At 67.2% G+C, this 55,819-nt stretch carries 57 protein-coding genes (2 of these 57 only partly in view); 22 read left to right on the forward strand and 35 right to left on the reverse strand.

What is annotated here, in order from left to right; genetic code table 11:
* Window positions 1–1,151, forward strand: partial view of a DUF1254 domain-containing protein gene (locus tag ACWGCN_RS12810; protein WP_452459344.1) — the 3' portion only. Its footprint begins 184 nt before the window's first position; 1,151 of the gene's 1,335 nt are visible here — the last part of the coding sequence; the start codon falls outside the window, past its left edge; the stop codon is at window positions 1,149–1,151.
* Between the two features lie 38 nt (window positions 1,152–1,189).
* On the opposite strand, the gene ACWGCN_RS12815 is transcribed toward ACWGCN_RS12810, so the two are convergent.
* The 7 genes from ACWGCN_RS12815 to aceA form a co-directional block, all read right to left on the reverse strand.
* Window positions 1,190–1,531, reverse strand: coding sequence for a hypothetical protein (locus tag ACWGCN_RS12815; RefSeq protein ID WP_452459343.1), 342 nt, complete (start codon window positions 1,529–1,531; stop codon window positions 1,190–1,192).
* Window positions 1,532–1,558: 27 nt separating this feature from the next.
* Complete coding sequence (locus ACWGCN_RS12820; RefSeq protein ID WP_452459342.1) at window positions 1,559–2,035, reverse strand: excisionase family DNA-binding protein; 477 nt, start codon at window positions 2,033–2,035, stop codon at window positions 1,559–1,561.
* Between the two features lie 130 nt (window positions 2,036–2,165).
* Entirely contained in the window at window positions 2,166–2,741 is a 576-nt protein-coding gene (locus ACWGCN_RS12825) for a TetR/AcrR family transcriptional regulator (RefSeq protein ID WP_452459341.1), read from the reverse strand.
* A complete protein-coding gene (locus ACWGCN_RS12830; RefSeq protein WP_452459340.1) occupies window positions 2,741–3,160 on the reverse strand; it encodes a VOC family protein in 420 nt (139 codons plus the stop codon). The genes ACWGCN_RS12825 and ACWGCN_RS12830 overlap by 1 nt, the downstream gene beginning before the upstream one ends.
* 110 nt (window positions 3,161–3,270) lie before the next feature.
* Entirely contained in the window at window positions 3,271–5,595 is a 2,325-nt protein-coding gene (gene metE / locus ACWGCN_RS12835) for a 5-methyltetrahydropteroyltriglutamate--homocysteine S-methyltransferase (protein ID WP_378991100.1), read from the reverse strand.
* 350 nt (window positions 5,596–5,945) lie between these two features.
* Window positions 5,946–6,818, reverse strand: coding sequence for a 3-hydroxybutyryl-CoA dehydrogenase (locus ACWGCN_RS12840; RefSeq protein ID WP_358186489.1), 873 nt, complete (start codon window positions 6,816–6,818; stop codon window positions 5,946–5,948).
* 163 nt (window positions 6,819–6,981) lie between these two features.
* Window positions 6,982–8,271 carry an isocitrate lyase gene (aceA, locus tag ACWGCN_RS12845; RefSeq protein ID WP_266293925.1) on the reverse strand — a complete coding sequence of 430 codons (1,290 nt, stop codon included), beginning with the start codon at window positions 8,269–8,271 and terminating at the stop codon, window positions 6,982–6,984.
* Between the two features lie 496 nt (window positions 8,272–8,767).
* Here aceA and ACWGCN_RS12850 point away from each other — a divergent pair, with 496 nt between their 5' ends.
* Both ACWGCN_RS12850 and ACWGCN_RS12855 read left to right on the forward strand, forming a co-directional pair.
* The gene (locus ACWGCN_RS12850; protein ID WP_452460216.1) at window positions 8,768–9,910 is read left to right on the forward strand and encodes an alpha/beta hydrolase; all 1,143 of its coding nucleotides are present in this window, start codon (window positions 8,768–8,770) and stop codon (window positions 9,908–9,910) included.
* Window positions 9,911–9,987: 77 nt separating this feature from the next.
* The gene (locus ACWGCN_RS12855; RefSeq protein WP_452460217.1) at window positions 9,988–10,278 is read left to right on the forward strand and encodes a hypothetical protein; all 291 of its coding nucleotides are present in this window, start codon (window positions 9,988–9,990) and stop codon (window positions 10,276–10,278) included.
* A gap of 46 nt (window positions 10,279–10,324) precedes the next feature.
* Here ACWGCN_RS12855 and puuE read toward each other — a convergent pair whose 3' ends face one another.
* Genes puuE through ACWGCN_RS12880 form a run of 5 tightly spaced genes read right to left on the reverse strand, consistent with a single transcriptional unit; the run spans window position 10,325 to window position 17,769 of the window.
* A complete protein-coding gene (puuE, locus tag ACWGCN_RS12860) occupies window positions 10,325–11,272 on the reverse strand; it encodes an allantoinase PuuE (RefSeq protein WP_452460221.1) in 948 nt (315 codons plus the stop codon).
* Between the two features lie 23 nt (window positions 11,273–11,295).
* A complete protein-coding gene (alc, locus tag ACWGCN_RS12865) occupies window positions 11,296–12,270 on the reverse strand; it encodes an allantoicase (protein ID WP_452460218.1) in 975 nt (324 codons plus the stop codon).
* A 59-nt stretch (window positions 12,271–12,329) separates the two neighbouring features.
* On the reverse strand, window positions 12,330–13,553 hold the full coding sequence (locus ACWGCN_RS12870) for a DUF6986 family protein (RefSeq protein ID WP_452460219.1): 1,224 nt from the start codon (window positions 13,551–13,553) through the stop codon (window positions 12,330–12,332).
* Window positions 13,550–16,825, reverse strand: coding sequence for a molybdopterin cofactor-binding domain-containing protein (locus ACWGCN_RS12875; RefSeq protein ID WP_452529023.1), 3,276 nt, complete (start codon window positions 16,823–16,825; stop codon window positions 13,550–13,552). Before ACWGCN_RS12875 ends, ACWGCN_RS12870 begins: the two co-directional genes overlap by 4 nt.
* Complete coding sequence (locus tag ACWGCN_RS12880; RefSeq protein ID WP_379312374.1) at window positions 16,822–17,769, reverse strand: NADP-dependent oxidoreductase; 948 nt, start codon at window positions 17,767–17,769, stop codon at window positions 16,822–16,824. Before ACWGCN_RS12880 ends, ACWGCN_RS12875 begins: the two co-directional genes overlap by 4 nt.
* A 101-nt stretch (window positions 17,770–17,870) precedes the next feature.
* Between ACWGCN_RS12880 and ACWGCN_RS12885 the strand changes: the two genes are divergently transcribed.
* Entirely contained in the window at window positions 17,871–18,269 is a 399-nt protein-coding gene (locus ACWGCN_RS12885; protein ID WP_452457750.1) for a winged helix-turn-helix transcriptional regulator, read from the forward strand.
* 2 nt (window positions 18,270–18,271) lie between these two features.
* On the opposite strand, the gene ACWGCN_RS12890 is transcribed toward ACWGCN_RS12885, so the two are convergent.
* The 5 genes from ACWGCN_RS12890 to uraD form a co-directional block, all read right to left on the reverse strand.
* On the reverse strand, window positions 18,272–19,123 hold the full coding sequence (locus ACWGCN_RS12890; protein WP_452457749.1) for an FAD binding domain-containing protein: 852 nt from the start codon (window positions 19,121–19,123) through the stop codon (window positions 18,272–18,274).
* A 253-nt stretch (window positions 19,124–19,376) separates the two neighbouring features.
* Window positions 19,377–20,747 carry an 8-oxoguanine deaminase gene (locus tag ACWGCN_RS12895; RefSeq protein WP_378991113.1) on the reverse strand — a complete coding sequence of 457 codons (1,371 nt, stop codon included), beginning with the start codon at window positions 20,745–20,747 and terminating at the stop codon, window positions 19,377–19,379.
* Window positions 20,735–21,640 carry a factor-independent urate hydroxylase gene (gene pucL / locus ACWGCN_RS12900; protein ID WP_452457748.1) on the reverse strand — a complete coding sequence of 302 codons (906 nt, stop codon included), beginning with the start codon at window positions 21,638–21,640 and terminating at the stop codon, window positions 20,735–20,737. Before pucL ends, ACWGCN_RS12895 begins: the two co-directional genes overlap by 13 nt.
* 1 nt (window position 21,641) lies before the next feature.
* Window positions 21,642–21,959, reverse strand: coding sequence for a hydroxyisourate hydrolase (gene uraH / locus ACWGCN_RS12905; RefSeq protein ID WP_379312377.1), 318 nt, complete (start codon window positions 21,957–21,959; stop codon window positions 21,642–21,644).
* A complete protein-coding gene (gene uraD, locus ACWGCN_RS12910) occupies window positions 21,956–22,573 on the reverse strand; it encodes a 2-oxo-4-hydroxy-4-carboxy-5-ureidoimidazoline decarboxylase (RefSeq protein ID WP_452457747.1) in 618 nt (205 codons plus the stop codon). The genes uraH and uraD overlap by 4 nt, the downstream gene beginning before the upstream one ends.
* Here uraD and ACWGCN_RS12915 point away from each other — a divergent pair, their 5' ends adjacent.
* A complete protein-coding gene (locus tag ACWGCN_RS12915) occupies window positions 22,574–23,170 on the forward strand; it encodes a nucleotidyltransferase family protein (protein WP_452457746.1) in 597 nt (198 codons plus the stop codon).
* Between the two features lie 15 nt (window positions 23,171–23,185).
* Window positions 23,186–24,205: an XdhC family protein gene (locus ACWGCN_RS12920; RefSeq protein ID WP_378991121.1), complete on the forward strand. Its 1,020-nt coding sequence runs from the start codon at window positions 23,186–23,188 to the stop codon at window positions 24,203–24,205.
* A gap of 42 nt (window positions 24,206–24,247) precedes the next feature.
* Here the strand turns inward: ACWGCN_RS12920 and ACWGCN_RS12925 are convergent, their stop codons facing one another.
* The 4 genes from ACWGCN_RS12925 to ACWGCN_RS12940 are packed head-to-tail and all read right to left on the reverse strand — an operon-like array spanning window position 24,248 to window position 27,746.
* The gene (locus ACWGCN_RS12925) at window positions 24,248–25,312 is read right to left on the reverse strand and encodes an ABC transporter substrate-binding protein (RefSeq protein WP_452457745.1); all 1,065 of its coding nucleotides are present in this window, start codon (window positions 25,310–25,312) and stop codon (window positions 24,248–24,250) included.
* A gap of 60 nt (window positions 25,313–25,372) precedes the next feature.
* Window positions 25,373–26,173, reverse strand: coding sequence for an ABC transporter permease (locus ACWGCN_RS12930; RefSeq protein WP_378991125.1), 801 nt, complete (start codon window positions 26,171–26,173; stop codon window positions 25,373–25,375).
* On the reverse strand, window positions 26,170–26,955 hold the full coding sequence (locus ACWGCN_RS12935; protein ID WP_452457744.1) for an ABC transporter permease: 786 nt from the start codon (window positions 26,953–26,955) through the stop codon (window positions 26,170–26,172). The genes ACWGCN_RS12930 and ACWGCN_RS12935 overlap by 4 nt, the downstream gene beginning before the upstream one ends.
* Window positions 26,952–27,746 (reverse strand): ABC transporter ATP-binding protein, encoded by a 795-nt coding sequence (locus ACWGCN_RS12940; RefSeq protein WP_452457743.1) that lies wholly within the window; start codon window positions 27,744–27,746, stop codon window positions 26,952–26,954. The genes ACWGCN_RS12935 and ACWGCN_RS12940 overlap by 4 nt, the downstream gene beginning before the upstream one ends.
* Before the next feature lie 245 nt (window positions 27,747–27,991).
* Here ACWGCN_RS12940 and ACWGCN_RS12945 point away from each other — a divergent pair, with 245 nt between their 5' ends.
* Entirely contained in the window at window positions 27,992–29,008 is a 1,017-nt protein-coding gene (locus ACWGCN_RS12945; protein ID WP_378991131.1) for an alpha/beta hydrolase, read from the forward strand.
* A 62-nt stretch (window positions 29,009–29,070) separates the two neighbouring features.
* Here the strand turns inward: ACWGCN_RS12945 and ACWGCN_RS12950 are convergent, their stop codons facing one another.
* From ACWGCN_RS12950 to ACWGCN_RS12970, 5 genes are all read right to left on the reverse strand, one after another.
* Window positions 29,071–29,697 carry a TetR/AcrR family transcriptional regulator gene (locus tag ACWGCN_RS12950; RefSeq protein ID WP_358186529.1) on the reverse strand — a complete coding sequence of 209 codons (627 nt, stop codon included), beginning with the start codon at window positions 29,695–29,697 and terminating at the stop codon, window positions 29,071–29,073.
* A 148-nt stretch (window positions 29,698–29,845) separates the two neighbouring features.
* Window positions 29,846–30,211, reverse strand: coding sequence for a DUF3349 domain-containing protein (locus tag ACWGCN_RS12955; protein ID WP_378633940.1), 366 nt, complete (start codon window positions 30,209–30,211; stop codon window positions 29,846–29,848).
* Between the two features lie 11 nt (window positions 30,212–30,222).
* A complete protein-coding gene (locus ACWGCN_RS12960) occupies window positions 30,223–30,504 on the reverse strand; it encodes a hypothetical protein (RefSeq protein ID WP_378991133.1) in 282 nt (93 codons plus the stop codon).
* Between the two features lie 12 nt (window positions 30,505–30,516).
* Window positions 30,517–31,704 carry an inorganic phosphate transporter gene (locus ACWGCN_RS12965; RefSeq protein ID WP_378991135.1) on the reverse strand — a complete coding sequence of 396 codons (1,188 nt, stop codon included), beginning with the start codon at window positions 31,702–31,704 and terminating at the stop codon, window positions 30,517–30,519.
* 73 nt (window positions 31,705–31,777) lie between these two features.
* On the reverse strand, window positions 31,778–33,292 hold the full coding sequence (locus tag ACWGCN_RS12970) for an ATP-dependent DNA ligase (RefSeq protein ID WP_452457742.1): 1,515 nt from the start codon (window positions 33,290–33,292) through the stop codon (window positions 31,778–31,780).
* A 94-nt stretch (window positions 33,293–33,386) separates the two neighbouring features.
* Here ACWGCN_RS12970 and ramB point away from each other — a divergent pair, with 94 nt between their 5' ends.
* Complete coding sequence (gene ramB, locus ACWGCN_RS12975; protein WP_378991138.1) at window positions 33,387–34,793, forward strand: acetate metabolism transcriptional regulator RamB; 1,407 nt, start codon at window positions 33,387–33,389, stop codon at window positions 34,791–34,793.
* 4 nt (window positions 34,794–34,797) lie between these two features.
* On the opposite strand, the gene ACWGCN_RS12980 is transcribed toward ramB, so the two are convergent.
* The gene (locus ACWGCN_RS12980) at window positions 34,798–36,627 is read right to left on the reverse strand and encodes an acyl-CoA dehydrogenase (RefSeq protein ID WP_452457741.1); all 1,830 of its coding nucleotides are present in this window, start codon (window positions 36,625–36,627) and stop codon (window positions 34,798–34,800) included.
* 341 nt (window positions 36,628–36,968) lie between these two features.
* Between ACWGCN_RS12980 and urtA the strand changes: the two genes are divergently transcribed.
* The 6 genes from urtA (at window position 36,969) to ACWGCN_RS13010 (ending at window position 42,550) form a co-directional block, all read left to right on the forward strand.
* Window positions 36,969–38,219: an urea ABC transporter substrate-binding protein gene (gene urtA, locus ACWGCN_RS12985; protein ID WP_056814694.1), complete on the forward strand. Its 1,251-nt coding sequence runs from the start codon at window positions 36,969–36,971 to the stop codon at window positions 38,217–38,219.
* A gap of 70 nt (window positions 38,220–38,289) precedes the next feature.
* Window positions 38,290–39,174: an urea ABC transporter permease subunit UrtB gene (gene urtB / locus ACWGCN_RS12990; RefSeq protein ID WP_266293973.1), complete on the forward strand. Its 885-nt coding sequence runs from the start codon at window positions 38,290–38,292 to the stop codon at window positions 39,172–39,174.
* Window positions 39,171–40,301, forward strand: a complete 1,131-nt coding sequence (gene urtC, locus ACWGCN_RS12995) for an urea ABC transporter permease subunit UrtC (RefSeq protein ID WP_379317347.1) — start codon at window positions 39,171–39,173, stop codon at window positions 40,299–40,301. Before urtB ends, urtC begins: the two co-directional genes overlap by 4 nt.
* Entirely contained in the window at window positions 40,298–41,101 is an 804-nt protein-coding gene (gene urtD / locus ACWGCN_RS13000; RefSeq protein WP_387445604.1) for an urea ABC transporter ATP-binding protein UrtD, read from the forward strand. Before urtC ends, urtD begins: the two co-directional genes overlap by 4 nt.
* On the forward strand, window positions 41,094–41,786 hold the full coding sequence (gene urtE / locus ACWGCN_RS13005; protein ID WP_056814706.1) for an urea ABC transporter ATP-binding subunit UrtE: 693 nt from the start codon (window positions 41,094–41,096) through the stop codon (window positions 41,784–41,786). The genes urtD and urtE overlap by 8 nt, the downstream gene beginning before the upstream one ends.
* 14 nt (window positions 41,787–41,800) lie before the next feature.
* Window positions 41,801–42,550, forward strand: a complete 750-nt coding sequence (locus ACWGCN_RS13010) for a GntR family transcriptional regulator (RefSeq protein ID WP_379317420.1) — start codon at window positions 41,801–41,803, stop codon at window positions 42,548–42,550.
* On the opposite strand, the gene ACWGCN_RS13015 is transcribed toward ACWGCN_RS13010, so the two are convergent.
* Window positions 42,551–43,432: an NERD domain-containing protein gene (locus tag ACWGCN_RS13015; protein ID WP_379317422.1), complete on the reverse strand. Its 882-nt coding sequence runs from the start codon at window positions 43,430–43,432 to the stop codon at window positions 42,551–42,553.
* A 202-nt stretch (window positions 43,433–43,634) separates the two neighbouring features.
* Between ACWGCN_RS13015 and ACWGCN_RS13020 the strand changes: the two genes are divergently transcribed.
* Window positions 43,635–44,180 carry a carboxymuconolactone decarboxylase family protein gene (locus ACWGCN_RS13020; RefSeq protein WP_452457740.1) on the forward strand — a complete coding sequence of 182 codons (546 nt, stop codon included), beginning with the start codon at window positions 43,635–43,637 and terminating at the stop codon, window positions 44,178–44,180.
* A 92-nt stretch (window positions 44,181–44,272) separates the two neighbouring features.
* Window positions 44,273–44,650: a VOC family protein gene (locus ACWGCN_RS13025; RefSeq protein WP_378991148.1), complete on the forward strand. Its 378-nt coding sequence runs from the start codon at window positions 44,273–44,275 to the stop codon at window positions 44,648–44,650.
* Here ACWGCN_RS13025 and ACWGCN_RS13030 read toward each other — a convergent pair whose 3' ends face one another.
* Window positions 44,651–44,974: a DoxX family protein gene (locus ACWGCN_RS13030; protein WP_378991245.1), complete on the reverse strand. Its 324-nt coding sequence runs from the start codon at window positions 44,972–44,974 to the stop codon at window positions 44,651–44,653.
* Between the two features lie 174 nt (window positions 44,975–45,148).
* Window positions 45,149–45,988, reverse strand: coding sequence for an NmrA family NAD(P)-binding protein (locus tag ACWGCN_RS13035; protein ID WP_452457739.1), 840 nt, complete (start codon window positions 45,986–45,988; stop codon window positions 45,149–45,151).
* An 85-nt stretch (window positions 45,989–46,073) separates the two neighbouring features.
* Here ACWGCN_RS13035 and ACWGCN_RS13040 point away from each other — a divergent pair, with 85 nt between their 5' ends.
* Window positions 46,074–46,523, forward strand: a complete 450-nt coding sequence (locus tag ACWGCN_RS13040; protein ID WP_378991150.1) for a winged helix-turn-helix transcriptional regulator — start codon at window positions 46,074–46,076, stop codon at window positions 46,521–46,523.
* Here ACWGCN_RS13040 and ACWGCN_RS13045 read toward each other — a convergent pair.
* From ACWGCN_RS13045 to ACWGCN_RS13060, 4 genes are all read right to left on the reverse strand, one after another.
* Window positions 46,484–47,179 carry a polysaccharide deacetylase family protein gene (locus tag ACWGCN_RS13045; protein ID WP_378991152.1) on the reverse strand — a complete coding sequence of 232 codons (696 nt, stop codon included), beginning with the start codon at window positions 47,177–47,179 and terminating at the stop codon, window positions 46,484–46,486. The two genes, ACWGCN_RS13040 and ACWGCN_RS13045, sit on opposite strands and share 40 nt — an antisense overlap.
* A 52-nt stretch (window positions 47,180–47,231) precedes the next feature.
* The gene (locus ACWGCN_RS13050) at window positions 47,232–47,732 is read right to left on the reverse strand and encodes a L,D-transpeptidase (RefSeq protein ID WP_378991153.1); all 501 of its coding nucleotides are present in this window, start codon (window positions 47,730–47,732) and stop codon (window positions 47,232–47,234) included.
* Between the two features lie 227 nt (window positions 47,733–47,959).
* Window positions 47,960–49,363, reverse strand: coding sequence for a dihydrolipoyl dehydrogenase (gene lpdA / locus ACWGCN_RS13055; protein ID WP_378991155.1), 1,404 nt, complete (start codon window positions 49,361–49,363; stop codon window positions 47,960–47,962).
* Window positions 49,364–49,443: 80 nt separating this feature from the next.
* On the reverse strand, window positions 49,444–49,917 hold the full coding sequence (locus ACWGCN_RS13060; RefSeq protein WP_378991156.1) for a MarR family winged helix-turn-helix transcriptional regulator: 474 nt from the start codon (window positions 49,915–49,917) through the stop codon (window positions 49,444–49,446).
* 90 nt (window positions 49,918–50,007) lie between these two features.
* On the opposite strand from ACWGCN_RS13060, the gene ACWGCN_RS13065 reads away from it, so the two are divergent.
* Together ACWGCN_RS13065 and ACWGCN_RS13070 are read left to right on the forward strand one after the other, a co-directional pair.
* Window positions 50,008–50,337 carry a rhodanese-like domain-containing protein gene (locus ACWGCN_RS13065; protein WP_452457738.1) on the forward strand — a complete coding sequence of 110 codons (330 nt, stop codon included), beginning with the start codon at window positions 50,008–50,010 and terminating at the stop codon, window positions 50,335–50,337.
* A 52-nt stretch (window positions 50,338–50,389) separates the two neighbouring features.
* Complete coding sequence (locus ACWGCN_RS13070) at window positions 50,390–51,421, forward strand: AraC family transcriptional regulator ligand-binding domain-containing protein (protein WP_452457737.1); 1,032 nt, start codon at window positions 50,390–50,392, stop codon at window positions 51,419–51,421.
* Here the strand turns inward: ACWGCN_RS13070 and ACWGCN_RS13075 are convergent.
* A complete protein-coding gene (locus ACWGCN_RS13075; RefSeq protein WP_378991161.1) occupies window positions 51,418–52,320 on the reverse strand; it encodes a LysR family transcriptional regulator in 903 nt (300 codons plus the stop codon). The genes ACWGCN_RS13070 and ACWGCN_RS13075 overlap by 4 nt on opposite strands.
* 120 nt (window positions 52,321–52,440) lie before the next feature.
* On the opposite strand from ACWGCN_RS13075, the gene ACWGCN_RS13080 reads away from it, so the two are divergent.
* From ACWGCN_RS13080 to ACWGCN_RS13090, 3 genes are all read left to right on the forward strand, one after another.
* On the forward strand, window positions 52,441–54,195 hold the full coding sequence (locus ACWGCN_RS13080; RefSeq protein WP_452457736.1) for an adenine deaminase C-terminal domain-containing protein: 1,755 nt from the start codon (window positions 52,441–52,443) through the stop codon (window positions 54,193–54,195).
* A 31-nt stretch (window positions 54,196–54,226) separates the two neighbouring features.
* Window positions 54,227–54,931, forward strand: a complete 705-nt coding sequence (locus ACWGCN_RS13085) for a YczE/YyaS/YitT family protein (RefSeq protein WP_452457735.1) — start codon at window positions 54,227–54,229, stop codon at window positions 54,929–54,931.
* 136 nt (window positions 54,932–55,067) lie between these two features.
* Window positions 55,068–55,819 carry the 5' portion of an NADP-dependent oxidoreductase gene (locus ACWGCN_RS13090; RefSeq protein ID WP_452457734.1) on the forward strand. 277 nt of this gene lie beyond the right edge of the window, so only the first 752 of its 1,029 coding nucleotides appear in the window; its start codon is at window positions 55,068–55,070; the stop codon falls past the right edge of the window.

Consider the following 55,819-nt stretch of genomic DNA (forward strand, 5'->3'; position numbering starts at 1 on the left):
TCAACAACGACACCGTGTATTCGATCGCCCTGATCGACCTTTCAGTCGGTCCGATAACCTTCCACGTGCCCGATGCGGGCGATCGGTACTACGTCATGCAGTTCATCGACGCCTGGACCGACAACTTCGCCTACGTCGGCACCCGGGCCACCGGAAACCGCGCGGGTGACTACCTCCTCGTACCACCGGGATGGACCGGTACCGCCCCTGACGACACGACGGTCATCCATTTCCCCACCGTTGTCGGCGTGATCGCCGGTCGATGGGCCTGCGCCGGCGCGGACGACCTCCCCGCCGTGCACGCCCTGCAGGACGCGCTGACCTTGACACCCGCCGACCACGGCGCACAGCCGACGGGACTTCCGTCACCGGATCCGACGGTCGCCCCGGACCTGATGTTCCTCGAGAAGGTCCGTGTCTGGTCGCAGGCCTTTCCTCCCGCGAAGCGCGATCTCGCGCTCCAGGAATCGTTCGCGCCGATCGGCCTGACGACAGCGGGCGCCTCGCCCTACCCGTCCCTCGACCCTGATCGAGCATCCGCGCTGCGCGCCGGATTGGGTGAGGGCCAGGAAGAACTGAGCAACGCGACGAAGGGCGGGGCAGGCGCCGGGGAGAACGGCTGGCAGTCGACACTGCACCTCTTCGACTACAACATCGACTTCTTCGAGGTCGGCACGCTCGACGACGAGAACTTCAAGATCACCGACCCCGAACAGCGCATCATCGCGCGCGCCGTAGCCGCCAAGGCCGGACTCTGGGGCAACCACGCCTACGAGGCCGCCTACGCGATGATCTACACCGACAGCACCGGCGGGCAGTTGACCGGCGCGAACACCTACACCCTGCGCCTGGACCCCACCCCGCCGGTGAGCGCCTTCTGGTCGGTCACCATGTACTCGACCCCGGACTTCTACCTCTGCGCCAACCCGATCGACCGCTACTCGATCGGCGACCGCACCCCCGGCCTCGTCTACGACGACAACGGCGCCCTCACGATCACCATCAGCCACGCCGAGCCCACCGACCCCAAGGCCCGCGCCAACTGGCTCCCCGCCCCGGAAGGCGACTTCCGCCCCTGCCTGCGCATGTACGAGCCCCAGCCACCGGTCCTCGACCAGACCTACGTCCTCCCCCCGATCACCAGAACCTGACCCCAGGCACAGCCCGACCTCATCGAAGGGTTCGAGTATCAGTCAAGGTGGCGACGAACCTCAGCAGCGAAGCCCGGCAAGCCGGAACGATCGAGCACATCGAGCAAGCCCTGAAGGTGTTTCGGTGGGCGTTTGTGCTCAGCAACCTGCCTGTCGAGCAGCCGGATTACGACGCCGGGTGCCAGATCCAGAACATCGAGCAGAAACGCGTCCGGATGTAGCAGTTCCGGGAAACCCTCGCCGATGGGTCTGACTTCGAAATCCTTGAGATTGAACGTCAACAGCACGTCCGCGTTGCCTTGCAGCGCCGCCGCGAGCACATGCCGATCTTTGGGATGATTCTCCATGCGGTCGACCAGCGGCTGATACCCATCGACCATCGAGTCGGGAAAGGAAGACCCGCTGCATCAGTCGTGTCGCTTCAACGGCTCCACGGGGGCGTCGTCATAGAGATCTAGATCTTCCGAGATTCGGGTCAGTTCCGACAGGCCTACGGCACGCTCAGCTCGTCGCAGCTCGCGAAAATTCAGTACATCCGCAAGGCGGACACGACGATGTCGGCCTGGTCGGGTGAACGGAATGCTGCCGGCATCCAGCAACTTGACGAAGGTGGGTCTGCTCATACCCAGCAACTCTGCGGCTTCTTGCGTTGTCAGCGTGGTGTGCAGCGGTGCAACTGTTACCGCCTTCCCTTCGGACAAGGCGAGCGCGACCAGACGAAGCCCCTCGAAAACCTCAGCAGGCAGTGCCACCACCTCCCCCGCCGCGGAACGCAGGATCGTCGCTTCATCAACGCCGACTGTCGCGTCCAAGAACCTCCGGACCTCGACAAGCTGATCCAGATGTTCCGGCAAAAGCGTGCGTTCATTCAACGTTGCGGTCATCGCGCCTCCTAGGGACCGCCACAATTATGGCATGTTTTCGAATAATTCGAAAACCGCCCGATCAGCGCCATGATCCGGCGCTGCTGACCGTGGCCGACCGCTGTATCAGCGCGCCCTCGACCTAGCGCCCTCAGCCATCGAGCGGGCGCACCAGGCGCAGGACGGCGTTCACCGAGGCATCGACGAGTGCGTCGTCCAACGGCAGATGACCGAAGAGTGCGCGGAAGTAGATCGTCGCCGCGACCGTGTCGAGGACGAAGTCGAGATCTATGTCCGGATCGACCTCGCCGCGCTTCATCGCCGAGCGCAGGGCGTTCGCGGTGGTTTCCCTGCGTGGCTCGAAGACCGTGGACAGGAAGTGCGCGCGCAGTTCAGGGTCGTTCGTCAGGTCTGCCACCAGCGCGGGCAGCACCCGATCGAGCGGGGTGTCGCGCAGCGCGGCGACGAGGCCGCGCAGGGCCGCGGTGAGATCTGCGCGCAGATCGCCGGTGTCGTCCGTCGGCCGGACACCGAGCAGATCGGCGACCACCGCGACGACCAGATGCCGCTTGGACGGCCAGCGCCGGTAGATCGCCGGGCGATGGATGCCCGACCTGGTCGCCACCGCACCGATCGACAGTTCGGCGTAGCCGTTGTCGTCGAGCAGCTGCCGGGTGGCGGCCAGCACCGCGACATCGATCCGGTCCTCGCGCGCGCGTCCGGACATCAGAAGACCGGTCGTGGCACGAGCATGACGATCCACCCATCCGGATCGGGAAATGCCATACCGCCGTTGGCCGCCCAGTACGGATTCTCCGCGGGCACCGGCTCGACCCCGAACTCACCGAGCCGCTCCACCACGTCGAACATCGGCGCCGCACCGTCGAAATAGAGCACCAGCAGGTTCTCCGCGCTGGGCGCCGCACCCGGGCTGCCGTCGACATGGCTGGTGAACTCGAGGTGGTAATCGGCGCCGGGCAAACCGACCATTACCCCGTCGTATCCGGCATGGTTCTCGAACCGGTACAGCTCGCGCAGCCCGAGCCCGTCGACATAGAAGCGCACCACCTCGTCGAGCCGATCCGTCGGGCGCGCGATCCGAACCTGCGCTACACGTAAGGAATCCGGCCAGGTCATCACTGTCATACCACAACGGTACAGTACGTACCGTAATAAAACCCGGTGCCGGGAGTAGGGGCCATCCGGCAACAAAAAGGGCGCACCGAAACCCGGTGCGCCCTTTTTGCTTTGTTCGCTTACTCCTCGGTCGCGGCAGCCTCCTGCGCGGCCAACGCGCGGCGGCGGACCCGGCGAGCCGCGGCCACCATGTTGCGCAACGACGGCTCCAACTGCCAGTAATGGCGGGTCTTGAGGCCGCCGTCGGGGTTGGCCCACAACCGTTGCGGGGTCACGGCATTCGCGGCCTGGGTGAGCAGCTCGTCGAACTCGTCGATATCGGGGATTCGGGCCGAGCGGCTCTCGTACACGCCGGGGCCGACGCCGTGGGTGAGGCCGTGGCCCGAGGACAGGTCCTCGGTGAGCGCCTCGATGACCCATTCGATCGAGCGGGTCGCCACGATGGCGGTGACGTCGGCGTCGAGCTGATCGATCGCGTCGACCACCTCGGTGCGGCCGGAATAGCCGATGTGGGTGTGGATCTGGGTGTCGGAACGCACGCCGGAGGTGGCCAGCTTGAACGCGCCGACCGCCCAGCGCAGGTACTCCTCACGGCCGTGCGGGCGCGCGGGGAGCAGCTCACGGATGGCGGGTTCGTCGACCTGGATGATCGCGATCCCGGCCTTCTCCAGGTCGACCACTTCGTCGCGGATGGCGAGCGCCACCTGGTCGGCCGTCTCGTAGAGCGGCTGATCCTGGCGGACGAACGAACGCGCCAGCATCGTGACCGGCCCGGTGACCATGCCCTTCACCGGCTTGTCGGTCAGCGACTGCGCGTAGGTGGTCCACTCCACCGACATCGGTGCGGGCCGTGCCACATCGCCGTAGACGATCGGCGGTCGCACACAGCGCGAGCCGTACACCTGCACCCAGCCGAAGCGGGTGGTGGCGAAACCGTCGAGCTGCTCGGCGAAGAACTGGATCATGTCGTTGCGTTCGTGCTCACCGTGCACGAACACGTCGAGGCCGATGTCTTCCTGGAGCCGGATCGTGGCCTCGATCTCGGCCTCGACCTGCTTGCGGTAGTCGTCGTCGGACAGCCGACCCGAGGCCACCTCGTGGCGGGCCTGGCGCAGCTTGCCGCTCTGCGGGAACGAACCGAGCGTGGTGGCGGGCACCAACGGCAGGTTCAACCGCTCCTGCTGCGCGGCCGCGCGCTCGTCATAGGGCGCGCGTTCGCGCATCTCGGGCGTCACGGCGTACACCCGCTGGCGCACCGCGTGCTTCTGCTTGAAGTGCACCTCGGTCGGCCGCTTGCGCCAGTTCTCCGACGGGCCCTCGGTGAGTGCCTTGGCGAGTGAGACGACCTCGCCCACCTTCTGTTTCGCGAAGGCGAGCCGGTCGGCGACGTTGCCCTCGATGTCGTACTCGGCGAGCACGTCGTAGGGCACGTGCAGCAGCGTGGTGCCGGTCGACACCACCAGATCCGGGCACACCTCGGCGATCGCGTTGAGGTAGCTCAGCGTGACGAAACGGTCGGCCCGCCACACGTTCTGACCACTGATGACACCCGCGTAGATCCGCTTGCGCCGGATCCCCGGGATCGCCGCCAGTTCCTCCGGCTGCATCCGGTAGGAGGCCAGATCGAGTCCGATGGCCTCGACATTGCTCGCGGCCAGAATCCGCAGCGCCTCGCCGAAGTCGCCGTACTGCCCGGTGACCAGGATGCGCGGACGCAGCGGCGCCTTCGCCAGCTGGTTGTAGGCCTTTTCGAACGCGGCGAGCTCGGCGGGAGTGCGCTCGCCGGTGAAGCAGGGCTCGTCGAGCTGCACGCAGGTCGACCCGCGCTTGGCGAGGATCTCGAACAGCTCTTCGTAGAACGGCAGCAGCTGATCGAGCAGGCTCAACGTGTCGAACTCGGCCTCGCCCGGCACATGCCCGGCCTTCGACAGCAGCAGCAACGACACCGGGCCGAGGACCACCGGACGCAGCTCGATCCCGCGGGCGGCAGCCCGGTCCCACTCGTCGAGCAGGGCCTGCGGATGCAGCGAGAACGTGGTGTCGGCGTCGAGTTCGGGCTGGCGGTAGTGGTAGTTGGTGCCGAAGAAACGCACCAGCTCGAGCGGCGGGGTGTCCGGGTTGCCGCGCGCCATCAGGAAGTAGAAGTCGAGCGGGTCGAGCCCGGCCTCGAACTCCTTGAAACGCGAGGGCACAGCGCCGAACAGCAGCGCGTTGTCGAGGATGTGATCGTAGAAGGAGAAGGTGTTGCCCGGCACCTGCGTGAGTCCGGTCGCGGCCAGTTCGTTGAACTGACGCTCCTGGATATCGCGTCCTACCGTGAGCAGTTCCTCGCGTTCGAGCGATCCGCGCCAATACGACTCGAGCGCACGCTTGAGCTCTCGGTGCGGACCGATCCTCGGGTATCCGAGAACGCTCGACCCGAATCCATCGGTGACGTTGACCATGACCGCCGATACTCCCTTTCGATCACACGCTGCGCTCGAGACATAGCACCGGGCAAGCAAGCACGTCCGGCAACAGCAGCTTAAGCCGCAAGAACGCCCCCGCGCCGCGCCCCCCGCAAACCCCGAGCACCTGAGCGCCTTTTGTAAGTCTCTCTAGGGGCCCGCCCTGATCTGGACTGACCGAAGGGTGCGACGAAGGAGTACCCGTAGGGAGGGAAGATCAGGGGCCCGAAGGGCCCCGCTCGAGCGCGCCAGCGCTCCAATGAACACAGCCACCAAACGACCCCGAGCGGGTAAACCTGATGCGTCCCTACCGAACAGCCCGAATCCGGGCTGTTCGGACGAGTCCCCTATTTGCCGTACTGGTAGAACCCGGCTCCGGTCTTCTTACCGAGCAGCCCGGCTTCGACCATGCGCATCAGCAGCGGCGGAGCCGAGTAGAGCGGCTCCTTGAACTCCGAGTACATCGAGTCCGCGATGGACTTCACGGTGTCGAGGCCGACGAGGTCGGTCAGCGCCAGCGGGCCCATCGGGTGGGCACAACCGAGCACCATCGCCTTGTCGACGTCGTCCTTGGTAGCGAAGCCCGACTCGACCATCCGGATGGCCGAGAGCAGGTACGGCACCAGCAGCGCGTTGACGACGAAACCGGAGCGGTCCGCCGAGCGCACGATCTGCTTGCCCAGGATCTCGGCGGCGAACTGCTCGGCGCGCTTGGCGACCGGCTCGCTGGTCTTGAGCGTGGTGACCAGCTCGACCAGCGGCAGCACCGGCACCGGGTTGAAGAAGTGCAGACCGACCACGCGCTCGGGGTTGGCGGTGGCGACGGCGATCTTCATGATCGGGATCGAGGAGGTGTTGGAGGCGAGCACCGCGTCGGGGTCGGTGACGACCTTGTCCAGCTCGCTGAAGATGGCCGTCTTGACCTCTTCGTTCTCGACAACGGCCTCGACCACCAGCTGACGGTCGGCGAAGTCGCTGAGATCGGAGGTGAAGCGCAGCCGCCAGGCGGCCTGCTCCCGCTCGCGCTCGGTGATCTTGCCGCTGCTCACGCCACGGTCCAGCGAACGCAGGATCCGTGCGCGGCCCGCAGCGGCGAGTTCACGCGTGGTCTCGTAGACGAGGACGTCGACGTGCGCGCGTGCGCACACCTCCGCGATGCCCGCGCCCATCTGTCCGGCGCCGATGATGCCAACGCGCTGAATCTTCTCGCTGCTGCTCACGTCCCGCTCCTGCTGTGTGTCTGGCTGTGGGGTGGCTGGGGAGGTCATAGCGACCAAAGTATAGGGATGCCCTCCCTCACCGAGGGCTGATCGGCGAGGGAGGGCGTACACCCCTACCGGAGTAGAGGAAAGGCGTTGCCGGTCAAAGCAACTCCGAGGGGGATCAGTGGAACTGACCCTCTTCGGTGGAGCCCTTCAGGGCGGCGGTCGACGTGTTGGGGTCGACGGTGGTGGCGATGGTGTCGAAGTAGCCGGCACCGACCTCACGCTGGTGCTTGATGGCGGTGAAGCCACGCTCGGCAGCAGCCTTGAACTCGCGCTCCTGCAGGTCGACGAACGCGGTCATGCCCTCGCGGGCGTAGCCGTGCGCCAGGTCGAACATGCCGTAGTTGAGCGAGTGGAAGCCGGCCAGGGTGATGAACTGGAACTTGAAGCCCATCGCGCCGAGCTCACGCTGGAACTTCGCGATGGTCGCGTCGTCCAGGTGCTGCTTCCAGTTGAACGAAGGCGAGCAGTTGTAGGCCAGCAGCTGGTCCGGGAACTCGCTGCGAACCGACTCGGCGAACTTGCGCGCGACCTCGAGATCCGGGATACCGGTCTCCATCCAGATGAGGTCGGCGTAGGGGGCGTAGGCCTTGGCACGCGCGATGCAGGGCTCGATGCCGTTCTTCACACCGAAGAAGCCCTCGGCGGTACGGGTGCCGTCCAGGAACTCACGGTCGCGCTCGTCCACATCGGAGGTGATGAGGGTGGCGGCCTCGGCGTCGGTGCGGGCGATGATCACCGACGGCACGTCGGCGACGTCGGCGGCCAGACGCGCGGAGGTCAGGGTGCGGATGTGCTGCTGGGTGGGGATCAGCACCTTGCCACCGAGGTGGCCGCACTTCTTCTCCGAAGCCAGCTGGTCTTCCCAGTGGACACCGGCGGCACCGGCCACGATCATGGCCTTCTGCAGCTCGTAGGCGTTCAGGGCGCCACCGAAGCCGGCCTCGGCGTCGGCCACGATCGGGGCCAGCCAGTTCTTGACCGACTCGTCGCCCTCGACCTTGGAGATCTCGTCGGCGCGCGACAGGGCGTTGTTGATGCGACGCACAACCGCGGGAACCGAGTTCGCCGGGTACAGCGACTGGTCCGGGTAGGTGTGGCCGGACAGGTTGGCGTCACCGGCGACCTGCCAACCGGACAGGTAGATGGCCTTCAGGCCGGCGCGAACCTGCTGCACGGCCTGGTTGCCGGTGAGGGCGCCCAGCGAGTTGATGTAGTCCTCGTTGTTCACGAGGTCCCACAGGATCTCCGAACCGCGACGGGCGAGGGTGTGCTCCTCGACGACGTTGCCCTGCAGCTTGGAAACCTGCTCGGCGGAGTAGGTGCGGGTCAGGCCCTTCCAACGCGGGTTGGTGTCCCAATCCTGCTGGATTTCCGCTGCGGTCTTCGGGGTGCCGGGGAGAGACATCTCTTGACTCCACTTCCTCGTGTGGTCGGTGCTCCACGCAGTCGGCGTGCGAATCAACCGGTGGCTGAACGCTTTCGGTTGCACATCTCGTACTGCTGGAGCAATTTGCAGGCTTGCTAGGACTTACTAGGGCCCAAGGGGTGTACTTCCAAACAATGGCACACCCAGAAATAGCCGTCTACCTGTTGGTTGTGTGAATCTCAGCTAGTTTTGCCGACGTGTTTGCTAACTTTGCGAAATTAGCGGGCTGATTGCAAGGACTCCGCCTACCAGTGAGTAGCGCTGACCTGGAGTTTTAGCATAACGCTCGTACTGTTAGCGATCATCAGGTGGGCACGCGCCGACACTCCCGAGCCTGGCAGTCTGTGAGTCGTTTCACACACCACGCCGGACACGAATGATGTGCGTGTCGTCACTCGATTCGGTCACGACGCGGGTATCGATCCCATCGCCCCCGGAAGTGGACACTCATCCGCCGAGGCGAAAGAGTGGGCCCATGAGGATTCCGAGGATCGCGGCGGCAACGCTGACCGTGTTGGCGGCGGCGCTGAGCCTGGCGCCGGTGGCGAGCGCGCAACCGGCCGAGGCGGCAGGCACCGTCGTCGGCGTCGAGTCACTGTCCCCCGCGGCCACCCTGCCCGGATCGGCCCGCGCCGAGCGCCTGCTCTACCGCTCGACCACCGCGGGCGACCAGCCGACCACCACCAGCGCGGCCGTGTACTTCCCCGCGGGCGAAGCCCCGCAGGGCGGCTGGCCGGTGATCGCGTGGGCACACGGCACCGTGGGACTCGGCGACGACTGCGCCTACAGCGTGGCCGGGCCCGCCGCGGTCGAGCGGGACCGGGCCTACCTCGGCACCTGGTTGAAGCAGGGCTACGCGATCGTGGCCGCCGACTACGCGGGCCTGGGCGGACCCGGCGAACATCCCTATCTGAACGGCATCGCCGAAGCGCACAACGTGGTCGACGGGGTCAAGGCCGCGACCGAGCAGTACGCGTCCCTGTCGAACAAGTGGGCGGTGGTCGGCCAGTCCCAGGGCGCCGGCGCCGCGGTGTTCACCGCTCGCTACGCCACCGAATTCGGCGGCACCGGCCTGGACTACCGCGGCGCGGTCGGCACCGGCGTGCCCGCCTATATCGAGGACGTCATCGGGCTCATCGGCCCCGGCGTGCCCCCGATCGCCCTGAGCTCGCATCTCACCGCGTACGTCCTCTACATCCTCAGCGGTCTGCGCACCACCTACCCCGACCTGGATATCGACGGCCTACTCACCGACACCGGACGGACCTGGCTCGCCCGCGCCCAAACCGGCTGCATCGGCCCACTGGGCGACGAGCTGGCCGCCGCGAAGCCCTCGGTCGGCAGCATGTTCGCCCGCCCGCTGTCGTCGATCCCCGACGTCCACGGCCTGCTCGCGCGCTACATGGGCCTGCCCGAATCCGGCTTCGACCGCCCACTCTTCCTGGGCCAGGGCCTGCGGGACACCGACGTGGTCACCCCTGAAACTCTCCGCTACGCCGCGGTCCTCCAGGCCAACGGCCAGCCCGTCACCTTCCGCACCTACCCCACCGACCACGACGGCACCGTGAACGCCTCCCTGGTCGATTCCCTCCCCTTCGTCAGCGCGTTGTTCGACTGACGAAGGGCACGACAACGGCCCCGCGCTACGCCGAGTAGCTTGGGGCCGTTGCGGTTTCGATACGTAGAGTCGCCGGAGTGAGAATTATTCGATCCGCCGCCCTGGCCGCTTTCGTGCTGCTGCTCGCACCGGCTTTCGCGCACGCCGACCCGCCGCCGCCGATCTTCACCCCGGAAGAGCAGTGCGAGACCACGCGCACCCTGGTCGACAACGTCCGCGCCGCGAAACCGGATGCGACGCCGGAGGAGATCGCGGACACGTTCGTCGAGTACATGGACTCCATGGGCGCCTACAACCGCGTTCCGCAGGCCAAGGAATCCGATCGCCAGATCACGCTGAGCAATATCGAACGCTGCGGTCTGGCCTAGACACCGAGCCGACGTCGGCCCCCTTGCACGGGGTCGACGTTCGGCGTCAGTTGCCCAGGAGCGGGACGCCCGCCGGATGCACCTTGCGCCAGTGCTCGGCGATTTCGATGCGGCGGGTTATCCACACCCGGTCGTGGGATTGGACGTGGTCGAGGAAGCGTTCCAGGGCGGCGGTGCGGGCGGGACGGCCCGCGATACGGCAGTGCAGGCCCACGGAGAGCATCTTCGGGGTGTCCTCGGCCCCTTCGCGGTAGAGGACGTCGAAGGCGTCGCGCAGGTGGGCGTAGAACTCCTCGCCGTTGGCGAAGCCCGCCGGGGAGGCGAAGCGCATGTCGTTGGTGTCGAGGGTGTACGGAACCACCAGGTGGCTCTGGCCGCGCACCTCGGTCCAGTAGGGCAGGTCGTCGGCGTAGGAGTCGGAGTCGTAGACGAAACCGCCGTGTTCGACGACCAATTCGCGGGTGTTCGGGGAGTCGCGGCCGGTGTACCAGCCGAGCGGGGCGGAGCCGGTGAGCTCGGTGAGGATGCGGATCGCCTCGGCCATGTCGGCGCGCTCGATATCGCGATCGATCAGCTGATAGGACTTCCATTGCAAGCCGTGGCAGGCGATTTCGTGACCCAGTTCGGAAAAGGCCGCCACCGCTTCGGGATTGCGCTGCATGGCTCGCGCCACCGCGAAGACGGTGAGCGGCAGGTCGCGCCGTTCGAAGGCGCGCAGCACCCGCCACAACCCGGCGCGCGAACCGTATTCGTAGAGCGATTCCATGCTCATGTGCCGGTTCGGGAAGGCATCGGCGGGCGTCATCTCGGAGAGGAAGGTCTCCGAATGCGGCGAACCGTCGAGGACGTTGTTCTCCCCGCCCTCTTCATAATTCAGCACGAACTGCACGGCGATCTGCGCATCGTCGGGCCATTGCGGGTCGGGCGGATTCGGCCCGTACCCGACGAAATCGCGAACATCGCGCCCACCCGTCGCCCGGCCACCACCGCCCATGGAATCGCTGCGCGATACTGCGCTCATCCGAGCTCCCCGTAGAGGCGCAGCCGCGCGAGGCCGCCGTCGGGATAGATGTCGAGGCGTACCTCCACGACGGAGGCGGCTGCGGGCCGTAGCACGAACCGGTGGCGGGTATCGGGCAGCAGGTCGGTGTGCGGCAAGAGCTCGACTTCGGTTCCGTCACTGGTGAATCCGGTGAGCGAGGCCGCGCCGGGGCTGTTGCCGAGGAAGCAGGAGGTGTCGATCTCGGCCAGCCGGATCGCCCCCGGTCCCGCGAGCTGGATTCGCACCCAGTCGTTTCCGTCGTCGCGGCGGCGTGCCGTCTCCCAGCCGTCGCCCATTTCCCTGGCCAGGCCGGGGTAGAGCAGCTGGTTGGGCGAGCTGTAGAACCGGTTGGAGCAGTCGAGCACGACGGCGCCGTTCTCCAGCGCGGCGAGATCGAGTGGGCCGAGGCCGAGCAGCGCGGGATCGGGGCGGCCTTCGCCGTGCACGCGCAGGCGGGCGACGCCGCCGTCCGGATGCATGGTGAGTTTCACATGGGTCCAGCGGTTCTCGCTGTCGATGGCGAACGGATTGCGGCTGTCACCACCGACCTTCACGCGGTCGAGCAGGGTCACCCAGTCGGTGCGGGCCGCGATCTGCTCGGCAGGCGGGTAGCCCTCGACAGCCAGCGCCGACAGCGATATCTCGGGCGGGAAGTTGCCCTTGAACCAGGCGGTGTCGACCACGACGCCACGGATCACGCCGGGCACGCCGAGGCGCACGACGGCCGAATCGTCGCCGGGCTTGCCGCGGTGCCTGCGGGTCTCCCAGCCGTCGTAGACCTGGCCCTTGTGGCCGAACGTCGCCGGCTGGTACTCCGACGGACCCGGGCTGACCAGGTTCTCCTTCTCCGCGAAGAATTCGTCGTTCGCCCAGATCACGGAACCGCCGAGGGTGCGGACGGCCAGATCAGGGAGCAGGGTGAAATCGTCGCTGCCGGTGAATCGGCTCACGGGTGCCTCCTGGGGTCGGGTGCCATATTACTGGTATACCGCTATTTGTGCCGGGCTCATCACGTCGCGCGCACCCGTCGAGCGGCGAGATCGAGCAGAACCTCGCCGGTCAGACCCGGCGCATCGGCGAGCAGTTCGGCCTCGGTGAACGCACCGGCACGCAGGCCACGCAGCACGGTGCTCGCCAAGGCTTCGGCGGTCGCGGGCTCGTCCATCACACCCCCGCCACGCCGGTCCAGGTAGGCGATCAGGCGCGGCACCGCCACCTCGCGCGCGCCGCGGAAGAAGTCGTAGGTGGCGAGCCAGCGGGTGATCAGGTGGCCGGGGTGCATGTCCCAGCCCTGGTAGTAGCCGCGGCGCAAGGCCCGCTCGACCAGGCGGTGGTGGTTGGCCATGGCGCCTTCGGGATCGACGTCGGGGACGATCTGGGTGGAGCCGTCACAGATCCACACCCCCGTCTGCGCGGCGGCGACCTGCATCACCGACTTGGCGTAGTCGGCGGCGGGATGGTCGAGGGCCTGATCGGTGGCCGCGATGCCGCAGGCGGCGGTGTAGTCGTAGGTACCGAAATGCAGTGCGCTACAGCGGCCGTCGGCCAGGTGGATCATCTTGACGATGGGCGCGGTGCCGTCGGGGGCGATAATCGCCTGCGGGCTCTCGATCTGGAGCTCGAAACGTAGCGACCGTTCGGGCAGGCCGTGGCCGCGCTCGAGTCCGGTGCACAGATCGACGATCGCCGACACCTGTTCCGCGGCACGGATCTTGGGCACCGTGAACACGAATCCGGGCAGTGCGCCACCCGCCCCGTCGAGGACGAGTTCGAGAGTGCGCAACGCGCGCCGACGTTCGTTCGCGGCCAGACCTTTCGTCCGAACACCGAACGAGACCGGTGCGCCGGGCTTGTCGGCCCATGCCGCCAGCGCCTCGCCCGCCGCCTTCGCCGCCGCGTCCTCCTCGTCGTCGGCCCGGAACCCGTAACCGTCCTCGAAGTCGATGCGCATGTCCTGCACCGGCTGGTCCGTGAGTCGACGGCGCACGGCCGGGAGCGAACCGGTGACATCGAGACCGACGAGGAAGTCGGCGTGGCGATGCAGTAGCTCCAAGGCGGTGGCGCCCCACTCGGCGGGGGTCTGCGCGGTGGCGCGGTCGGCCGGCACGTAGGCGGTGTGCACGGGTTGGACCCGGTCACCGGCTCCTGGGTAGCGCACGCGCAGTTCGGCGTCGACGGAGTCGAGCACCGAGTCGATGCGGGCTCGAATATGTTCGGGCAGGCGAGTATTCACCCGGCGGTTCCTTCCTTGACGGCCCGCCACACACGATCGGCGGTCATCGGTAATCGGTAAGGGCGGACACCGACGGCGTCGCGGATCGCGTTCGCCAGGGCGGGGGCCACCGGGTTGTAGGGGGACTCACTCATCGATTTGGCACCCAGCGGGCCCAGTTCGTCACTGGTTTCGGCGAAATACACCTCGGTGCGGGGCAGATCGGCGAACTGCGGAACGTGATAGTGGCGCAGCGTCCGCGTGGTCACCACGCCGGACTCGGATCGCATGTCCTCGTAGAGCGCGGTCCCGATCGCCTGGGCGACGCCGCCTTCCACCTGCCCACGCAGCTGCACGGGGTTCAGCACCGTGCCCGCGTCGGCGACCTGGACCGACTGCAATATCTGCACCGCGCCGGTCGAGGGCTGGACCGCCACCCGGAACGCGTGGACATTGAAGCTCACCGAGCGCGGGGTGCCCGCGTGGCTGCCGTGGGCGACGAGCTCGCCGTCGGCGAGCAGTTGCGCCGCGGTGATCAGTTCGTCGCCGCAGCGCACGCCGCTCGCTTCGAGCAGACAGTCGCGTTCGGGGTGACCGCTCACCTTCGCCGCCCTCGCCAACATCATCGCGTGCAGTTCGAGCGCCGCCGCGTAGGAGGCTTTGCCCGCGACCATGGTGCCGGTGGAGCCGAACGCGCCGGTATCGTGGCCGACCACGTCGGTGTCGGACTGGCGGATCACGATTCGCTCGGCGGCGGTGGCCAGCGCCGTTGCCGCGAGCTGGGCGTGGACAGTCGTGGTGCCGTTGCCGAATTCCGCGGTGCCGACCCCGATTTCGTAGCGGCCGTCGGGCAGCAGGCTCGCCGTGGCATCGGCATGATGTCCGCGCGGGGGCACGGTCGCGATCATCGCCACCGCCATGCCCTCGCCCACCTGCCAATCCGGTCCGGGCGCGGCGACACCGTTGCCGCGCAGGAGCGCCCGCTGGGCGGTGTCGAGGCACTGGTCGAGGCCGTAACTACCGAAGGTCAGGTCGGACTCGTCGATTTCGGCGGCGGTGAACCGATCGCCCGGGATCACCACATTGCGACGGCGGAATTCGAAGGGGTCGATGCCGAGTTCGCGGGCCAGTTCGTCGATCGCCGACTCGACACCGAAGATCACCTGGCCGAGTCCGTAGCCACGGAACGCGCCAGAGGGAACGTTGTTGGTGTACACCGCTTGTGCGTTCACCCGCTTGTGCGGGCAGCGGTAGACGGCCACCGATTCGCCGACGGAATGGAACATCACGCCGGCGCTGTGGTTGCCGTACGCGCCCGCGTCGGCGAGTACGTCCACCGAGAGCGCGGTCAGGATGCCCGCCGCGTCGGCGGCCGCGGTGACCGCGACCCGCATCGGATGACGGCACGTGGCCGAGGTGAATTCGTCGGTGCGGGTGAACTCGTATTGCACGGGATGCCCGGTGCGGAGCACCGCCAAGGCGATCAGGTCCTCGGCCAGCATCTCCTGCTTGGCCCCGAAGCCGCCGCCGACGCGAGTCGCGAACACCCGCACGCGGTCTCGACCCAGCCCGAACAGGTGGCACAGTTCGTCGCGGACCAGGAACGGCACCTGGGTGCTCGAGCGAACGACGAGCCTGCCCGTGTCGTCGAGCCAGCCGATCCCGCCATGGGTCTCCAGGTGCACGTGCTGCACGCGCGGCGAATTCCACACGCCGCTCACCACTTTCGCGGCCTGCTCGATACCGGCTTCGAAATCACCGACACCACCGTGGATCTCGGCGATCAGATTGCGCTGCGCGTCGGCGATCCGTGCCGAGTCCGGCTTGTCGGCATGCAGCACCGGCGCGCCATCGGCCAACGCTGCCTCGGGCTCGAAGACCGCGGGCAGCACCTCGTACTCCACGTGCAGCGCTCGCACCCCAGCACGTGCGGCGTCCAGGGTCTCCCCCACCACCGCGGCTACCCGCTGCCCCACGAACCGGACCGTGCTGTCGAGCACGAAGGTGTCGTCCGGATCGTCCTCGCGCAGTTCGTGGCGAGCCGTGGAGAACGCGGTTCGCGGTCCGTCCACATGTGTCAACACCACACGCACACCCGCAACAGCCCGCGCCGCGGCCACGTCGATGGACACGATCCGCGCATGCGCGTGCGGACTGGCCAGCACGGCCAGATGCCACGGGGCCACCGGCGGCATCCGCTCCCCCGCCCCCGGCACCACATCCATCGTGAACGCTTCCGCACCCCGCACGATCCGCGCCCCAGCGGGCGCCCCCACACCGTCTCCGATCTGCCCCGCCCGATATTTCCGCCGCATCACCCCACCGACCCGCGCCTGCGCCCCCACCACGGCAGACACCCCGACCTGCGGCCCCTCCGCCGCCGACACCGTGGTGACCTCACCGGCCAACCGGCCCGGGTGACCGTGTGTCACATACGACTCGACAGCAGGTCCCGCCGCATCGAACGACTCACCGGATCGCGCCACCTCATCGCTTCCCGGCCGAACATCTCCTCCACCGATCGAATGAGCGGACCGACCGTCATCGCTACGCACCGCGGGGGCCGGGTACGCGTCGGGCGAAGCTTCAGCGGGGGATGATTCCGCGCCCGCCCGCTTCGCGACTTCTTCGGCAACGCTGCGCGTGGCTGACGAACTATCGTCGAATCGGTCAGCAGTCGCCTCACCGAGCCCGGACGTCGCTTCCGCGACATGGGTCCGCGTCGAGGCGTTCGCCGCACGATGCCCCTTCCCCGTGCACAGTGGGCCGGATTCCTCCGCGCGGTGCGGCGGCGAGTCGGCCTCGCCAGTTGTACACAGTGATGCACAGGGTGCGGCCAAGGCATCGGCGATGGCGCGATAGCCCGTGCAGCGGCACAGGTTTCCCTTCAGCAGTTCGGCGCGTTCGGCGTCGGTGACTGCCTGAGCAGCCAAGTTGTCCACAGCTGTGTCGGGGCGGGCGGCGGCCAGACCCGATGCTGTCACCACCATTCCGGCAGTGCAGAAACCACATTGGAAAGCGGCGTTCTCGACGAAGCCGCGCTGCACCGGGTTCGGGGTATCCGCGTCGCCGAGGCCCGCGGCGGTCGTCACCGCGCGGTCGGCGGCGCGGTGGGCCGGGATCAGGCAGGAGTGGACGGGTTCGCCGTCGAGCAGCACCGAGCAGGCTCCGCAGTCGCCGGAGTCACAGCCCTTCTTGACCGCGAGCTCGCCGTGCTCGCGGAGCAGCGTGCGCAGGCACTGGCCGGGCCGCGCGGTCACTTCGACCGCGCGGCCGTCGATATCGAGCCTCATGAACCACCTCCGTGTTCCGTGGTCAGCACGATGCGGCCGCGCAGGCCGCCTCGGGCCAGTCGGGTGTGCGCATCGGCGGCTTGCTCGAGCGGCAGGGTGCCGGCCACGCGCAGGGCGAGGTCGTAGCCGGCGAGCGTGGCCAGGGCTGCGCCGTCGGCGCTGATCCAGGCGTGGTGAACGCGAATGCCGCGCAACGGAACCGGGTCGGCGCCACCGACGACGGTGACGAACGACCCCCGGTTGCGCACTGCGGCAAGCGCTCCGGCGCTCAGGCCCGCCGTGTCCAGGACGGCATCGACACCACCGGGCACCAGCGCGCGGACCGCCTCGGCCAGGTCCGGCGTCTCCCGCGGCACTACCCACTCCGCACCGAGCCCGCGCACGAAGCCGGCGTCCTCGGCGCCGACCTGCGCGATCACCCTGAGTCCACGCCACCGCGCGGCGATCTCGACCGCGAAACCGCCCACCGCACCGGCCGCGCCGGTCACCAGCACACTGTCGCCTTCGGCGAGATCGAGCAGATCGAGCGCCTGAAAAGCGGTGAGCCCGTTCAGCGGGAGCGTCGCGGCCTCCGCCGCCGAGCGGCCGACGGGAGCCGCTGCCACCGCCGACGCGTCGAGCACGAGGTAGTCCGCGTAACTGCCCAGCGACCGGTCGAGCAGATCACGAAGCCCGATCACGGGCTGTCCCACCGCGAAACCGGGCACCCCGGCGCCGACCTCGTCGATCTCGCCCGCCACGTCCCAGCCGATCCCGGTCACCGGTCGCGGCGCCATCAGACCGGCTTCGACCAGCGCACCCGCCCTGGTCACCGCGTCGACCGGGTTCACCGCGGCCGCCGACACCCGGATCCGCACCTGACCTGGCCCCGGCGCGGGCACCGGCACCTCGACGAGTTCGAGTGCTTCCGGTCCGCCGAAGGTATGGACGACAACTGCGCGCATGATGATCTCTCTCTTCCGTAGGTACTGACCGAACCTAGGGAGAGCTACTCTCTATCGGGAAGTACGCACTGCGAAGTGCCTACCGCACACGAGGGAGAGCGATGAGTACGCGGACCGCCGCCGAGCGCCGCGCCGAGGCGGGCGCGGCCTACAACGCCTACGTGGCCGAATGCCCGGCGCGTCAGCTGCTGGACCGGATCGGCGACAAGTGGGTGAGTCTGGCGATCAACGCGCTGGCCGACGGTTCGCTGCGCTACAGCGAACTGAACCAGCGGCTGGCGGGGGTGAGCCAGAAGATGCTCACCCAGACCCTGCGCAATCTCGAACGCGACGGCCTGGTCACCCGCACCGTGCTGCCCGAGGTGCCGGTTCGCGTCGAATACCGGCTCACTCCACTCGGCGAGGACTTGCTGCCGGTGATGCGCACCATCAAGGGCTGGGCCGAGCAGCACATGGATCGGGTGCTCGCCGCCCGCGCCGCCTACGACGCCGCGCGCTGAACTCACGACGCCTCCCGCAGTTCGGCGGCCACCTCTGCGGCCAGCAACCCGGTCACGTGCTCACGCCAGTCGGGCGCACCGTGTGGATCGTCGAACCACACGTCGGGATCGATCTCGGCCAGCGCGTAATTCAGCTCGGATGGCGAAGGGACGGAATCGAAGTCGAGAACGATCGGGCGAACAGTCGCCGCGGTGACGGTGATCGCGCACCGGCCGTCGGCCGCACGCCTGCCCATCACCACCGACCCGGAACGCCCGAGCGGAGCCAAGGCCACCTTGCGAAAGCTGGTGCGCGCCACCAGGCTCGAGGTGGGAACGACGAACGAGCGCACGACCGCGCCCGAGCCCAGCAGGTTCTCTCCCGGTCCGGTGACGAAGTCGCGCAGGGAGATTCGTCGCTCGCCACCGCCGCGCGGCCAGATCACCGCGGTCGCGTCCAAGGCGACGAGCGCGCCGAGAACCGCGCCTGCGGGCAGTGACAGACACACGTTCCCGCCGACCGTCGCCGTACGCCAGATCTTGTGCGAGGCCAGCAGCGCCCGGCAGGACTGCGCGAACAGCGCCGTACCCGGCCACTCCGGTCGCATGGTCGAGGTGCCGAGTTCCCGGCCGGGACGGGCACCGGCGAACTCCGCCAGCGTGCACGTCGCGGCGATCTCCAGCCCCGGTGCAGACTCGGTCAGCGGCGCCCAGCCCAGGGTGGTGATGTCGACGAGCGTATCGAGATGATCGTGCGGTTCGGAGAACAGGAAAGTACCGCCCGCCAGCACCGCGCTGCCCGCTCCGACCTGCGCCAGATCGGCGCGTTCACGGGCGAGAACAATCTCGGAAACAGTGTCCAGATCCACGTTCACCTCGCTAACCTCACCGGCCACAGTAGGGGCCGGGAGTTGCCACGATGTTGCACGAAACCCGCGCCAGATTGCGCCGCGGTTAACCCGGTGTACGCCATCCAGTGTGCGCCGATCCAGGCAAAACCGCAGATCAGCACGCCGACGACGAGCATGGCTGTCGGCCCGACATCCGAGCTCACGTGCCGGCCGGCGCGCGGATGACGTCACGGCCCGCCCCCGCCGCGCGTGATCACGCGCCGGGGTCCGAGCGTGATCACGCACCGGCCAGCAGCGTGGCCTGGGCCTGGGCCACCTCGGCACCCACCGACGCCTCGTCCACCGTCAGCACGACATCGTCGCGAACGACCTCGCGCCCGTTCACCAGCAGTGCGGCCAGCGGCGGCGCCGAGCCGAGGATCAGCGCGACGACCGGGTCCTCGATACCGGCGTGAGCGGGCGTATCCAGCCGCCACAGCGCCAGATCCGCCAGCTTGCCCGGCTCGATGGATCCGATCTCGTCCGCCCGCCCGAGTACCCGCGCACCACCCATCGTCGCCAGCTCCAGCGCCGTGCGCACCGTCATCGCCCGCGGACCGCCGACCGCCCGCGCGTACAGCAGCGCGTTGCGCGGTTCCTCGATCATCGAACTGGACTCGTTGCTGGCCGCACCGTCGACTCCGAGGCCGACGGGCACACCGGCCGCCACCAGGTCGGCGGTCCGTGCGATCCCCGCGCCCAACCGGCCGTTGGAGGTCGGGCAGTGCGCGATCCCGGTCCCGGTGCGCGCCATCGCCGCGATCGCCGGATCGTCGAGGTGCACGGCGTGCGCGTACCAGACATCGTCGCCGAGCCAGCCCAGCTGCTCCATGTACTCGGCGGGCGTGCACCCGAACTTCTCCTGGCAGAAGTCCTGCTCGTCGAGAGTTTCGGCGAGGTGCGTGTGCAGCCGGACGCCCGCGGAACGGGCCAGCGCCGCGGACTCGCGCAGGAGATCGGCGGTCACCGAGAACGGCGAGCAGGGTGCCAGCGCTATCCGCACCATCGCGTCGAACGACGGGTCGTGCCAGTCTTCGATGGCCGCCGCACTCGCGGCGAGGATGTCGTCGATCGACTCCACCACGGAGTCCGGCGGCAGCCCGCCCTTGCTCTGCCCGAGATCCATCGACCCGCGCGCCGGGTGGAAGCGCAGCCCCACCTCGACCGCCGCGCCGATCTCGGCGGCGAGTAGGTCACCGCCGCCGCGCGGGAACACGTAGTGGTGATCCGACGACGTCGTGCACCCACTGCGCGCCAGCGAGACCAGCGCGCCGGTGGCCGCTGTCCGCACCGACTTCTCATCGATCCGCGCCCACACCGGATACAGCGTGGTCAGCCACTCGAACAGCGTGTTGTCGGCGGCCAGCCCACGGGTGATCCATTGGTACAGGTGGTGGTGGGTGTTGACCAGACCGGGCGTGAGCACGCAGCCACGCCCGTCGATCCGCGCGACCTCCGGCCCGAACTCGGGCGGTGCACCCGCGCCCACAGCGTCGATCTTGTTGCCGCGCACCGTGACCCAGCCGTCGCGGTATTCGGTGCCCGTCGCGTCGACGGCGATCACCGCACAGCCGTGAATCAGCAGATCGGGCGCGCTCACGGCTGCCACGCGATCCCCGCATCGGGCGCGTCCGCTCGCGCCAGGGTGGCGTGGATCGAGCCGTAGGGCCGGTCGGCCGCCCAGAAGACCTCACCCTTGTTCTCGATCTCGAACCGCGCGAGGTCGTAGTCGAAGTGGTGTTTGTTCGGCGCCGACAACCGGATCTCGGCCAGCACCGGAAAGCGTTCCAGCGCGGCCGTTCCCATCGCGTACAGCGTCTGCTGCAACGCCTTGGAGTACGTGGTGGCGAAGAGCTCGAGCAGCGTGGCGCGGATCCCGGCGTACACCTCGTCCCAGTCGAATCCGCTGGTCTCGGCGAACCGCCACTGGACCACCAGCGAACTGGCCAGCACGCGATCGTGGGTCGGCGCGAGTGTCGTGTATTCGTCGGTGAGGAAGTCGGCGAACTCCGATCCGGTCGACTTGAGCAACACCAGGTCCTTGATCCCGCCGATCACCCACCGCTGCTGCTGCGCGCCCTTGCCCGCCACGGTCACCGCGGCCGTGCGCACCTCGGGGCCCTGACGCACCCAGGTGTGATCGTGTTCGGCACCGTCGACCGAAACCCGCTGCCAGCCATAGGAGTCCACGTCGATACGCGCACTCGACACCGGATCGACCGAGTCGGCGAAATGCTTGCCCAGCGCGATCGCGTAGTCCTCGATGGTGTCGAGACCGGGCTTCTTCGAATACACGAAGGCCATGTGCTTCTGGGTGTCGGTGGGCAGAACGTGACGCTGGTCACCATCGGTGTATGCCGCCTCGAAATCACCGCGCAGGGTGGTCGAGACGTTCACGTCGCGAATCTCGTGGCGCGCGTTCTCTTTGTAGAAACGCACAACCCGATTCTCGGCTTTGCCATATCGATTGTCGGTCAACACGATCGGACCGGTCAGTGCCATCTCAGCTCCCTCGGTAGGTGGAATAGGCGAACGGCGACAGCAGCAGCGGCACATGCAGATGCGGCTGCTCACCCACCGTGAACGCGACGCAGACTTCCGGATAGAAGGTCTCGGTGCCCTGCGCCGCGAAGTAGCTGCCGGTATCGAAGAACAGCCGGTAGTCGCCCGGATTGAGTCCGGCCGCCAGCTCTTTCACCCGGCCGTCGGCGTCGGTGAGCGCCTCGGTGAGCCGCTGCTCCCCGCGCATCAGCAACACCGCGACACCCGCGGCGGGGACCCCGCGCACGGCGTCGAGCACGTGGGTACTCACGCTCGTCATGGCGTCACCAGCCCCGCCAGGCGCAGCCGGTTGATCTTCGTCAGTTCTGTTCGCATGACCTGCCTTTCAGTAGACGGATCGTTGTCCAACCGCGCGCGCAAGATCGCCAGCAACTCCTCGCCGCTGCGACCTGCCGCGCAGACCAGGTAGATATGGCCGAACTTCGCCTCGTAGGCGCGATTGCCCTCGGCCAGGGCCACGCGCACGTCCGTACCCGCCACGCCGGACTGCTCGCGCGCGGAGGCCGCCGAGGTCGGGCGGTCGCCGATCCGCGGGTGACCGGCCAGCGCCTCGTCGATCTCGGCGTCGTCGAGTGCGGCCGTTCCCGCCTCGGCCGCCGCCAACAGCGCGTCGGTGGTGGCATAGGGACGCGCGGCCGCGATCGCCCGCGCCCAGCGTGGCGCCGAGCAACAGGCAAGCAGCGCATCCTCGGCAGTCTTCGCAGGTAGATCGTTGAAACCCGCGAGGCTCAGCCCTTCGCTCGTCATCGATCCAGCATCGCGCGATCCCCGGCCCGCCGCCACCGATGTGCAGTCCATCACGTCGGCGTGTCGTCGCCGGTGCGCTCCCCTGCTGTAATCGACCGGCAACATTGCGTCATTACCTTCGCTCACATGCCTCCACTCGACCGTTCCGCGCACGCCTCGTGCACGGGCATCGTCCTCGCGGCGGGTGCGGGCACGCGATACGGCAAACCCAAGGCACTCGCCGAGGACGGCGCCTGGTTGCGTTCGGCGATCACCGCCCTGCGCGACGGCGGCTGCGATCCGGTGGTCGTCATGCTCGGCGCGACCGGACCCGATCCGGCCGCCCTCGGACTGCCCGACGGCACCCGATGCCGGTGGGTCGCCGACTGGGCGACCGGACTCTCCGCGACGGTGCGCGAGGGCCTGCGCGCCGCCACCGAAACCGACACCCGTTACGTGGCGTTTCTGCCTGTCGATATCCCCGATATCGGGGGCGATGTGGTCGCCAGAGTGCTCGCCGCGGCGCGCGCGAGCAAGAGCGGACTTGCCCGTGCTGTGTTTCACAACACACCTGGACACCCCGTTGTGATCGAGAACAAGCACTGGGAAGCCATTTCCGAAGTAGCCGCAGGCGATATCGGGGCCGGTTCCTATTTGGGCGGTCGACAGGATATGGTGTGCGTCACGTGCGACGACTTGGCGACAGGGACCGATCGCGATTTCCCGGAAGTCGGCGCACGGTGATCGGAGTTGTGAGATATGCGCGATATCGTCGATGACCTTCTGCGAGTGTGGCATTCGGGCCGTACGGGCGGCCTCGCCACCGTGGTCCGTACCATCGGCACCAATTCCCTGCCCATCGGCTCTTCGATGCTCGTCACCCCCAACGGTGGCGTCTTCGGATCGATCGCCTCCGGACGGCTGGAAGAGACCGTCTACGACGCGGCATTGGAAGCGGGTCGCACCGGCGTCCGGCAACTGCGTCGCTACAGCATGCTCACCGGTCTGGAATCGAGCGCCGACGACGGAACGCTCGTCGATATCTTCGTAGAACCGTTCTCCTGCCGCGATTTTCCCGAATTCCCCACTATCGCCGCCGATATCCAAGCCCATCGCCGGGTCACCGTGTTCACCGTGGTGTGGAATCAGGATCCCGATGTCATCGGCCAGCATCTGGTCACCGATCGCAAGCACGCGACCGAACTCGTCGCGCTGCCCGAGTCGGATCTGTTCGTCGCCTCGTACTGCCCGCCGCCGCGCCTGATCATCTTCGGCGCCAACGCCTACGCGGCCACCCTCGTCGCGCAGGCGCGGATGATCGGCTACCGGGTGACCATCTGCGACTCGCGTCCCGAGTTCGCCGACCCGGCCTCGTTCCCGGGTGCCGAAGTGGTCGTCGACTGGCCGCATCGCTACCTCAACACCCTCTCGGCCGCGGGCGAGGTCGACAACAGCACCGCCATCGTCGTGCTGGCCAACGAGCCGCGCTTCGAGATCCCGCTGCTCACCGTCGCGTTACGACTACCCGAGCTCGGCTACCTAGCCGCCCTCGGCACCCCTGCCGACCAGGCTCGTCGCCTCGACGACCTGCGCGCGGGCGGCTTCGACGAGCCGACCCTGTCGCGCGTGCACGTACCCGCGGGCCTGGAAGCGGGCCCGCGCACTCCCGCCGAGACCGCCGTCTTCATCACCGCCGACTTCCTCGCCTCCCGCGCGGGCCTTCGCCTCGCGGCTCAGCGCGACTACGGGTCGACAGCCGCTGTGGGTATGGCCATTTGATGTACCGGTCGGCGCCACGGCTTCGCGGCGCCGATCGGGTTCTTATTTCAGGCCCGGGTTCTCGGCGTATACCTCACGCAGGACGGACAGGTCGAAGAGCTGGCCGGCCTTGATGTCGATCTTGGCGGTACGCAGCGCGGCGATGTTCTGCTCGATCAGCGCGTCCGACATCGTCAGCAGGCCGTCAGTCTTGGTCGACGCCGAGACGACCAGGTCGTTCTGTGCGATGGCCTCCTTGCTCTGCTCGGCGAGGTCGAGTTTCAGGTCCTTGCCGTAGACCTCGACGGCCAACCGCGCGGACTCGGCCGGGTTGGCGACGGCGTCCTTCCAGCCCTTGATCTGGGCGGTCAGGAAGGCCTTGAGCTTGTCGCGCTCGTTGTCGATGGTGTGCTGGCTCACCGTCAATGTCTCCGCGACCAGCGGCAGACCGAAGTCGGCGAACAAGAAGTGGTCGTTGGCGAAGCCCTTGGCGGCCAGGGTGATCGGCTCGTTGGTCACATAACTCACCCAGCCGTCGACCTCGCCGTTGGCCAGCGGGGTCGGATCGAACTGTGCGGGCACCACGGTGACATCGCCGGGACTGATGCCGTTGGCCGCCAGCAGGGCGCTGAAGATGAGCTGATTGGTGTCCTGCACACCGATCTTGCGGCCCTTCATCTCCATGGGTGATGTGATCGGCTTGCCCGCCGAACTCACGATCGCGAACGGGTTCTTCTGATAGGTCGCGCCGACGATCTTGGCGGGTAGTCCTTCCAGCACGGCGGGCGCGGTGGTCTGCGGCGCGGAGAGGCCGAGCCAGATCTTGCCGGTATCGAGACCGGCTTCCACCGAAGTCGACGCCGCGCCACCCGCGACGAGATCTACCGCACCGAATCCTGCATCCTTGAAATAGCCCTTCGAATCGGCGAAATACTCACCCGCGAATTCGATGTTCTTGATCCAGGACAACTGGACAGCGACCTTGCCGAATTTCGAGCCGTCGTCGGTCGAGCCGTTCGAGGAAGTGGCCGAACTACCGCCGCAGGCGGCGAGCAGCCCGGCGCCGCCGAGCGCCGCGCCGGTCAATGCGGAAAAGCGGAGAAAGGAACGACGGTCGATACTGTTCATACGCAAAATGTAGGTTCGATGCGTTTCGTTCTCTTTGCCGCCACGTTCCGCCGCTATTCCTTACTTTCCGGCGCTCGGGCCGAAGCGCGCGAGCACCACGTTCTCGATCACGCCGACGATCGCGTACAGCAACACCGATACCACCGTGACCACCACGATCGACGCCCACAGCCGGTTGTACTGGAACATCGGGATGGCCCGTACCAGGCTCGCGCCCAATCCTGTTCCACTGCCGAGCCATTCACCCAGCAGGGCGCCGATCAACGCGCCGGGCACCGAGACCCTGGCCGCGGCGAACACCGACGGCAGCGCGGCGGGCACCGCGACCATCCGTAGTCGCGTCCACCGTGTGCCGCCGTAGGCCGTCACCAATTCCATTGCCTGCCTGGGCGCTTCGCGCAGGCCCGTCATGATCATCACCAGGGCGGGGAAGAACACGACGATCGCCGTCAGCACCGTCACCCCCGCCGTGCCTCGGCCGAAGATCAGCACCACGATCGGACTCAGGGCGACCAGCGGCACCGACCGCAACAGCATCGCGACCGGCATGAACGTCTGCCGCACAGCCGAATACAGCACGAACAGCGCGGCCACGCCGATCGCGCCGAGCATCCCGACGACGAACCCCGAAGCCGCGTCACCGAGGGTGATCGCGAGGTCGTCGACGATCGCCTGCCGCGCCGCCGGCGCACCCGCCGAAGTGACCAGATAGGCCCAGACATCCGACGGCGTCTTGCCCACTCGCGGCCCGATCTGCGGGAACAGGCGAAGAAACAGCGTCCAGATGACGAGCAACAGAATCAGCGACGTCGCCAGCGGCAGCAGGAAGCGGCCGATCCGGCGCGCGACGGTGGTGGTCATCGCCCCTCCTCCACCGTCGTCCACGGCGTGATCAGGCGGGCCGCGCCCGCCACCAGCAGGTACCCGAGCCCGGCCAGCGCGGCCGCGGCGATCGCCATGCCCCAGGTGCGTGGCACGTTGTAGGCAGTCTGGGCCGCGGTGAGCGCGACTCCGATGCCGCTGTCGACGCCACCCAGATACTCACCGATGATCGCCCCGAGCACCGCCGACGGCGCGGCGATCTTCAAGGCGGCGAACGTATTCGGCAGCGCGGCGATGGCCTGCACCCGATACAGCTGCTGCCAGCGGCCACCTCCGTAGGCGCGCACCAGATCCAGGCTCGCCGGATCGGCCGAACGCAATCCACTCACCGCGCCGACCATGGTGGTGAAGAAGCAGTACATCGCGGCCAGGAACACCGTGGGCGTGCGCCCGCCGAACACCACCAGGATGATCGGGCCCAGCGCCACCAGCGGCGTGCAGTAGCTCAGGATGGCCAGCTGGGTCGCGAGGGGTTCGATCCGCGGCACCAGCATGATCAGCGCCGCGACCCCGATCGCGAGAACGTTGCCCCAGAGGAAGCCCTGCAACGCCCCGATCGCGGTGACCTGGAAGTTGGGCCCGTAGAGGCCCCACCCGTCCGACCACATGGTCGAAAGGACCCGCCCCGGTGAGGGAATCGTCCCGCCCGCGGTTCCGGCGGCGGCCAGCGCCCACCACAGGGCGATCAGCACCACCACACCCAGTGCCCCGGCCACCCGGCCCAGGTCGGCCGGGATCCGCCGGGCTGTCGCCACACTCATGCCACCCCACCCCGCCCGAAGAGTAGCTCCGACAGGTAGTCACAGAGCTTGTGGAATTCGGGTGTGCGCATCATCTCGGGTGTGCGCGGACGCGGCAGGTCGATCTCGACCAGTTCCAGCACCCGGCCCGGTCGCGGACTCATCACCGCCACCACGTCGGACAGGAACACCGCCTCGCCGATGCCGTGGGTGACCATCAGTGTGGTCGCGGGCTTCTCGGTCCAGATGCGCAGCAGTTCCAGGTTCAAGCGCTGCCGGGTCATGTCGTCGAGCGCGCCGAACGGTTCGTCGAGCAGCAGCACCGACGGCTGCACGACCAGCGCTCGCGCGATCGAAACCCGTTGGCGCATACCGCCGGACAACTGCGCGGGCTTGGCCTTCTCGAACCCGTCCAGCCCGACCAGTGCGATCAGTTCGGCGATCCGGTCCGGTTCGGCGGGCAGCCCGGCCACCTGCAACGGCAGCCGGATGTTCGATTCCACACTGCGCCACGGCAGCAACGCCGAATCCTGGAACGCGATACCGAGCTCGGCGCCACCGCGCAATTGTTCCGGGGACATACCGTTGATCCGTGCGGTGCCGGCACTCGGCTCGTCCAGGCCGGCCAGAATCCGCAACACCGTCGATTTGCCGCAGCCCGAGGGCCCGAGCAATGACAGGAATGCGCCGTGAGAAGTCCGCAAATCGACCGAGTCCAGCGCGTCGACAGTGTTGCGGCCCACTGTGAAGGTCTTGCTCAACCCACTGATCTCGATCCCGGTGGTCGCGCTACCGGGGATTTCCTTACCCATGCTCGTCACCATAAGAGCGCCTGGTTGCGGCGGCATTTCCGAATCACAGCCCAGATTGCGCCCCCGTAAACCGTGCTCGAGGTCACCATAAAAGTGAACCGGTAACGATTCGGTCCTGTGAGAGGACATAGAGTGTCGGAGGATCTGACAGCCCTGCAGGCGTCGAGCGCATATGCTCTCGGCGACCGGGGGAAGCACTGCGATGACGTGCCCGACAGGGCCCGTGGACTGGAACCGACTGTTCGATGAAGCTCTCTGCACTACGTACCGTGGCCGCGCTGCGCACCACCGCCGTGGCTCTGACCGCCGCATTGTCGGTGGCCGTTGTCGCCGGTGGCGCCGCGACCGCCGAACCCGAGAAGCCCTCAGCCGTGTCGTCCATCGTCAAAGACGGACGCGTGTGGCATCTGAAGGTGTACTCGGCGGCGATGAAGAAGGACATCACGATCGACGTGCAGCGTCCCGTCGACGAGTCCAAGCCGGCCCCCAACTTCTACATGCTCAACGGCCTCGACGGCGGTGAGGGCACCGCCAGCTGGGCTGCGCAGACCCAGGCGCTCAGCTTCCTGGCCGACAAGCAGGTCAATGTGATCCAGCCGATCGGTGGCCGCGGCAGCTACTACACCGACTGGAAAGCCGAAGACCCGAAGCTGGGCCTGAACAAGTGGAGCACCTTCTTCACCCAGGAGCTCCCGCCGCTGCTCGACGGCGCACTGAACTCCACCGGCCTGAACTCGCTGGCCGGCCTGTCCACCTCCGGCACCTCGGTGCTGCAGCTGGCCGAGGCCAACCCGGGTCTGTTCAAGTCCGTCGCCGCCTACAGTGGCTGCGCGCAGATCGCCGACCCGATGGGCAAGCAGGCCGTCAAGTTCTCCGTGGAGACCTGGGCCGGTGGCAAGACCGCGAACATGTACGGCCCGGACAACGATCCCGCCTGGGTCGAGAACGACCCGGTCATCAACGCGGAGAAGCTGCGCGGCACCAACCTCTACATCTCCAGCGGTAGCGGCATGCCGACCAACGCCGACGTGGCCTACTACCTCAACGGTTCGCCCGGCCCGATGGGCGTGATCAACCTCGGTCTCGGTATCGGCATCGAAGCGGCGACCAACGCTTGCAGCCAGAACCTGAAGACCAAGCTGGACTCGCTGGGTATCCCGGCGACCTACCAGTTCACCCCGATGGGCACCCACTACTGGCCGTACTGGGAGCAGGCGCTGCACGAGTCGTGGCCGCTGCTCGCACAGGGCATGGGTATCTGATTTCCCACTGAAAGCGGGAGGCATCCGGATTCGGATGCCTCCCGTTTCTGCGTTGCCGGCAGCTACGTGGTGGGCGCGACCGCGGTGCGCACCGTGAGCCCGGAGCGGATGAAATAGGCGATCTCCTCGCAGATCTCGTCGACCGAGATCGCGTCGCCGGGAACGGTGGCGTGCACCATCTCCTGGGCGAGGGAATTCACGGCGCCGATTACCGCGAGGCCGAACAGGTGCAGGCTGCGCGATTCCGCTTCGCCCCGTTCGGCGGCACGCTGCGCTTCCCGGGTGAGCAGTGCCGAAATCGACCGCCGCTGCGCGCGCCGCCATTCCTCCACCACCGGACTCACCCCGACGACCTCGACATAGAACACCCGCGCCGCCCGGCGATCACGGCAGGTCACCGCGAGGAACGCGCGGAAACTCTCCACCACGCGGACCACCAGCGGCTGTTCGCTGGTGTGCTCCAATGCCTCGTCGAGGCGCCGTAACGCGGCCGCGTTCAACCGGTCGACGAGTGCGATCAGTAATGCCTCACGGCTACCGATGTCTTCGTAGAAACTGCGGGTCGACACATTCGCGGTCGAACACAGCCGCTCGATCGAGGTCGACGAATATCCCTGGGTACCGAATAGTTCCAGCGCCGCGTCGGTCAACCTGTTGCGGCGTAGCGCGACTCGCTGCTGGCGCGACAATCCACCGTAACTACGACCACTATCGGTTACATCCGCACGCCGAACCACGGATGCATGCTAGCGCGCGATCGCCGGACAGCCGGGCGATTCGCCATTGTCGCCGCGAGCGAATTCCGCTGGCGTATCGGAATTGTCGAACTGGCGATGATCAATTCTGTTCGGTAGTGGGTTCGCCGTCGTCGAGCGGTTCGGCCAACGGCCAGCCACCGGCGGCCAGATGCGAAGCCACCCGCGAGACGTCGTCGGGCGCGGGCTGCTGCTTCGCGAAATCGGCGATGGCGGCCGCGATTTCGGCCTCGCTGATCGATTCCCGATTCGGATTCGCCTCCACCAGTTTCTCCCCGATCACCGTCACCTCGTAGTCGGTGAGGTGGCGGTGCAGCACGGCGAACAAGGCGACATAGTCGGACTGGGGAATGCCCTGTGGATAGCCCGCGCGCAGCCACCCGAGCACCCGCGAGAGCAGGTTGCCACGGACCGGCGGGGTCGCGGGGGTGGGGTTCGGATCGGTCATGGCTTCCTCACTCATGATTGGCCGAACAGGTGGATGCCGAACTGGTGGGCGATGAACGCCTTGGCGGTGAACAGGATTCCGGTGATCACCACGACGACGATGAGGACCAGACAGGTCACCGCGCCCGCCAGCGCCGGATAGTTGCGCCGGACTCGGCCCTCGGCGTCGACGGTCTCGGCATTGCCCCACCACCGCACCGCGAAGGCGAAGACCGCGGGCACACCCGCGCCGAAGATCAGCGCGGCGAGCACCACTTCCCACAGTGAACTCAGATTGGTGATCACGGTGTGCATGATCGCTCCCCTCTACCCGGCATGGTTCTGGTCGATCGGCGCCTGTGCCGAGGTGGGTGGCTGATGGCCATCGGGCCATTCGTTCACATTGTGAGTGCCGACCGGGTCACGGCGCGACCGGAGATAGATTCCGAGCGCCCCGGCGATCAGGAGGCCGAACACCACGAGCACGCCGGGCAGTCCACCGATGACGTTGGCGATCGCCCAGCAGATCGCGCCGACGATGCCCGCCATCGGCAGGGTCAGCAGCCAGGCCACGGCCATCCGGCCCATCACCCGCCAGCGCACCTCGGCGCCCTTGCCGATGCCGGTACCGAGGATCGCACCGGTCGCGGTCTGCGTGGTCGACAGCGGCAGACCGAAGTGCGCCGAGGTGAGAATGATCGCCGCCGAGGTCGACTCGGCGGCCAAGCCCTGCGGCGACTCGATCTCGACCAGGCCCTTGCCGAGGGTCCTGATGATCCGCCAGCCGCCGAGATAGGTGCCGAGGGCGATCGCGACGGCGCAGGCGGCCATCACCCACAGCGGCATGTGGTCGTCTTTGCCCAGCGAGCCGTAGGCGACCAGCGCGAGGAAGATGATGCCCATCGTCTTCTGCGCGTCGTTGGTGCCGTGCGCCAGCGAGACCAGGGAGGCCGAACCGATCTGGCCCCAGCGGAAGCCCTCTTCGGTTTTCTCCCGGTCGACGCCGTGGGTGATCCGGTACACCAGGAACGTGCCGATGGCCGCCACGATGGCCGCGATCACCGGCGCGAGCAGCGCGGGCAGCACGATCTTGATCAGCACCCCGTCCGACCCCGACGCCCAGATCACCCCGTTCCAGCCCAGCGCGGCGATCGTCGACCCGATCAGGCCGCCGAACAGGGCGTGCGAGGAACTCGACGGCAGGCCGAGCAGCCAGGTCAACAGGTTCCACAGAATGCCGCCGACCAGGCCGGCGAAGACGATGACCAGCAGGTCCTGCCCGCCCACATCGTCCAATTGGACGATCCCCTTCGCCACCGTCGCCGCGACCGATACCGACAGAAACGCACCGATCAGGTTCAGCACGCCCGAGAGCGCGACTGCCGTCTTCGGCTTCAGCGCACCGGTGGCGATCGAGGTCGCCATGGCGTTGGCCGTGTCGTGGAATCCGTTGGTGAAGTCGAACGCGAGAGCTGTGACGATGACGATCAACAGGACCATTAGTTCGGCGCTCACCGGAACAGTGTGTCGTATGCTGCCGCCGGATTGCCAAACTGTTGCGGGTAAGTCGCACGACCAGCGGCTGAGCTCAGCCGGCGGCCACGCCGAGCGCGCGCACCGCCTCGATGGTGTCGGCCTCCGCCGGTTCCTTGTCCGGCCGGTACCGCACCACCCTGGCGAAGCGCAGCGCGACTCCGCCCGGATATCGGGTACTGGTCTGGACGCCGTCCTGCGCGATCTCGACGACGAGTTCGGAACGCAGGTACACGGCCTGACCGTCGCGGTGGGTTTCGTGGCGCGGGAATTCCTCGGTCTGCCAGCGCAGCAGTTCGTCGGTGAGGCCCTTGAACGTCTTGCCGACCATCACCGGCTCACCGGTCTCCGGGTCGCGGGCCGCCAGATGCAGGTTGGACAGGAACCCGGTGCGGCGGCCGTAACCCCATTCGGCGCCGATCACCAGTAGGTCGAGGGTGTGCGCGGGTTTGATCTTCTGCCAGGCTTTGCCGCGCCTGCCCGCGGCGTACGGGGCATCCAGCGCCTTGACCATCACGCCCTCGTTGCCGACCGCCAGTGCGTCGTCGTAGTAGTCGGCGGCGGCCTCTGGGGTCGGCGCGATGAGCGCGGGAATGCTGTGATCGCCCGCGACCCGCTCCAGCGCGGTGCGCCGGATGCGCAGTGGTTCGTCGATCAGATCGATGCCGTCCAGGTGCAGGCAGTCGAAGAAATAGGGGTGCAACCGGCGTGGATCGCCGACGGTCGCGAACCTGCTCATCGTCTCCTGGAACGGGCGCGGGCGGCCCGCGTCGGTCAGGGCGAGGGTTTCGCCGTCCAGGACCACGGTGGCGCAGTCGAGGGTCTTGACCAGCTCGACGAGTTCGGGGACGCCCGCGGTGATGTCGCGCAGGGTTCTGGTGAAGACCCAGACCTGGTCGCCGTCGCGGTGCACCTGGATGCGGGCGCCGTCGAGCTTGTGTTCGACACTGATGCCGGAGCCCAACTCGGCGAGGGCCTCGTCCAGCGAACCGCCGGGTGCGGCGAGCATCGGCGCTACCGGGCGTCCTACTTCGAGGCGGAACGCGGCCAGGGCTTGCTCGCCCCCGGCGAGCGCGGCGATCGCGGTGACGGGCAGCCGGCCCGAGAGCATATGGGCTCGGCGCACCACGTCGACGGGGATGCCGGTGGACTGTGCGAGCGCCTCGACCACGATCGCGGTGAGCGCGCCCTGCCGGAGTTCGCCGGTGAGCAGGCGGACCAGGAAGGACTGCTCCTCCTCGGTCGCGGCGGTGAAGAGCGCGGTCAGCAATTCGCGGCGCCGGTTGGTCGAGCCCTTGCCGTTCAGGCCGGTGAGCTGGGAGAAGATGTCGTCCACCGCACCGACGGTGAGGCTCGCGTCGCCACTCGGCGGGGTCTCGAGCCCGGCCACCGTGCGCCACCCGGCCCCGATCCGGCCCTGCACCAGCTCGCCGGACAACCATGCCACCACGGTCCCGATCTCGGACGGGTCCGCGGCGCCGAAGAGCTCGGCCAGCGCGGCGGTTTTCGCCTTGCGCGACCGGGTCGCCCGCACGGCGGCGGAGGCCGTGACGACATCGCTGAACAGCACCCAACGACAGTATCGCGAGGGTGTGACACAGAGCTCGAGCCCCGTTGTTAAGAATCCATTGGCAAGCCTGCGAAACCGCCCCTAAACTGGACATATGGCCAAGACCTATGTCGGAGCGCGGCTGCGCCAGCTGCGGACCGAACGTGGGCTGAGCCAGGTCTCGCTCGCGCAGAAACTGGAGATCTCGGCCAGCTATCTGAACCAGATCGAACACGACGTGCGACCGCTCACCGTGCCGGTGCTCACGCGCATCAACGAGGTCTTCGGCGTCGACCCGACCTTCTTCTCCGCCCAGGACGACACCCGGCTCATCGCCGAGCTGTCCGAAGTGGTGATGGACGCCGAGCTCGGCATCGAGGCCGACACCCAGCAGATCGCCGACATGGTCTCCGCCCATCCGTCGATGGCGCGCGCCCTGGTGGCCCTGCACAACCGCTACCGCAACACCAGCGCGCAGCTGGCCGCCGCCACCGAGGACCGGTTCGCCGACGGTTCCGGCAGCGCCGCGATCAGCAAGCCGCACGAGGAAGTGCGCGACTACTTCTATCAGCGCCAGAACTACATCCACGAATTGGATACCGCCGCAGAGGATCTCACCGCGCGCATCCGGTTCCACGGTGGTGAGGTGAGCACCGAGATCGTGCGCCTGCTGCGTGCGCACGGCGTGCGGATCAGCGAGCGCATCGACCTCGGCGAGGGCGTACTGCACCATTTCGACCCCGAGACCAAACAGCTCGAGATCTCCCCACACCTGTCCGGTGGGCAGCGCACTTTCAAACTCGCCGCCGAACTCGCCTACCTGGAATGCGGCCCGCTCCTCGAAAAACTGGTCGACGAGGGCAATTTCGCCTCCGATGCCTCGCACAAACTCGCGATGCTCGGCCTGGCGAACTACTTCGCGGCCGCGATGGTCTTGCCCTACACGCACTTTCACGAAGTAGCCGAGAATTTCCGCTACGACATCGAACGCCTGTCGGCGCATTTCTCGCAGAGTTTCGAAACCATCTGCCACCGCCTGTCCACCCTGCAACGGCCGACCCTGCGCGGCGTCCCGTTCTCCTTCGTACGCGTCGACCGCGCGGGCAATATGTCGAAGCGCCAGTCCGCCACGGGTTTCCACTTCTCGGCCAGCGGCGGTACCTGCCCGCTCTGGAACGTCTACGAGACCTTCGCCTACCCCGGCAAGATCATGACCCAGATCGCCCAGATGCCCGACGGCCGCAAATACCTCTGGATCGCGCGCACCGTGGAACGCCGCGCCACCCGCTACGGCCAACCCGGCAAGACCTTCGCGATCGGCCTCGGCTGCGAGCTGCGCCACGCGGGCCGCGTCGTCTACGCCGACGGCATCGACCTGGGCGAAGCCAACGCCACCCCCATCGGCGCGGGCTGCCGAGTGTGCGTGCGCTCCAACTGCCCCCAGCGCGCCTTCCCGCCGCTGGGCAAGGCCCTCGACATCAGCGAACACCGCAGCTCGGTCTCGCCCTACCTCATCAAATAGCTGCTCAGAAGGCTTCCTCCGGGACCGCCATGATGTCGTTGTCGATGGCGGCGAGGATGTTCTTGGTAGCGGTGAGTTCGGGGAGGACATTCTTGGCGAAGAAACTCGCCGCAGCGACTTTGCCCTGGTAGTAGGGGCGGTCCCGCGGTGCGGCGTCGGAGGCCAGGGCGGCGGCGGCGATGTCGGCCTGGACCAGCAGGCGCCAGGCGATGAGGAGATCGCCGACCGCCATCAGGAAGCGAACCGAGCCGAGGCCCACCTTGTAGAGCTCGGTGGGCTCGCTCCGGCCCGCCATGGCGTAGCCGGTAAGGGTGGCGGCCATCGCGCCGACGTCGGCCTGGGCGGTGCGCAGCAGGGCGCGCTCGGTGGCGAAACGGCCGGTGTCATTGTCCAGGTAGACGCCGATCTGCGCGTTCACGTGGGATAGGGCGACGCCACGATCGCGAATGATCTTGCGGAAGAAGAAGTCCTGGGCCTGGATCGCCGTGGTGCCCTCGTAGAGCGAGTCGATCTTGGCGTCACGGATGTACTGCTCGATCGGATAGTCCTGCAGATAGCCGGAGCCGCCGAAAGTCTGCAGCGACTCGGCGAGCAGCTGGTACGCGCGCTCGGATCCCACGCCCTTGACGATCGGCAGCAGCAGATCGTTCACGCGGTGCGCGGTCTCCGGATCGGCACCGGACACCAGCTGCGCCACATCCGCGTTCTGATGCGCGGCGGTATACAGATACACCGCTCGCAACCCCTCCGCGTAGGCCTTCTGCATGGCCAGCGACCGGCGCACATCGGGGTGATGGGTGATGGTGACGCGCGGCGCCGCCTTGTCGGCGACCTGCGTCAGATCCGCGCCCTGCACCCGCGTCTTGGCGTACTCGAGCGCGTTCAGATACCCGGTCGACAATGTCCCGGACGACTTCACACCGACCGTCATCCGCGCGTTCTCGATCACCTTGAACATCTGGGCGATGCCGTTGTGCACATCGCCGACCAGCCAGCCCTTGGCGGGCACCGCGGTGCCACCGAAGGTCACCTCGCAGGTCGGCGAGGACTTGATCCCCATCTTGTGCTCGACCCCGGTCACGTACACACCGTTGCGGTCGCCCGGTTCCAGCGTCTGCGGATCGAAGAGGAACTTCGGCACGTAGAACAGCGAAAGTCCCTTGGTGCCGGGGCCTGCACCCTCCGGCCGGGCGAGCACCAGGTGGAAGATGTTCTCGGCCGTATCCCCCACGTCACCGCCGGAAATGAACCGTTTCACCCCGTCGATGTGCCATGACCCGTCGGGCTGCGGCACGGCCCTGGTGCGACCGGCGCCGACATCGGATCCGGCATCCGGCTCGGTGAGCACCATGGTCGCCTGCCACCCGCGCTCGAACCCGCCCTGTGCCCAGCGCTTCTGTTCGTCGTTGCCGATCTCGTAGAGCACCGAGCCCATCATCGGGCCCATGTTGAAGAAGCTGGCCGCCGGATTGGCACAGATGATGAGCTCGTTGATCGCCCACATCAGCGCGTTCGGGGCGGCGGTGCCGTCCATACCCGCCGGCATGGCCAGGCGGTACCAGCCCGCTTCGTGCACCACGTCCACCGTCTTGCGCAGCGGATCGGGCACGGTGATGTCGTGGGTATCGGGGTGGAAGACCACCGGGTGCCGGTCGGCCTCGGCGAACGAGTCCGCGATCGGCCCCTCGGCCAGGTGTTTCACCTCGTCGAGGAGCTGGCGCACCGTATCGGAGTCCAGGTCGCCGTAGGCGCCGGTGTCCAGAACCTTGTCCAGGTTCAGGACCTCGAACAGATTGAACTCGATGTCACGCACGTTCGCCTTGTAGTGCCCCATTGGGCCCTCCTCGACTGACCGCACACGGCCGATTGCCGTGTGGCTCGACGGCTCGACGTTGTACAAATCGAAGCGTGCCGCACCTGCGCGCCCCTACGCAACCGTAGGCAAGGCGACCCTTCTCCAGCTGTCGCCGACGAACAATTCACACGGACGAAACAGACGAAACGGGCACGTGACCGAGAGACATTCGGGTGCAACAAGTTCCATCTACTGTCTCGAATCACGAATACAGCTTCTGTATACAACTCGGTGTACATCCAGTCTCCGGGGCAGACAGCGGCGGTATTCGTTGTGGCGCGTGTGGCGCCGCCGTTACACCTGATGAGGAGAACCGCCCCATGTCTGAATCCCGTTTGGTCAAGGCACTTGTCGTGCCTGCCGCGGTGGCCGTCGCCGGCCTGCTGCTCACCGGCTGTGGTGCGCGCGACGACGCGTCGACCGGCTCGACCGCAGCCTCCTGCGTCGACACCAGCAAGGACACCATCAAGGTGGGCTCGCTGCACTCGCTGTCGGGCACGATGGCCATTTCCGAAGTCACCGTGGCCAATTCGACCAAGCTGGCGATCGACCAGATCAACGCGGCGGGCGGCGTCCTCGGCAAGAAAATCGAGATCGTCCTCGAAGACGGCGCCTCGGACCCCAAGACCTTCGCCGAGAAGGCGGAGAAGCTGATCAGCTCCGACTGTGTCGCTTCGGTGTTCGGCGGCTGGACCTCGTCGAGCCGCAAGGCCATGAAGCCCAAGTTCGAGAGCCTGAACTCGCTGCTCTACTACCCCGTGCAGTACGAGGGTCTGGAAGATTCCAAGAACATCTTCTACACCGGCGCCACCACCAACCAGCAGATCATTCCCGCGCTGGACTACCTGAAGCAGAAGGGCATCAAGTCCCTCTACCTGGTCGGCTCCGACTACGTCTTCCCGCAGACCGCCAACCGCGAGATCAAGGCCTACGCCGCGGCCAACGGGATCGAGATCAAGGGCGAGGACTACACCCCGCTCGGCTCCACCGACTTCTCCACCATCGTCAACAAGGTGCGCGCCGCCAAGGCGGGCGCGGTGTTCAACACCCTCAACGGTGACTCCAACGTCGCCTTCTTCCGCGAGTACACCAACGCGGGCCTGAAAGCCGCTGAGATGCCGGTGGTTTCGGTATCGATCGCCGAGGAAGAGGTCGCGGGCATCGGCGCGCAGAACATCGCGGGCCAGCTCACCGCCTGGAACTACTACCAGACAGTCGACTCCCCGGCGAACAAGAAGTTCGTCGCCGACTACAAGGCGGCCTTCGGCGCCGACAAGCCCACCTCGGACCCGATGGAAGCCGCCTACGCCTCGGTGTACCTGTGGAAGAACACCGTCGAGAAGGCGAAGTCGTTCGCCGTGGCCGACATTCAGGCCGCGGCCGACGGCGTGAGCTTCGACGCCCCCGAGGGCACCGTCACCATCGACGGCTCCAACCACCACATCACCAAGACCGCCCGGATCGGCGAGATCCGCCCCGACGGCCTGATCTACACCGTCTGGGATTCCGGCAAGGCCATCACCCCGGACCCGTACCTGAAGTCCTACGAATGGGCCAAGGGCCTCAAGTAAACAGCCCGACAGATGTGGGACGCGCAGTGCGCGCGTCCCACATCGCCCCATCTCCAAGGAGTCCACTGCAATGGACGTGCTGATCAGTCAGCTCTTCACCGGGCTGAGTCTGGGATCCATTCTTCTGCTCGCCGCGCTCGGCCTTTCCCTGACGTTCGGTCAGATGGGCGTCATCAATATGGCGCACGGCGAATTCATCATGGCCGGTTGCTACACCACTTATGTAGTGCAGCAAGTCTTCTCGTCGGCCGGAGTGTCGCTGGTCGTGTCCCTGCTGATGGGCTTCCTCATCGGCGGCCTGCTCGGTGCCGCCCTGGAGATGGGCCTGATCCGCTACATGTACGACCGACCGCTGGACACCCTGCTCGTCACCTTCGGTGTCGGACTGGTGCTCCAGCAGGCCGCGCGTGACATCTTCGGCGCCCCCGCCAAGAACGTGCTGGTGCCCGAATGGCTCAGTGGCGGTATCACCATCGCGGGCGCGGTCGTGCCGAAGACCCGCATCTTCATCCTGGTGCTGGCGATCGTCGCGGTGACCACCCTGGCCGCCGTGCTCAAGACCACCCCGATGGGTCGGCGGATTCGCGCCGTCGTGCAGAACCGTGGACTGGCCGAAACCAGCGGCATCTCCAGCAGATTCACCGATATCAGCACGTTCTTCATCGGTTCCGGACTGGCCGGCGTCGCCGGTGTGGCACTCACCCTGATCGGTTCGACGAGCCCCACCATCGGCCAGAGCTATCTGATCGACGCGTTCCTGGTGGTCGTGATCGGCGGCCTCGGCCAGATCAAGGGCACAGTGATCGCGGCGTTCGCGCTCGGGCTGCTCAACTCGTTCATCGAATACTCCACCACCGCGTCCATCGCGAAGGTGATCGTGTTCGTGCTGATCGTCATCTTCCTGCAGGTCCGCCCGCAGGGCCTGTTCACCGTGCGGACGAGGAGCCTGGCATGACCGCACTCACCGAACGTCTCCGCGAATACCCGCGGCTCACACCACTACTCGGCTTCGGCGTCGCGGCGATCCTGCTGTTCGCCGTCGCCCCTGCGGTTCTGAGCGATTTCCGCCTGAACCTTCTGGCCAAGTTCCTCTGCTTCGCCATCGTGGCCGCCGGCATCGGATTGGCTTGGGGCCGTGGCGGAATGCTCACCCTCGGCCAGGGCGTGTTCTTCGGCATCGGCGCCTACATCATGGCCATGCACATGCAGCTCGCCGACGCCGCCCGCCTCGGCAACGACGTCCCGGAATTCATGGAGATCTCCGGCATCAGCGAACTGCCGGGATTCTGGCAGCCGTTCAGTTCCGCGCCGGTGGCGATTCTCGGCATCCTGGTGCTGCCCGCGCTGGTCGCGGCGGTGCTCGGGTACGGCGTGTTCAAGCGCCGGGTGCGCGGCGCCTACTTCGCCATCCTGAGCCAGGCACTGGCCGCGGCGCTGGCGATCCTGCTCACCGGACAGCAGGCCATCGGCGGCTTCACCGGACTGTCGGACTTCCGTTCCTTCTTCGGGTTCCGGCTGTCGGACCCGGCCAACCGGCAGATGCTGTTCTTCATCGCGTCGGGCACGCTGCTGGTGGTGGTGGCGCTGATCCGCCAGCTCAACCGCAGCCGCTACGGCGAACTGCTGGTGGCGGTGCGCGATGCCGAGGAGCGCGTGCGTTTCCTCGGCTACGACCCGGCCAATATCAAGATCGTCGCCTATGTGGTGGCGGCGTTCCTCGCCGGTATCGCCGGTGCGCTGTTCACTCCGATCGTCGGCATCATCTCTCCCGCCGACATCGGCGTCATCCCGTCGATCGCCTTCCTGATCGGTGTCGCCATCGGTGGCCGCACCACCCTGCTCGGACCGATCCTCGGTGCGATCGGCGTCGCCTGGGCGCAGACCTCGCTGTCGGAGTCGTTCCCGTCGGGCTGGACCTACATGCAGGGCATCCTGTTCATCGTGGTCGTCGGGTTCATCCCCGCCGGTCTGGCCGGGCTGTGGCCGATGTTCAAGGGCTGGCTCGACAGCCGCAAGAAGCTGCCACCCGCACCGGAAGAACCCGCCGCCGTCGTCACCGAGGAGAAGGTGCAAGCGCGATGACACTCGAACCCAAAGCCGGCGGCAACGCGGGCATGGACAGCGACTACCTCGAAATCCGCGGTCTCACTGTCAGTTTCGACGGCTTCAAAGCCGTCACCGATGTCGACCTCACGGTGTTGCAAGGCGACCTGCGGTTCCTGATCGGACCGAACGGCGCGGGCAAGACCACGCTGATCGATGCCATCACCGGCCTCGTCCCGGCGACCGGTTCGGCGCAGAAGTCGGGCACCGAACTCCTCGGCAAGAAGGTGCACCAGATCGCGCGCCTCGGCATCGGGCGCACCTTCCAGACGGCCAGTGTGTTCGAGCAACTCACCGTGTTGCAGAACCTGGATATCGCGGCGGGTGCCGGGCGTTCGGCCCTGTCGCTGCTGCGCATGCGCAAGTCGGTGCTGCCGAGCATCGAACAGGCACTGGAGACAACGGGTCTCACCGCACTGCGGGACAAGCCCGCCGGGGTGCTCGCGCACGGACAGAAGCAGTGGCTCGAGATCGGCATGCTGCTGGTGCAGAACGCGTCGGTGCTGCTGCTCGACGAGCCGGTCGCGGGCATGAGCGCCGAGGAGCGCGAGGAGACCGGAAACCTGTTGCGCCGCATCGGCAGTGATCGCGTGGTGATCGTCGTCGAGCACGACATGGACTTCATGCGGTCCTTCGCCACCTCGGTCACCGTGCTCGCGGGCGGCAAGGTCCTCAGCGAGGGCAGCGTCGAACAGGTGCAGGCCGATCCGAAGGTGCAAGAGGTCTATCTGGGCACCGCGACTCTGGTTGCGACAGACAAGGAGTCGGCCGATGCTTGAACTACACGACATCCGTTCCGGATACGGGCGCACCGAGGTCATCCACGGTGTCAGCATGACCGTGCCCGACGACAGCGTCGTCGCGATCATGGGCCACAACGGCGCGGGCAAGACCACGCTGCTGCGCGCGGCGGTGGGGCTGCTGCCCACCAAATCGGGCACCATCACCTTCGACGGCGAGAAGATCACGAAACTCTCGCCCTCGCAACGGGTCAAGCGCGGCATCGGTTATGTGCCGCAGGGCCAGCAGAGCTTCGGGCAGCTGACCACCGCCGAGAACCTGCAGGTGGTCGCGGACGGGCGCAAACGCGGCAAGGCGCTGATCGACGAATCCCTCGATCTGTTCCCCGCGCTGAAGGACCTGCTCACCCGCAAGGCGGGCCTGCTCTCGGGCGGGCAGCGTCAGCAGCTGGCCATCGCCCGGGCACTGATCACCGAGCCGAAGCTGCTCATCCTCGACGAACCCACCGAGGGCATCCAGCCGTCGGTGGTCGCCGAAATCGAGCGCACCATCATCGAATTGACGCAGCGCGGCGGTTTGAGCGTGCTGCTGGTGGAGCAGCACATCGGCTTCGCACTGCAAGCCGCGCAACAGTACTACGTGCTGCACTCGGGGCATCTCGGCTCGACCGGGGCAGGCGGGGCAGGTGCGGAATCCGCGGTCCGCGCGGCGATGGCGATCTGATCGCAGCGGCGCACATGGCCGGGAGGGGATCGGGCGAGGACGCGCGTCCTGCCGGCGGCGGGCGGCGGGTGCCGCTGGCCGCGCGCGTCTACGACGAACTCCGCCACGACCTCGCCACCGGGGAACTGGCGCCGACCGAACGGCTGCGCGCCGAACGGCTGGCCCAGCGCTACGGCGTCTCGCGCACCCCGGTGCGCGAGGCGCTGGCCCGGCTCCAGGCCGACGGGCTCGTGCAGCGACATCCCGACGGTCTCTACCTGTACCGGCCACGCCTGAACGAACTCGACGAGCTCTACGAACTGCGAATCGTGCTGGAATCCCGTGGTTTTCAGCGTATCGCCGCGGGTGGTTCCGTCCAGGTGCACATCCCGGCCGAGCACGACCTACCCACCGTGCGCGCCGAGCTGGCCCGTTGGCTCGAATACCGCGACACCCCACCGGAACCCGGGCCCGACCTGGTCGCCGCCGACGAGCGGTTCCACACCGAGCTGCTCAGAGCGGCGGGCAATTCCGCCCTCGCCGAGGCACTGGCCGCCGTCTACCTGCGGGTTCGCCCGGTGCGCACGATGGATGTGCCGACCGCCGAGCGGGTGGCGGCCATGACAGCCGATCACATCACCATCGCCGAGCAGGTGCTCGCCGGGGACGACGAACAGGCCCTGCACACCCTCACCGCCCACATCGATTCCTCCCGCGCGCACGTCCGGGTGCGCGCCGAGCAGGCGATCGCGTTCACCAAACTCGGTCGCGCTGTGCGGGATTGATCAGCAGTCCGTCTGGAACGGCCAGCACTCGGTCTTGCGCGGAGTCGCCGACGTGGGCGCACGGGTAGTCGAGGTCTGCGAGGTATCCGACATCGGGCGCGGATGCGGCGAATCCTGGATCAGCGCCACGCCGACGACCACGAAGACCACGAAGATGCCGAGCACCGCGGCGGCGAACAGTCCGATGCCGACGAGTTTTCCCCGCCGCGACGGATCCGGCGGCGGGGCGGGCTCGCTGAATGCGCGCACCTGCCGCGCCACCGGAGTCGGCGCGGGTCGATGGGTGTCGAAGCCCTCCTCGACCAGCTCGGCACGCGATGGCGCCTCGACCACACCGAGCGCCGTGCAGGTGGTGAGCACGCGCTCGACCGTCCATTCGCGCGGCCCCGCTGAGAACCCTTCCAGGTACACCCGCAGCTCGTGCGCATCGACGCTGTTCGCGACCAGTACGTCCAGACCCGGCCGCAGCGCGGTGCGCGCCGGCCGCACCACCACGCCCCGATACGGCACGAGCACCACCGCGCCGGAGACGTGTCTGCTGTCCTGCAACGCCTGCTCCAGCGCGACCCGCACCGCGTGCACCCCGTGTTCGACCCGGTCGGTGAGACCGTTCGACGTGTCGGCTTCTAAATCCAGCGGACTGTCGCTGATCATCCAGGTGCCGTCGGCGGCGGCGGTGAGCAGCCCGCTCTGCCGTCGCCGGAAACCCTTCACTTCGAGCACCGTGATCCCGCGCGGCGTCACGATCACCGCGCCGAGCCGCCGGTCACCCACCCGGCAGTCGACCAGTGCGAGCCCCGTACTCGGATAGGCGCGCAGGCAGTCCACGAGCTCACGCTCGGCGCCGGTGAGCTCGGCACCCGGTCTGATCCGAACCAGCATGTGCGATGTTCCCCTACCAGTGCTGCGACCTCACACCGCCGCTGCGCGCTGCGGTACCCACCGATCATGACGCGCAACTGTTCCGAAAACCACTGGAAACCAAAGAAAACCGGCACGAATACAGGAGTGGCCCCTCGAGCGGATACCGGCGAGTACGCTCCGATCCTGGCCGACGATGTTCGAGAAGACAGGTGGATCAGAGATGGATTCAGCGCCCCTACCACGCGTTTCGCCGGGACGGTTCGGTGAACTCGGGCCGATCAACTGGGTTGTCTGGCAAGTACTTTCCCGCGCGTCGGGCACCGAGGACGCGCATCTGTTCAGCACCCTCGGGCGCACCGGCGGGCTCTTTCGCGGCTGGCTGCATTTCTCCGGCAAGCTCATGCCGGGTGGCAGGTTGGCGCGCGCCGAGGCCGAGCTCGTGATCCTGCGCGTCGCTCAGCTGCGCGAATGCGACTACGAGGCCGACCATCATCGTCGATTGGGCCGCAAGGCGGGGCTGTCGCCAGTCGAGATCGAGCGCGTTGCCGCAGGTCCCGAGGCCGAGGGCTGGACTCCGCGGCAGCGGGCGCTGCTGAATGTCGCCGATCAGCTGGTGAACACCCGGAACGTGGACGACGCGGCGTGGAACGCGCTGGCCGAGCACTACGACGAGCGGACGCTGATCGAGATCGTGCTGCTGATCAATCAGTACGAGGGTCTGGCGTCGACCATCACGACCTTGCGAATCGAGCGTGACACGTTCTGACCGTGTGATCCAGGTCATATAGCGAGTCTGCGCGGAGTCTCCCACAGTAAAGGCGTACAACGTACGGAGTTCACCGCTACCGAGGAGACCCCATGCAGATCAGCGCTTCCGCTCTCTCGCTCAATGTCGCCGACCCCCAGACCTCTGCCCAGTTCCTGATCGAGCACCTCGGCTTCACCGAGAAGATGGCCGCCGACGGGTTCGTCAATGTGACGCGGGCCGATGCGGGCATGGACGTGATCTACCTGCGCACCGGCCTCGGCTCGTTCAAGCCCGCCCGTATCGCCGGCAGCGCGGGCGAGGGACTGCTCGTCGTGTTCGTCGTCGACGACATCGACCGCGAATACGACCGCCTGCGGGCCGAGGGCGTCCCGATCGAGACGCCCATCGAAACCGAGGAGTGGGGCGAGCGGTACTTCCAGATGACCGACCCCAACGGGATCGTCATCCAGCTCGTGCAATGGGTGTGATCAGCGGCGGGCGACGCGCAGCGCGGCCACGATCATCGGGATCTGCAACGGCAGCCGCGCCAGCACGCCTGCCTTGAAAGCCTTGGGCGCCTTCGGATTACCGACCACATCCACCGTCATCTGGATATTGGCCGGGAAGACGCCGATGAACAGCGCCGCGGCCAGCCACCCGCCCAGGCGCCGGGTGCGCGGCACCGCCAGCGCGGTCGCCACACCCAGCTCGGCAACCCCGGACCCGTACGTATAGGTCCGCGGGTTGCCGGGCAGCTGCGGCGGCACGATCTTGTCGAACGGCTTGGGCGCTACGAAGTGCAGGGTGCCCATGACGAACAGCAATCCACTCAGCCAGGAGTGCGAACGTCGACGGGGATTTTGATCAGCCACAACCCCGACGGTACCGCTTCGCCGGGTACTCCGGCCGAACCAGGGCGGTGGTCGCCCACCGGGTGAGCCCGCGCCGGGCGAGCTACCCCTGTGCTGCCGTCATCGGGGCGGCGACTACTGCGCGAAGACCGTGGACGCCGAGGTCGCCGGGCGGCCGAGGAGCTTGGTCAGATCGCCGGTGGTCACCTCCAGCAGGCCCTCGCCGATGCCGGCGTCGGCGTCGGCGAGGACGGCGGCGTACTGCTCCTCGAGACCCGCCGCGCGCAGGGCTGCCGCGTAGTCGTCCTTGGCGAGGTCCGCGTAACGGATTGGGGAGCCCTTCGCCTCGGTGGCCGCGGCCGCCAGGTCGGCGCCGGTCAGCGCCTCGTCACCGCCCAGTTCGTAGACGCGGCCCTCGTGGCCCTCGCCGGTCAGCACGCGCGCGGCCGCCTCGGCGTAGTCGGCGCGTGCGGCGCCGGAGACACGACCCTGGGCCATCGCGCCGTGCAGGACACCGGACTGGGCCGCGTTCGCGACGGCTCCGGCGTAGTTCTCCCAGTACCAGCTGTTGCGCAGCAGCACCGTCGGCACGGCGGCGCTCGCCAGCACCTCTTCGGTGCCGCGATGCTCGGCGGCCAGCAGCATCGGATTGCGGTCGGCGCGCGGAATGCTGGTGTAGGCCAGCAGTTCGACCCCGGCGCGCTCGGCGGCGCGAAGCACAGTGGTGTGCTGGGCTACTCGCTTGCCGAACTCGTTGCCCGAGATCAGCAGCACACGGTCCACACCAGCCAGGGCGGCGTCGAGAGCCGCCGGATCGTCGTAGGACGCCTGCCGCACTTGCGCGCCGCGCGCGGCGAGGTCGGCCACCTTGCTCGGATCGCGCACGATCGCGACCGGTCGCTCCCCTGCGGCGAGCAGAGCCTCCACGACCAACCGGCCGAGCTTTCCGCCTGCTGCTGTCACTGCCACGGTCATTGCTGCCTCCATCGGTACAAGTACTAACTATTAGTAAGCACTATGCCTTCAGTGGGCACTTGCGTCAAGTGGGTACGATGGAGGCATGCCCGAGACGACCCACGAGGACCACGACCCCACGCTGGAAGCCGACGTCTTCGCGCGCAATTGCCATTCCCGCCCCGTCCTGCAGAACATCACCGGACGGTGGGGGGTGCTCGCCCTGGTCGCGCTGCTCGACGGTCCGGTCCGGTTCAGCGCCCTGCGCCGCCGGGTCGACGGCGTGAGCGAGCGCATGCTCTCGCAAACCCTGCAGGCGCTGGAACGCGACGGCATGGTCCATCGCGAGGTGCTCGAAGCGATCCCACCCCGCGTCGAATACAGGCTCACGGAACTGGGCACGGCGGTCGCGAACCAGCTGAAGTCGCTGATCGTCGTCGTGGAATCGAACATGGACACCGTCCGCGCGGCGCAGGACACCTACCACCGCGCAGACGGCATCGACCAAGGATCGGCTCAGCGCGCGAGCAGCTCCGAGACCGTGACGAATCGGTAGCCCTGCGCGCGCAATCCGTGCACGATCTCCGGCACCGCGGCAAGAGATTCGGGCCCGTACATGACATGCAGCAGGATGATCGATCCCGGTCGCGTCTCGGCGAGGGTGTCACCCACGATGGCCTCCCGTGACGCGCCCCCCGCGGAATCGGGCTCCACATCCCAGGTCACCGAGGTGCGATCGTGGTCGGCGAGGTAGTGCGGCAGCGTCCACAGTTTCTTGCCGTACGGCGGGCGGAAGCTGATCGGCCCCGGATATCCGGCGCGACGGATCTCGGCGTCGGTCCGCTCGATCTCCTCGCGCACGGTGTCGCCGGAAACCAGCACCATGCGCCGGTGCGAATAGGAGTGATTCCCGATCTCGTGACCCGCGCCCACGATCGCCGCACCGTATTCGGGATGCGCGGCCAGGTCCGCGCCGACCAGGTAGAAGGTCGCAGGAACCTGCAATTCCCCCAGCGTCCGCAACACGTCCGGCGTCCGCGCGGTGGGTCCGTCGTCGAAGGTCAACGCGACGACCTTCTCGTCGGTCTCCACCCGATCGACCAGCCGCCCCGCCACCTGATAAGTCCGCGAATTCGCCAACACATACAGACCGGCCGGCACCGCCGAAACCACGACGATGCCGACAACCCCGCCCACCAACCACCGACGCATGGACCGACGGTAACTCACCGGGCCGGATCAGCCCGGTGAGTTGTCCGGGTACCTACGCGATGACCTGGGTGATGTCGCCGGGGTTCAGGTAGTCGAAGAAACGGTGGGCGCCGTCTTCGGTCATGCGCACACAACCGTGTGATTTCGAATCGACCGGACCCACGTGGAATGCCATGTCGCCGTTGAAGAACGTGGCCCAGCGCATCGGCGCATTGTGCATCGTGCTCCAGTGGAATTCCCGCTTGAAGGAAATCTTGGTCACCGCGGGCGGCGTTTCGAAGCCGGCCATGCCGTGCGAGATCGGCGTGGGTCCGAAGATCACCCGGCCGTTGTCGACCAGCCACGCCTCGTTCGTCGACAACCGCATGCATGCCCTGGCTTCGACGACCGGGCACGGCGATGCGGTGGGAACGATGGCGGGAACACCGGGAACGTCCGGGCCACCGGGGAAAAGAGGTTCAGCGACGGCCGGTGTCACCGTGCCGAGTCCGGCCACAGCGACCGCGACGACCGCCGCGAATCGTGCTGTCCAACCGAGAATGCGCTTGCTCATCGAGTCGTAACCTCTCAACCGTGCCCGCCACCGCGAGTCAACCCGGGTGAGGGGACCATCTCATGGAACGCAAACATGTCGAACACGAGCGTGGAACAGATACCTGGAGGTGTTGTCGATCATCGTGGTAAAGACCCCGATTCACCAAATCAACGCCCGGAAAAAGACCGAATAGAAACCAAACGGCCGGGCACGCGATCGCGCACCCGGCCGTTTCAGCTGATATCTCAGAAGTTGATCATGTGCCCCGCGAGGCCGTGGATCGCTTCCTGCACCGCTTCGCTCAGCGTCGGGTGGGTGTGCACATTGCGGGCCACCTCGTTGACGGTGAGATCCCATTTCTGGGCGAGGGTGAGTTCCGGCAGCAGCTCGGACACGTCGGGCCCGATCAAGTGGCCGCCGAGGAGCTCGCCGTGCGCGCTGTCGGCGATCAGCTTCACGAAGCCGGTCGGGTCGCCGAGGCCGTGGGCCTTGCCGTTGGCCTGGAACGGGAAGTTCGCGACCTTCACGTCGTAGCCCTCGTCGCGGGCCTGCTGCTCGGTGAGACCGAAGCTGGCGACCTGCGGCTGGCAGAAGGTGGCGCGCGGCATCATCCGGTAGTCGCCCAGGGTCATCGTCTCGGCGCCGCCGATGGTCTCGGCCGCGACCACGCCCTGCGCCTCCGCCACGTGGGCCAGCTGCAGCTTGGCGGTGACGTCGCCGATCGCGTAGATGTGCCCCACATTGGTGCGCATGTAGTCGTCGATCTCGATGGCGCCACGGTCGGTGAGCGCGACGCCGGTGGTCTCCAGGCCGTAGCCCTCCACCCGCGGCGCGAAGCCGACGGCCTGCAGCACCTTGTCGACCGTGACGGTCTCGATCGCGCCGGACTTGTTGTCCTTGATCTGGACGGTGACCTTGGAGCCGTCGTCGTCGATCGACTGCACGGCCGCACCGGTGCTGATGGTGATGCCGAGCTTCTTGTACTGCTTGGTGATCTCTTTGGAGACGTCGGCGTCCTCGTTGGGCAGCGCGCGGTCGAGGAACTCCACGATCCGCACGTCGACGCCGTAGTTCTTGAGGACGTAGGCGAACTCCATGCCGATCGCGCCCGCCCCGACGATCAGGATCGAGCCGGGTAGGTCACGGGTGAGGATCTGCTCCTCGTAGGTGACCACGTTCTCGGAGAGCTGGGTGCCCGGCAGCAGCTTGGTGGTGGTGCCGGTGGCGATGATGACGTTGTCGAACGTGAGCGTCTCGGCGCCGCCCTTGGTGAGGGCCACGTCGATCGAGTTCGGGCCGGTGAAGGTACCGAGGCCGTCGAACTCGTCGATCTTGTTCTTCTTCATCAGGAAGTGCACGCCCTTGACCCGACCGTCGGCCACCTTGCGGCTGCGATCGAAGGCGGCACCGAAGTCGAAGCTGACCTCACCGGAGATGCCGAAGGTCTTGGCTTCCTTCTGGAAGATATGGGCCAGCTCGGCGTTGCGCAGCAGTGCCTTGGACGGGATGCAGCCCACGTTCAGGCACACGCCACCCCAGTATTTCTGCTCGACAATCGCTGTTCGCAGGCCGAGTTGAGCGGCACGGATCGCGGCGACATATCCGCCGGGACCAGCGCCGAGAACGACGACATCGTAGTGGGAAGTCACGTCACCGAGCCTAACTCTGTTTCGAGGAGTTCACCCACCCGTCCCCCACATAGGTGAGATGTGCCCCGACCGGCCGCCGGTCACCGTCGACGCGGACGCGGCGCGGCCAGATCGGTGGCGCCGAGCACTTTGCGCAAGGTGGCGGCGAGGGCCTCGAGTTCGCCGGGGTCCGCGTGGGCGCCGAGCCGGCGTTCGATGCCGTCGAGGTAGTGCGGTGCGGCCTCGCGGAACCGCTGCCTGCCGAGCTCGGTGATGGCGACGATCGCGGATCGGCCGTCGTCGGGGTTGTGCTCGCGGCGCAGGAGGCCGTTCGACTCCAGTTCCGCGACAAGGCGACTCACCCTGGTGCGACTGAGGACGACCTTCTCACCCAGGTCGCTCATCCGCATCGGTCCGGCGGCGTCGAGTTCGAGCAGGACGTCGTACCAGGTCAGCGGGAGTCCGGCGGCTTTGCGCAGTTCGGCGTCGAGCTCGGGAACGAGGGCGGCGTGCACCTGCAGCAGCGCGGCCCACGCGGCTACCGCGGGACGACGGGACGACTGTTCGTTCGGCACCACCTCACCTTAACCACTTGCGTGCGTGCGCACACAACTAGTAGCGTGTGCACGCACATAAATTCTTTCGAACGACATGAGGTGAACGCCATGACCGCACTCATCACCCGCGACGAACTGGCCGCGGAAATAGCGGCGAACAGCGTGATCGTGCTCGATGCCCTCGGCCCCGAGTACTACGCGAAAGCCCACCTGCCAGGTGCGCTGAACCTGACCGCCGACGAGGTCGCCGACCGCGCCGCCGACCTGCTCCCCGACCGTGACGCCGCCATCGTGACCTACTGCTCGAACGCGGCGTGCGGCAACAGCGAGGCCGTAGCGATGAAACTGGAAGCACTGGGCTACACCAACATTCGCAAGTACCGCGAGGGGATCCAGGACTGGTCCGACGCGGGCCTGACCATCGAAACCTCGGCCTGAGCACAACGTCGGCCCGCCACCGCTCACTACCGCGCCCAGTACTGTCGGTCCGGTGAGCGGTGGTGCGTCGGCGGAAGGCATCGGTAGCCGGCTCGACGGGACCGCGTCCACCCACCTCGTCCGGCTGCTCGTTCAGGCGGCCAGGGAGGCGGAGGTGGCCGAGGACCAGCTGGCCCGCGTGGCCGGCATCGACGAGGCGACTCTGCGCGGCGAGCTCAATCGGATCCCGATGGGTTCACTGCTGCGATTGTGCGAATTGATCGCCCACGCCCGGCCCGGCGCTGGATCAGGGGCCGCGATCGCCGCCGCCGCACCACTCGGTGCACTGAACACCTGGGACTATCTGGTGACAACCGGTGCGACACTGGTGGATTCGCTGCGCGCGGCCCAGCCGTACCACCGCCTGGTCACCGCTGCCACCGAGGGTTTCGACCTGTCCGGCGACGGGGATCTCACCATCGGCTACCGGACGTCGGCCAGCGATCCGGCGGTGGCCTCGGTGGTCAACGAGTACGTGCTCGCCTACTACTTGCGCCGGGCGCGCGAAGCGACCGGCCGACCGCTCGTGCCCACCCGGGTGAGCTTCGGTCATGCCGCCCCGGCCGAACACTCCGGACTGGTCGCCGTATTCGGTACCGCCGATATCGAATTCGATGCCGAATCGGACGCGATCACCTTCCACGCCGACGACGCCAACGCACCGTACACCCGCGCGGACCCGATGCTGGCCGACTTGATGCGCAGCCACGCCGACCTGGTTCTGGCCTCCGCCCGCCCGATCGCCGATCCCCTCGACGCCTTTCGCAGCGCCCTCGGCGCGGCTCTGGACGCGGGCGATCCAGCCCTGCCCCGGGTCGCGAAAAGCCTCGCCATGAGCCAGCGCACCCTGCAACGTCACCTCGCCGAACACGGCACGTCCTGGCGCGACGAACTCGACCTGCTCCGTCACGAACGGGCGAAAACCCTGCTGGACCAGGGACACAGCACCGCCACCGTCGCGGGCCGCCTCGCGTTCACCGACGACCGAGCACTGCGCAAGGCCTTCCACCGCTGGACCGGCACCTCGCCCACCGCGACCCGCTAGTCGCGCTCACCGGGCCGTAGCGCTCCCACGATCTCGTCGGCGAGCAGCAGACTGGCCAGGCCGTGACCGTGTTTCTCCCGTCGCACGAGGGAGATGACGTTGTCGCTGAAGGCGTCGCGGACCGGCCGGAAGGCCAGACGACCGTCGCGCATTTCCTCGGCGATGTCGAATTCGCTGAGGAAGGCGATGGCCTCACCGGACGTCGCGAGCCGTTTCATGGTCTCGATCGAGTTGGTGTGAAACGCGGGCTGGATATCGAGATCGGCTTTCGCGAAAGCCTCGGCGACGATGCCGTGGATCACCATCGAGCGATCGGCGAAGATCAGCGGAAACGGCGTGCACTGCGCGAGCGGGACCGTGTCCATGGCCGCCAGCGGATGACGCGGGGAGACAACGACTCCGAGCCGGGTGTTGATCCGCCAGTAGGTCTCGAGCCGCGTGGAAGACGGAATATTGAAACCGAGACCGAGGTCGGCCTCGCTGTTCTCGACCGCCTGCACGATATCGAGGGTCGACATGGTGCGGATCGATATCCTGACCTGCGGATGACGGGTACGAAACGTCGCGGCGGCGGTGGCGACGACGCTGCTGGCCAGGCCGGTCATCGTGGCGATCACGACCTCACCGCTGCCGAGGGCACGCAGATCGCGGATATCGGCCACGGTTTCCCGGTATTGCCGCAGCGTCTGCCGGATGTGCGCGAGCAGCGCCTCACCCGCCGGGGTCAGGCGCATGCCGCGGGGCAGGCGCTCGAACAGCGGCTGGTCGAGTTCGGCCTCGAACAGCAGGATCTGGCGGTTGATCGCCGAGGGCGCCACGTGCAGGCGGGCACCGGCCGCGCGGATGGACCCCAGACGCGCCACCTCGTCGATGTACTGCAGCAAACGCGAATGGAGCATTGCGCACCTCCTCCTCGGAACTGTACGAAAATTTAGTACACCTCGTGCGAAAACGCATGCTTGTGGGCAACGGTGTTTGTCGCGTCCAATCAATACAGGCAAGCAACAGTGAATTTCGAAGTGAGGACCACCATGGCCCAGCAGAATTCGACCACCGAGGTCGCCACCCAAGACGACCACGTACGGACAATCTTCGGCATCTTGGAGGGGGAGCGAGAAGCCGACCTGCTGCTGCGCAATCTGCATATCCTCGATGTGCACACCGAATCCGTTTACCCCGGTTCGCTCTTGATCCACGGTGAACGCATCATCGCGCTGAATCCCGACGAATCGATCGTGCGATACCGCGAATCCTTCGACGGCGAGGGCCTTTACGCGATTCCGGGCCTGATCGACGCGCACCTGCACTTCGAATCCCAGCTCGCGCATCCGGCGGCATTCGGTGAGGCGATCGTGCCGAGCGGAACGACTACCGTTTTCGGGGAAACGCTCGATTTCGCCAGTGCCGCAGGCGACGATGCGATCGATGCCGCCCGCGCGCTGTTCGCCGACCACGAGAAGCTGCCGTACCGGCTCTATGCCTTCGCACCGGGAAAGAAGACCTCACCCGAGGTCACCGAGGCGATGCTGGCGATGGATCCGGTGATCGGCCTCGGCGAACTGGCCCACCTGTCCTATATGACCGGCAACGCCGACGATTTCCGCAAGTCCGCGCTCGGACGCGCGAACGCGGGATTCGTGAACTGCCACTGGGGCGTCACCTCACTGTCGGACATGCTGCTGAATTACATGCCCGCCATCGGCGTCGACAACAACCACGACGTCTGGAACGAAGACGATATCGAGAAGAGCATCCGCTACGGGCTCAATACCCAGATCAAATTCGGTGTCGGCAGTCCCGAGGTCATTCGAACGATGCTGCGCGCCATCGTGAAACGCCGTTGGCCCGCCGAGAACTTCCAGCTGTGCGCCGACAATATCTCGGTGGATCGGGTGCTGCGGCAAGGCCATATCGACTGGGTCATCTCGCTGGCCGTCGAGATGGGCATGCCGCCGATCCAGGCGATCAAGATGGGCACGCTGTACACCGCGCGCTCGTTCCACAAGGACCGCGACCTCGGTTCGCTGAGCCCGGGACGATTCGCCGACATCGTGCTCACCGACAGCCTCTCCACGATCAACCCCCGCTATGTGTTCAAGGGCGGCAAGCTCGTCGCCAAGGACCGTCGCCTGCTCGAACCGGTCGGCATCGACTACTCGGTCCTGACCAAGCAGCCCCGGCCCGGCCTCGCCGACCTGCGCGCCGAGCAGCTCGAGCTCACCCCGATCGAGATCTCCGAGGACGGCACGCGGGCGAAAGTACTGCTTTTCGACGTGTACGGACGCGGGCATCTCAAGTTCGCGCAGGAGGTCTGGGTCCCGGTGCGCGACGGTGTCGTCGTCCCCGAGCTCGAAGGCGTTCGCCTCAACCGGATCTCGGTCGTGCAGCGCTATGCCGACGGGCAGCGCCACATAGTCAACGCGCTGTTCACCGGCGTTTCGCTCGACCGCGGCGCGGTCTCGACCTTCTGGCCGGCTCCGGCGGCCTACTTCGTGGTCGTCGGCAGCGACAGTACCGAGATGCGCGAGAACCTCCGGCACCTGGACGGTCTGGTCGGCGGCTGCGTCGTGACCGAGGATGCGCAGGTGAAAGCCGTTCTGCCGCTCGACTTCTACGGAGTGATGGCCGATATGGACCTCGCCGAGCTCGTCGAAGCGACCCGCTCGATCGACGACGCACTGGCGAAGCTGGGCAACCACAACGAAGGTGAGCCGGTCGTCAACAAGCTACTCACCCTGTTCATCTCGCTCGACCGCTTCGGCTTCATGAAATAGCCTCGGCTACCAGAGCAAGGGATCCACCGCAATGCAACACGACAACAACGCGGCAGTCATCGACAACGGAAACAAGGTCCGCCGCTGGATCACCTACGTCGCCGGAATCTATATCCTCACGCTCGGCCTCAGCCTCGCCATCAGGGCCGGGATCGGCATCTCCCCACAGAGCAGCCTCACCCGCACGATGACGCTGGTGTTCACGCCGCTGAGCCAGGGCAACTACAACCTCATCCTCGAGGTCATCATGCTGGGCCTGACCTTTCTGGTCAGACCGAAGGCATTCAAGGCCGGCTACCTGCTCTCGATGATTCCGGCGCTGGTCCTGGCGGTGCTGCTCGACGTGAACCTGTGGCTCACCGAGTGGATCCAGCTCGAGCCGTACGCGGCCGATGTCGTACTGCTGGTCTTCGCCGACGCGATGCTGGCATTGGGCCTGTTCATGATGATCCGGGCGAACCTGATCCTGATGCCGATCGATCTGTTCGTGAACACGATCCAGCAGAAGACCGGACGGAAGTGGGGCAACATCAAGACGGTGTTCGACTGCACGCTGCTGGCGCTGTCGGCGGGCATCGGCCTGCTGTTCCTCGGCGCACCGCATTTCATTCGCGAGGGCACGATCGTCAACGCGATCCTCGTGGGGCAGTACGTGAAGGGGTACTTCTTCCTCTACGAGAAGTTCGTGGCGCGCAAGCGCTCGGCCGCGCTGGTGCCGACGCCCGTCGCCGACTAGGAGTAACCACCACCGCCCGGTCTGTCGTGAACGGACCGGGCGGTGGCGTGCGCGGACCTGGGAAGGTGAACCCGGCCGCCATAACGTAGTCATCACCGGCGAGAAACACCGGCTGACCTCGAAAGAAGGCTCGATCATGTCGAATACGGCCACCCGCGCACTGCCCACCCGCACCCGCGAGATCCACCTCGCCGCCCGCCCGAACGGCGCACCGGTCGCCGGCGACTTCGCCCTCGTCGAACGGGAACTGCCGGAGCTGGGCGAAGGCCAGATCCTGGTCCGCAACACCTGGATGTCGGTCGACCCGTACATGCGCGGCCGGATGGACGACAAAGCTTCCTACATCCCACCGTTCGAACTCGGTGCGGCCCTCGACGGTTCAGCCGTCGGCGAGGTGATCGCCTCCCGCTCGGCCGATATCGCGGTCGGCGCGACGGTCTCGCACTTCGCGGGCTGGCGCGAACACGCCGTCGTCGACGCCGCGACCGTCACCCCGATCGACCCGGAACTCGCCGCGCCGCAGCACTTCCTGAGCGTGCTCGGCACCACGGGGCTGACCGCCTACGCCGCACTCACCGATGTCGCCCAGGTGAAGCCCGGCGACACCGTGTTCATCTCGGCCGCGGCGGGCGCGGTGGGCAGCGTCGCGGGCCAGATCGCCAAGGCGCTCGGCGCGAAGCGGGTGATCGGTTCGGCCGGTGGTCCCGTCAAGGCCCGAAAGCTGCTCGCGGAGTTCGGTTTCGACGCGGCGATCGACTACCGCGCCGGTGATCTCGGCGGTCAGCTCACCGCCGCCGCGCCCGATGGCGTCGACGTCTACCTCGACAGCGTCGGCGGCGAACACCTGAAGGTCGCCATCGAGGCGCTCAACCAGCACGGCCAGGTCGC

The sequence above is a fragment of the Nocardia sp. NPDC055050 genome, assembly GCF_053608345.1.

What these genes read in the sequence shown, in the direction of transcription:
- ACWGCN_RS12825 (WP_452459341.1), bottom strand. Translation starts at nt 2,741, where the DNA reads ATGTCCGGACGCGCGCGCGAGGACCGGATCGATGTCGCGGTGCTGGCC.
- ACWGCN_RS12880 (WP_379312374.1), bottom strand. Translation starts at nt 17,769, where the DNA reads ATGCGCGCAGTTGTCGTCCATACCTTCGGCGGACCGGAAGCACTCGAA.
- urtA (WP_056814694.1), top strand. Translation starts at nt 36,969, where the DNA reads ATGTCTGAATCCCGTTTGGTCAAGGCACTTGTCGTGCCTGCCGCGGTG.
- puuE (WP_452460221.1), bottom strand. Translation starts at nt 11,272, where the DNA reads ATGGGCGGTGGTGGCCGGGCGACGGGTGGGCGCGATGTTCGCGATTTC.
- ACWGCN_RS12885 (WP_452457750.1), top strand. Translation starts at nt 17,871, where the DNA reads ATGAGTACGCGGACCGCCGCCGAGCGCCGCGCCGAGGCGGGCGCGGCC.
- urtE (WP_056814706.1), top strand. Translation starts at nt 41,094, where the DNA reads ATGCTTGAACTACACGACATCCGTTCCGGATACGGGCGCACCGAGGTC.
- ACWGCN_RS12940 (WP_452457743.1), bottom strand. Translation starts at nt 27,746, where the DNA reads ATGGGTAAGGAAATCCCCGGTAGCGCGACCACCGGGATCGAGATCAGT.
- ACWGCN_RS12815 (WP_452459343.1), bottom strand. Translation starts at nt 1,531, where the DNA reads ATGGTCGATGGGTATCAGCCGCTGGTCGACCGCATGGAGAATCATCCC.
- ACWGCN_RS13010 (WP_379317420.1), top strand. Translation starts at nt 41,801, where the DNA reads ATGGCCGGGAGGGGATCGGGCGAGGACGCGCGTCCTGCCGGCGGCGGG.
- ACWGCN_RS13085 (WP_452457735.1), top strand. Translation starts at nt 54,227, where the DNA reads ATGCAACACGACAACAACGCGGCAGTCATCGACAACGGAAACAAGGTC.
- ACWGCN_RS13045 (WP_378991152.1), bottom strand. Translation starts at nt 47,179, where the DNA reads ATGCGTCGGTGGTTGGTGGGCGGGGTTGTCGGCATCGTCGTGGTTTCG.
- ACWGCN_RS12920 (WP_378991121.1), top strand. Translation starts at nt 23,186, where the DNA reads ATGCGCGATATCGTCGATGACCTTCTGCGAGTGTGGCATTCGGGCCGT.
- ACWGCN_RS12915 (WP_452457746.1), top strand. Translation starts at nt 22,574, where the DNA reads ATGCCTCCACTCGACCGTTCCGCGCACGCCTCGTGCACGGGCATCGTC.
- ACWGCN_RS13040 (WP_378991150.1), top strand. Translation starts at nt 46,074, where the DNA reads ATGCCCGAGACGACCCACGAGGACCACGACCCCACGCTGGAAGCCGAC.
- ACWGCN_RS13020 (WP_452457740.1), top strand. Translation starts at nt 43,635, where the DNA reads ATGGATTCAGCGCCCCTACCACGCGTTTCGCCGGGACGGTTCGGTGAA.
- ACWGCN_RS12960 (WP_378991133.1), bottom strand. Translation starts at nt 30,504, where the DNA reads ATGCACACCGTGATCACCAATCTGAGTTCACTGTGGGAAGTGGTGCTC.
- ACWGCN_RS13075 (WP_378991161.1), bottom strand. Translation starts at nt 52,320, where the DNA reads ATGCTCCATTCGCGTTTGCTGCAGTACATCGACGAGGTGGCGCGTCTG.
- ACWGCN_RS12955 (WP_378633940.1), bottom strand. Translation starts at nt 30,211, where the DNA reads ATGACCGATCCGAACCCCACCCCCGCGACCCCGCCGGTCCGTGGCAAC.
- ACWGCN_RS13065 (WP_452457738.1), top strand. Translation starts at nt 50,008, where the DNA reads ATGACCGCACTCATCACCCGCGACGAACTGGCCGCGGAAATAGCGGCG.
- ACWGCN_RS13015 (WP_379317422.1), bottom strand. Translation starts at nt 43,432, where the DNA reads ATGCTGGTTCGGATCAGACCGGGTGCCGAGCTCACCGGCGCCGAGCGT.
- ACWGCN_RS12830 (WP_452459340.1), bottom strand. Translation starts at nt 3,160, where the DNA reads ATGACAGTGATGACCTGGCCGGATTCCTTACGTGTAGCGCAGGTTCGG.
- uraH (WP_379312377.1), bottom strand. Translation starts at nt 21,959, where the DNA reads ATGACGAGCGTGAGTACCCACGTGCTCGACGCCGTGCGCGGGGTCCCC.
- aceA (WP_266293925.1), bottom strand. Translation starts at nt 8,271, where the DNA reads ATGTCTCTCCCCGGCACCCCGAAGACCGCAGCGGAAATCCAGCAGGAT.
- urtD (WP_387445604.1), top strand. Translation starts at nt 40,298, where the DNA reads ATGACACTCGAACCCAAAGCCGGCGGCAACGCGGGCATGGACAGCGAC.
- ACWGCN_RS12935 (WP_452457744.1), bottom strand. Translation starts at nt 26,955, where the DNA reads ATGAGTGTGGCGACAGCCCGGCGGATCCCGGCCGACCTGGGCCGGGTG.
- ramB (WP_378991138.1), top strand. Translation starts at nt 33,387, where the DNA reads ATGGCCAAGACCTATGTCGGAGCGCGGCTGCGCCAGCTGCGGACCGAA.
- urtB (WP_266293973.1), top strand. Translation starts at nt 38,290, where the DNA reads ATGGACGTGCTGATCAGTCAGCTCTTCACCGGGCTGAGTCTGGGATCC.
- ACWGCN_RS12875 (WP_452529023.1), bottom strand. Translation starts at nt 16,825, where the DNA reads ATGAGGCTCGATATCGACGGCCGCGCGGTCGAAGTGACCGCGCGGCCC.
- ACWGCN_RS12925 (WP_452457745.1), bottom strand. Translation starts at nt 25,312, where the DNA reads ATGAACAGTATCGACCGTCGTTCCTTTCTCCGCTTTTCCGCATTGACC.
- metE (WP_378991100.1), bottom strand. Translation starts at nt 5,595, where the DNA reads ATGGTCAACGTCACCGATGGATTCGGGTCGAGCGTTCTCGGATACCCG.
- ACWGCN_RS12980 (WP_452457741.1), bottom strand. Translation starts at nt 36,627, where the DNA reads ATGGGGCACTACAAGGCGAACGTGCGTGACATCGAGTTCAATCTGTTC.
- urtC (WP_379317347.1), top strand. Translation starts at nt 39,171, where the DNA reads ATGACCGCACTCACCGAACGTCTCCGCGAATACCCGCGGCTCACACCA.
- ACWGCN_RS13025 (WP_378991148.1), top strand. Translation starts at nt 44,273, where the DNA reads ATGCAGATCAGCGCTTCCGCTCTCTCGCTCAATGTCGCCGACCCCCAG.
- ACWGCN_RS12820 (WP_452459342.1), bottom strand. Translation starts at nt 2,035, where the DNA reads ATGACCGCAACGTTGAATGAACGCACGCTTTTGCCGGAACATCTGGAT.
- ACWGCN_RS12930 (WP_378991125.1), bottom strand. Translation starts at nt 26,173, where the DNA reads ATGACCACCACCGTCGCGCGCCGGATCGGCCGCTTCCTGCTGCCGCTG.
- ACWGCN_RS13050 (WP_378991153.1), bottom strand. Translation starts at nt 47,732, where the DNA reads ATGAGCAAGCGCATTCTCGGTTGGACAGCACGATTCGCGGCGGTCGTC.
- ACWGCN_RS13035 (WP_452457739.1), bottom strand. Translation starts at nt 45,988, where the DNA reads ATGACCGTGGCAGTGACAGCAGCAGGCGGAAAGCTCGGCCGGTTGGTC.
- ACWGCN_RS13030 (WP_378991245.1), bottom strand. Translation starts at nt 44,974, where the DNA reads ATGGGCACCCTGCACTTCGTAGCGCCCAAGCCGTTCGACAAGATCGTG.
- ACWGCN_RS12850 (WP_452460216.1), top strand. Translation starts at nt 8,768, where the DNA reads ATGAGGATTCCGAGGATCGCGGCGGCAACGCTGACCGTGTTGGCGGCG.
- pucL (WP_452457748.1), bottom strand. Translation starts at nt 21,640, where the DNA reads ATGGCACTGACCGGTCCGATCGTGTTGACCGACAATCGATATGGCAAA.
- ACWGCN_RS12945 (WP_378991131.1), top strand. Translation starts at nt 27,992, where the DNA reads ATGAAGCTCTCTGCACTACGTACCGTGGCCGCGCTGCGCACCACCGCC.